Below are 55,925 nucleotides of genomic sequence, written 5' to 3' on the forward strand. Positions count from 1 at the left end.
GTCGCCGCCTCGATCGCGCTGCCGGTCCTGGGCACCGTCGGACGCAGCGAGTCCTTCGGGGTGCCGTCCCGGCACCTGGGGCTCGTTCCGGCCGCCGAGCGGGACGAGGCGACGCACACCCTGGACCAGCTGGCGCAGCAGATCGCCGAGGTCGTCGATCTCGAACGTGTCCTGCAGATCGCCGCCACCGCACCCGACCTGGATGCGGCTCCGTGGGACCCGAGCGTCGAGGTCACCCGAGCCACCGGTCGCCGCCCGGTGGTCGCGATGGCCGGCGGACGCGCCTTCACGTTCCGGTACGCCGAGACCGAGGAGCTGCTCGGCGCTGCGGGTTGCGACGTGGTGTCCTTCGACCCGCTCACCGACCGGGCGCTCCCACCCGACACGGCGGGCATCTACCTCGGCGGCGGCTTTCCGGAGGTCCATGCGGCCGCGCTCGGTGACAACGTCCCCCTCCTGGCCGACCTGAAGGCGGCCATCGCGGCGGGCACTCCCACCGTCGCCGAGTGCGCGGGCCTCCTGTACCTGTGCGAGAGCGTCGACGGCCAGGCGATGGTGGGCGCGCTGAGCGCCACCGCACAGATGACGCCGCGGCTGACCCTCGGCTACTCCGCCGCCACGGCACCCGGCGACTCGCTCCTCACGCGCGCCGGCGAGCTGGTGACCGGACACGAGTTCCACCGGACGCACGTCGACCCGCCGGCCGGACCCAGCCCGGCGTGGAGCGTCGACGACCGCGCCATCGGCTTCGTGTCACCGACGCTGCACGCGTCGTACCTTCACGTCCACTGGGCCGGACATCCCCACCTCGCCCAGCGGTTCGCGGACGCGGTGCACGCAGCGGTGCCGCATTCCCCGGCCGATGTGCGTGCGGTCGTGAGCCGCACCGTCGCGCCGCCGGCGGCCGTCCCGGACCCACTGCGTCACCACGGCGACGTGGAGGCGGCCGCTGGACTGCTCGACTTCGCGGTCAACGTCTTCCCCGGGCCACCACCGCCGTGGCTGAGCGCCGCCCTGCAGGACAGCCTGGAGCGGATCGGCACCTACCCGGACGCCGCATCGGCCTCTGCGGCGGCGGCGGCGCGGCACGGTCGTCCTCCCGACCAGGCACTGGCCACAGCCGGTGCCGCCGAGGCCTTCTCGCTCGTCGCGCGACTCCGCCCGTGGAGGCACGCGGTCGTGGTGCACCCGCAGTTCACGGAGCCGCACGCGGCGCTGTGGCAGGCCGGGCACCGCGTCACCGAGGTCCTCTGCACCCCGGACACCGGCTTCGAGCTCGACCCCACCGGTGTGCCCGACGACGCCGACCTCGTGATGATCGGCAACCCGACCAACCCGACCGGAGTCCTCCACCCCGCCCAGACGATCCTGGCTCTCCTGCGGCCCGGACGGATGGTCGTCGTGGACGAGGCGTTCATGGACACGGTCCCCGGCGAGGCCGCAAGCCTGGCGTCCGAGGCGCTCCCGGGGCTGCTCGTGCTGCGCAGCCTCACCAAGCACTGGGGCATCCCCGGAATCCGGGCCGGCTACCTGCTGGGCGACCCCGAGACGGTCGCCCGGCTGCGACAGGCGCAGGTGCCGTGGTCCGTCTCCACGAGCGCGGCCGCCGCGATCGTCGCCTGCACGGCGCCCGCGGCGAAGGGCGACGCCGAGGAACGCGCGCAGACACTCCTCGGCTGGCGCCGGGACCTCGAATCCGCCCTGCGGCGGCTGGGCGTCGACCACGTGCCGTCGTCCGCGTCCTACGTCCTGGTGCGCGCCGGTGAAGGCGTGCACGGCCGACTGCGCGAGGCCGGGATCGCCGTGCGCAGGGCCGACACGTTCCCGGGCCTGGGGCCTGCCTGGGTGCGTATCGCGGCGCGTCCGAGACCGCAGACCGAGCGGCTGCTGACGGCCCTGTCGCATGCCCTAGGCTGAGCCCGCGGGCACGAGGAAGCCGGTGAGACTCCGGCACAGTCGCGCTACTGTGACACCGCCTCCGAGCGATCGGCAGCGGTGAAGTCAGACCCGAAGGTCCGCACTCATCCGCACTCATGGGGACGCTCTCATCCCCACAGGAGGAACACATGTCGCAGACCGCTGCACTCCCCGGGGCCGTCGAGATCCCGGCCATCCCGCTGCGTGAGCTGGCCCCCTGGGCGCTCTTCTTCGGGTTGCTCGCCGTTCTCGTCCTCTTCTTCATCAGCGCCGACCAGGGCGCCGTCTCGCTGCCCGCCGGCACCGCGATCCACGAGTGGGTCCACGACGGCCGCCACCTCATGGGCTACCCCTGCCACTGATCGCCGGTCGCTGACCGCCTCGTTCCTCCACCCGGTCCTCCGGGCGATCCGTCGTACCGGAAACCGTCACTGAACGGATCCACCCATGACTGCACGCAACTTCCTGGTCCGGGGCCTCCTCTCGGGACTCATCGCCGGCCTCGCCGCCTTCGGGGTCGCCTACTTCGCGGGTGCGCCCCAGGTCCAGACCGCCATCGAGCTCGAGCAGGCCGCTTCGGTCGCGGCGCCGGCAGACACCGCCGAGGGGACCCACTCCCACGACAGCGAGGGGGCCGGCCACTCCCACGACGAAGGGGCCACGGTCGTCTCCCGGCACAACCAACGCACCTGGGGCCTGCTGACCGGCACGCTCGGCGTCGGCGTCGCCCTGGGAGGCATCGTCGCCCTCGTCTCGGCCGGGGTCGTGGGACGCCTGGGCCGGCTCACCCCAGGCCAGTCCACCGCGGTCGTCGCCCTCACCGGCTTCGTCTCGGTCGCGTTGGTCCCGTTCCTGAAGTATCCCGCGTCTCCTCCCACGGTCGGGAGCGCCGAGACCATCGGCAGCCGCACCGGGCTCTACTTCGTCTACCTGCTGGTCTCGGTCGCCGTCGCGGTCGTCTCGGTGGTCGTGGCCCAGCGGCTCTGGCGGGCTCGGGGCGGGTACGTCGCCGTGCTGGGCGGCTGCTCCCTCTTCCTGGTCGTCACCGTCGTCTCGGGGCAGCTGCTCCCGACGGTCAACGAGCTCGGCGACTTCCCGGCCGACGTCCTCTGGTACTTCCGCCGGGCTGCGCTGCTCACCCAGGCCACCATGTGGGGCGTGATCGGCATAGCGCTCGTCGGGCTGACGCGGCCGCTCTACGAGCGCGACCTCGCCGACGCCCAGCGCCGCGAGCTGGCCTCCAGCCTGTGACCACGCTCCTGGCACCGGACCCGGTCGAGCCTCCGAGCCGCAAGACCGAGGCCCTCGCTCGCGAACGGCTCGCCGGGCTGGCCACGCCACCGGGTGCACTGGGGCGCCTCGGCGACCTCGCGGTCTGGCTCGCGAGCGCAGGGGGCGTGGTTCCGCCGTCCCCCCTGGACAACGTCCGGCTCGTCATCTTCGCCGGCGACCACGGCGTCGCCGCCCACGGCGTCTCGGCGTACCCGCCCGCGATCACCGCCGCGATGGTGCGCACCTTCGTGGCCGGTCGTGCTGGGGTCTCGGCCCTGGCTGCTGCCCACGACGTGCACGTCCGAGTGCTCGACCTGGGCGTCGACGATGACCTCGCCGGTGTGCCGGCCGAGGTCACCGCCCACAAGGTGACTCGCGGGAGCGGCGCCATCCACCTGGAGGACGCGCTCACCGTCGAGCAGACGGCACAGGCGTTCGAGACGGGCCGGACGGTGGCGCGCGAGGAGGTCGCGGCCGGTGCGAAGCTGTTGCTCAGCGGGGACATGGGCATCGGCAACACCACCCCCGCAGCTGCCATGATCGCTGCCGCGCTCGACCTCCCGGCAGCCGACGTCACCGGCCGGGGCACCGGCCTCGACGACGCCGCGCTGGCGCGCAAGGAGCGGCTGATCCACCAGGCCCTGGCCCGGACCGCAGACCGCACCCACGACCCGATGACCACCCTGGCTGCTCTCGGCAGCGCCGATCTCGCGGGCACCACCGGATACCTCGTCGAGGCAGCGACGTCGGGAGTCCCGGTGCTGCTCGACGGCCTGATGTCGGTGGCCTGCGCCTTGACTGCGGAGCGGATCGCCCCGGGCGCCGTTGCCTGGTTCGCTGCGGGCCACCGGTCCACCGAGCCGGCGCAGTCACTGGCGCTGTCCATGCTGGGGCTCGAGCCCGTGCTCGACCTCCGCATGCGGCTGGGCGAGGGCAGCGGGGCGGTGGCCGCCGTACCCGTGCTGCGCAGTGCCGTGGCGGTGCTCCGCGACGTCGCCCTGCTCTCGGAGCTCATGCCGGATGGGTGACGGCTGGCGGCTCGCCGTCGGGATGCTGACCGTGGTGCGCGTCGCTCCCCCGCGCGGCGTCGACCGTGACGTCGCCCGGACGGCGATGCTGCTGGCCCCGCTGGCCGTCCTCCCCCTCGGGCTCGCGGTGCTGGTTGTCGGCGCGCTCGGGCACGCGGCCGGGCTGCCCGCCCTCGTCATCGGGTTCCTGTGCGTCGGGACGCTCGTGCTGGGCAACCGGGCCTTCCACGTGGACGGGCTGTCGGACACCGCCGACGGGCTGACCGCCTCCTACGACCGCGACCGGTCCCTGGACGTGATGCGCACCGGCACGTCGGGTCCGGCCGGGGGCGCCGCAGTGCTCCTCGTGCTGGGCCTGCAGGCTGCTGGGTTCGCCTCGATCGTCGCCTCGACGAAGGGCGCGGTCCTTGCCGGCGCGCTCGTCTGTGCCTCCCGCTGCGCTCTTCTGCTGACCTGCGCCGCCGGTGTCCCGGGTGCCCGGTCCGACGGCTTGGGCAGCGAGTACGCCGGTTCGGTCCCCCGCCTCGCGGCCGTGCTGGGGTGGGCGTCGGTCACGGCCCTCACCGCCGGCCTGGTCGTGTGGGCGGGTGGCGACTGGTGGCGTCCCCTGATCGCGGTCGGGGCCGCCGTCGCCGTGGTCGTGGTGCTCGTCCGGCGGGCTGTCCACCGCCTCGGAGGCGTGACCGGCGACGTCTACGGCGCGGCCATCGAGCTCTGCCTGGCCGCCCTGCTGGTCGCGCTCGCATGAGCCGGGCGCTGTCGCGGGCGGCCGGCCTGGCCCTCGGCGTGGCCGCCGACGGCATCGTCGCCGACCCCCGACGCCTCCACCCCGTCGCCGGGTTCGGAGCCGTCGCGGCCGCCCTGGAGTCCCGGCTCTACCGTCCGTCGCGGGCGCGCGGTGCTCTCCACAACGGCGTGCTCGTCGGGGCCACGGTCATCACCGGACTGGTCGTCGAGCGCCTGACCCTGCGCCGACCCGCGCTGCACGTCCTCGTCACTGCCGCCTCGACCTGGGTGGTGCTCGGCGGATCCTCGCTCGAGCGCGAGGCGCGGGCGGTCTCGACGCTGCTGGAGCTGGGTCTGCTGCCCGAGGCGCGCCGTCAGCTCACCCACCTCGTCGGCCGTGACACACGCAGCCTCGACGCCGACGAGATCGCGCGTGCCGTCGTCGAGTCGGTCGCCGAGAACACCTCCGACGCCGTCGTCGCCCCGCTGCTGCTCGGTGGCCTGGCTGGTGTGCCGGGGCTCCTCGGCTACCGCGCAGCCAACACCCTGGACGCGATGATCGGGCACCGCGACGAGCGCTACGCCGAGTTCGGCTGGGCCTCCGCCAGGCTCGACGACCTGCTCAACCTCCCCGGTGCCAGGCTGGCCGCTCTCTTCGCCGCGACGCTGGGACCAGACCCGCGCGGTGCGCTCCACGCCTGGCGACGCGATGCCGCCGACCACCCCAGCCCCAACGCCGGCCCGGTCGAGGCCTCGTTCGCCGGGGCACTGGGCCTGCGACTCGGTGGGTCGAACACCTACGGCGACCGGGTCGAGCACCGCCCGGTGCTCGGCTCCGGCCGCTCACCCACGCCGGACGACGTGGCCCGGGCGCTCCACCTGGCCCGGCGCGTCGACCGGGCCTCGGCACTCGTGGCGGTGCTCCTCGCGCTGGCCCGCGGACGGCGTCGCCCGCGCCGGCAGTGCTAGCCGGGGCCGGGCTCAGAGCACCAGCACGCGTCCGGCGACCACCAGGTGCACCTCGTCGCACTCTGCCGCGAGTCGCTGGTTGGCGAGCCCCAGCAGGTCGCGGAACAGCCGCCCCGACCGGTGCGACGGCACGACCCCGAGGCCGACCTCGTTGGTCACCAGCACCACGTGGCCGGGCGCCCGCCGGAGCCCGTCCGTCGCTGCGGCGAGATGGGTCTCTACCAGCGCGAGCACCTGCGAGCCCGGGCGCTCCCAGGCGTCCTCGTGGTCGAGCACGGCGGTGAGCCAGGTGCCGAGGCAGTCGACGAGCACGGGCCCCGGGGTCGTCAGCGCGGCCGCGAGGTCACGGCTCTCCAGGGTGGTCCAGCCCGCGGGCCGTCGAGACCTGTGCGTGGCGATGCGCTCGGCCCAGTCGGGGTCGGTGTCCTCGTCGGTGGTCGGCCCGGGCGCGACGTACGTGACGGCGGGGTGGGCCACCAGCAGCCCTTCCGCGTGGCGCGACTTGCCGGACCGCACCCCGCCCGTGACCAGCACCTTCATGACTGCCCCCGCACCCAGTCCACGGCGGCTGCGACGTCGGCGACGGTCTCGACCCCGGCCGGCGGCGCCGGTCGGCGTACGACGACGAGAGGCACGCCCAGGAGCTCGGCGGCGTCCAGCTTGGCCTGGGTCTGGGCGCCGCCCGAGTCCTTGGTCACGAGCACGTCGACGCGGTGGTCGCGCATCACCGCCTGCTCCCCCTCGAGCGTGTAGGGCCCACGGCCGAGCACCACGCGCCAGGCCGCGGGCAACCCGATCTCCGGCAGGTCCACCACCCGCGCCAGCACGGCCGACTCGGCGAGTGTCGCCACGAAGGGGCCCAGCGACTGACGACCGATGGTCAGGAACGGGCGCTCGCCCAGGCCCGCGGTCGCACCCGCCGCCTCGGCGTGGTCGTCGACCCAGTGCCAGGCCGAGGCCCGGGGGTGCGACGACCAGCCGGGTCGCTGCAACCGGAGCAGCGGCAGCGCCCCGCGGCACGCCTCGGCCGCGTTGGTCGAGATGGTGGCGGCGAAGGGATGGGTGGCGTCCACCACCGCCGTCACGTGGTTCTCCAGCGCCCACTCCCGCAGGCCGACGGCACCCCCGAAGCCACCAGACCGGACCCGGCCGACGGGCAGCCGCGGCCTGCTCACCCGGCCGGCCAGCGACGACACCACGGCCACGCCGTCGGCGACGAGGGCGGTCGCGAGGTCCCGGGCCTCCCCCGTGCCGCCGAGCAGGAGGACGGTCACGACAGCACCCCGGGTGGGAGCACGCGCAGGTCCGGTGCGCCGTCACGGGCCAGGGCCAGCAGGGCGTCCACGTCGAGGTGCTGCTCGACGAGGTCGCCGAGCAGGTCGAGCCGGCGCTCCCGCGCGGCGGCGAAGCTGACGCCGCTCGGCTCCCACGCACGGCCGGCAGCGGCAGCGACCTCGGCCAGGAACGCCGACCTGAACAGGTCACCCTCCAGGCTGCCGTGCCACATGGTCCCGAAGACGGCCCCGGACCGGGCACCACCGAGGAACTCCTCGCCTGAACAGCGCACTGTCCGCCCGTGGTGGATCTCGTACCCCGTCGTCCGGGCGCCCAGGGCGTCACCGACCGGCCGCCGGAGCACCTTCTCGGCGGCGAACTCCGTGCGTACGTCGAGGAGCCCGAGCCCCTCGACGACCGCGCCGGCTGCGCCCTCCACCCCTGGTGGATCCGCGATCTCCCGCCCGAGCATCTGGAAGCCGCCACAGATGCCGAGCACCGGCCGACCCTTCCTGGCGTGGGCGAGGACGGCCCGGTCGAGTTCCCGCGCGCGCAGCCAGGCGAGGTCGGCTATGGTCGAGCGGGTGCCGGGCAGCACCACGAGGTCGGCGTCACCCAGCGACCGCGGGTCGGTGACGAACACGACGTCGAGCCCAGGCTCGAGCCCCAGGGCGTCGACGTCGGTGAAGTTGCTGACCCGAGGCAACCGCAAGACCGCCACCCGGAGCGCTGCTCCGTCACCTGTCCGCCGCCCTTCCAGGTCGAGGGCATCCTCGGAGTCCAGCCACAGGTCGGGTCGCCACGGCAGGGTGCCGAACACCCGGCGCCCGGTCAGCCTCTCCAGCGAGCGAAGTCCCGGCGCGAGCAGGGACTCGTCGCCGCGGAACTTGTTCACCACGAAGCCGGCGACCAGCCGTTGGTCGGCCGGCTCCAGCAGGGCGAGGGTGCCGAACATCGCCGCGAACACGCCCCCGCGGTCGATGTCCCCGACCACGACGACCGGGATGTCCGCGTGCCGGGCGAGCCCCATGTTCACGTAGTCGCTCTGCCGGAGGTTGATCTCCGCGGGGCTGCCGGCACCCTCCGCCACGACGAGGTCGTAGCGCGAGGAGAGGTCGTCGAAGGCGGCGTACGCCGCAGCGGCCAGGTGGCGCCGCCCGTCGACGAAGTCGCGGGAGGTGACCTCGCCGGCGGGGCGGCCCATCACGACGACGTGGCTGCGCTGGTCACTGCCCGGCTTGAGCAGCACCGGGTTCATCGCGGCCTCGGGCTCGGCGCGTGCCGCGAGCGCCTGCACCCATTGCGCGCGGCCGATCTCGGCGCCGTCGCGGGTGACCATCGAGTTGTTGCTCATGTTCTGCGACTTGAAGGGGGCCACCGAGATCCCGCGTCCGGCGAACGCCCGGCACAGGCCCGTCGTGACGATGCTCTTGCCCGCGTCAGACGTGGTGCCGGCGACCAGCAGGGCGCTCATCGGAGCAGCCCTCGTCGGGCTTCGCGTACGAGGTAGACGTCCATCACCCAGCCCGCCGACTCCCGAGCCCGCTCGCGTGCCTGCCGGATCCGGTCGAGCACGTCGCCGACCCGCCCGGAGACGAGCTCCTCGTGCGGCGTGCCGAGGTTGGCGCCCCACCAGATGTGCCAGTCCTCGAGGCCGGCGACGTCGATCTCGCGGTTGAGCATCACCACGATGTTGCGCTGCCCGGCCTCCACCGCCTCCCGCAGTCGCCGGCCCGTGGTCACGTGGAGTGGCTCGCCGACGTCGTGGAGCACCATCGCGTGCCGGGCGGCCAGCAGCTGGATGCTGGAGACACCCGGGACGACATCCATCTCGAAGGGCACGTTGCCACGGGCGCGCACCTGCTCGACGACCCGGATCGTGGAGTCGTAGAACGCCGGGTCACCCCAGACGAGGAAGCCCGCATCGCCGTCGTGGTCGAGCAGCGCCTGCTCGAAGGCCTCGGCCCGTGCGGCATGCCAGGACGCGACCACGGCGGCGTAGGCGTCGGGGGACGCCGTACGGTCGGGGCCCCGCTCGCGCTGGGGGTCCTGGACCCGGACGATGACGGGTGGGGCGTCGAGGTGTCGGGCGAGCAGCCGCTCGCGAGCGTCGGCCATGGGGTCGGGCATCCCCCCACGAGGCGACTTGTCGGCCACGACGAAGAACGCCGCCTCCCGCATCGCCCGCACGGCCTCCAGCGTCACCTGGTCGGGATCACCCGGGCCGACCCCGATCAGCCGGACCCGCCGGACCCCGTCAGCCACCGTGACGGTCCTCGAGGTCCCCCTCGAGGTCGAGGTAGACCTCCTGCATCGCGGCGACCACGTCGGGATCGGGCGCGGCCCACAGGCCCCGGTCGACCGCCTCGTGCAGCTTCTCCACGATGCCGCGCAGCGCCCATGGGTTGGACTGCCGCATGAACGCCTGGTTGGTCTCGTCGAGGACGTACTCCTTGGCCAGGCTGGCGTACATCCAGTCGTGCACCACTCCTGCGGTCGCGTCGAAGCCGAAGAGGTAGTCGACGGTCGCCGCCAGCTCGAAGGCTCCCTTGTAGCCGTGCCGCTGCATCGCGCTGATCCACCGCGGGTTGACCACGCGGGCCCGGAAGACGCGGTTGGTCTCCTCCTGGAGGGTCCGGGTCCGCACTGCGTCGGGAGTGGTCGAGTCGCCGACGTAGGCCCGGGGGTCGGCGCCCGTCAGCGCCCGCACGGTGGCGATCATGCCGCCGTGGTACTGGTAGTAGTCGTCGGAGTCTGCGATGTCGTGCTCCCGGGTGTCGACGTTCTTCGCCGCGACCTTGATCCGCCGGTAGTTTGCGCGCATGTCGTCCGCCGCCGGAGCCCCGTCGAGCCCGCGCCCGTAGGCGAAGCCGCCCCACGCCGTGTAGACCTCGGCCAGGTCGTTGTCGTCACGCCAGCTACCGGACTCGACCAGCTGCAGGATGCCGGCGCCGTACGACCCGGGCTTCGAGCCGAAGATGCGCGTGGTCGCGCGGCGTTCGTCACCGTGCTCGGCGAGATCGGCCTGCGCGTGTGCGCGCACGAAGTTCTGGTCGAGCGGCTCGTCGAGCCCGGCCACCAGGTTCACGGCGTCGTCGAGCATCGCCACCACGTGGGGGAACGCGTCGCGGAAGAAGCCGGAGATCCGCACGGTGACGTCGATGCGCGGCCGACACAGCTCCTCGAGGGGTACGACGTGCAGGTCGCTGACTCGACGCGAGGCCTCGTCCCACTCCGGCCGGACACCCAGCAGGGCGAGGACCTCTGCCACGTCGTCGCCGCTCGTGCGCATCGCGCTCGTGCCCCACACGCTCAGTCCCACCGACTCCGGGTAACCGCCGGTGTCGTCGAGGTAGCGCTGCACCAGGCTCTCCGCCATGGCCGACCCGGTCTGCCACGCCAGCCGGGACGGCACAGCACGAGGGTCGACGGTGTAGAAGTTGCGACCAGTCGGCAGCACGTTGACGAGCCCGCGCAGGGGCGAACCCGACGGACCCGCCGGCACGAAGCCGCCGTCGAGCGCGTGCAGGACCGCGTCGAGCTCGTCGGTCGTCCGGCTCAGCCGCGGCACCACCTGGGTGGCCGCGAACTCGAGCACCTGTCGCACCTGGGGGTCAGGGTGCAGGTCCTTCGCGGCGCCGGGGGACCACGCGGCGTCCTCCATCGCCTCGACCAGGGCGCGGGCCTGCCGCTCGGCCTCGTCGACCGCGCCGGCTGCTTCCGCGTTCTCCTTGAGCCCGAGAGCCGCGCGCAGGCCCGGCACCGCCGCGGACTGGCCACCCCACACCTGGGAGGCACGCAGGATCGCGAGCACCAGGTTGACGCGTGCCTCCCCTGCGGGCGCCTGGCCGAGGACGTGCAGCCCGTCGCGGATCTGGGCGTCCTTGATCTCGCACAGCCAACCGTCGACGTGCAGGATGAAGTCGTCGAACTCCTCGTCGTCCGGCCGCTCCTCGAGCCCCAGGTCGCGGTGCATCTCCGCGGCGTGCATGAGCTGCCAGATCTCGCCACGGATCGCGGGCAGCTTCGCCGGGTCCATGGCCGCGATGTTGGCGTGCTCGTCGAGGAGCTGCTCGAGCTTGGCGATGTCGCCGTACGACTCGGCGCGGGCCATCGGCGGGATCAGGTGGTCGACGATGGTGGCGTGCGCCCGGCGCTTGGCCTGGGCGCCCTCGCCGGGGTCGTTGACCAGGAACGGGTAGATCAGCGGCATGTTGGAGATGGCGGCGTCCGTGGCGCAGTCGGCGGAGAGCGCGGCGTTCTTCCCCGGTAGCCACTCCATCGACCCGTGCTTGCCGAGGTGCACGACGGCGTGTGCACCGAAGCCCCTCTCCAGCCATCGGTACGCCGCGAGGTAGTGGTGCGACGGCGCCAGGTCGGGGTCGTGGTAGATCGCCACGGGGTTCTCGCCGAAGCCGCGCGGCGGCTGGATGAGCAGCACCACGTTGCCGGCGGTGATGGTGGCCAGCACGATCTCGCCGTCGCCGTTCACGAACAGGGTCCCGGGCGACTCGCCCCACGTCTCGGTGATGTCCCCCATCAGCCTCGACGGCACGTCGCTGGTCCAGGCGTCGTAGTCGGCCTTCGTGATCCGAACGTGGGCTTCGGTGAGCTGGGCACCGGTCAGCCACTCCTCGTCCTGTCCTCCCGCCGCGATCAGCGCGTGGATCAGGGTGTCGCCGGCCGCGGTGTCGTCGTCCTCGTCGAGCCCGGGGATCGCACCCGGTTGCCCGAGGTCGTAGCCCTCGTCGCGCATCCTGCGCAGCAGCCGGATCGTCGACACCGGCGTGTCCAGGCCGACCGCGTTGCCGACGCGCGAGTGCTTCGTCGGGTACGCCGAGAGCATCAGCGCCACCCTCCGCTCGCTGGTGGGGATCCTGTGGAGCCGGGCGTGGTTGACCGCGATGCCGGCCACGCGCGCACATCGCTCCGGGTCGGCGACGTACCGCGGCAGGCCGTCCTTGTCGATCTCCTTGAAGGAGAACGGCGCCGTGATGATCCGGCCGTCGAACTCGGGGATCGCGATCTGGCTGGCGGAGTCGAGCGGGGTCACGCCATCGTCGGAGCCCTCCCACTCGGCCCGACTGCTCGTCAGGCAGAGCCCTTGCAGGATGGGGATGTCGAGTGCCGCCATCCGCTGCACGTCCCAGGCCTCGTCCTCCCCACCGGCGCTGGCCGTGGCCGGCTGGCTCCCACCGGCGGCGAGCACCGTGACGACCAGGGCGTCGAGCGTGCCCAGGGCGTCGTACAGGGACTCGGGGGCCGCCCGCAGCGACGAGGAGAAGATCGGCACGCCCACCGCTTCACTCGTGGCGTCGACGGCATCGGCCAGGGCGTGGGCGAAGGCGGTGTTCCCACTGGCCTGGTGGGCTCGGTAGAACAGGATGCCCACGCGGGGCAGACCCGCATCAGCCGGCGCCGAGGGACGCTCCACGATGCCCCAGGCGGGGATCGCGGACGGCGCCTCGAACCCCTCCCCGGTCAACAGCACGGTGTCGGAGAGGAATGCGTGCAGCTGGGCGAGGTTGGCCGGGCCGCCCTCGGCGAGGTAGCGGTGCGCCTCGGCGCAGATGCCGATCGGCACCGACGACATCTCCATCAGCTCGGCGCTGGGCTGCTGCTCGCCGCCCAGGACCACCATCGGCATCCCGGTGTCCCGGATTCGCGCGAACCCGGAGCACAGGTCCTGCGGCGACCCGAGCACTCGGCCGACGACCAGGTCGCAACCCTGAATGACCTCGGCCATCGACTGGTGGCCGGGACGCGCCGGGTTGGCCCACACGTAGTCGGCACCCGATGCTCGAGCTGAGAGGAGGTCGGTGTCGGAGGTGGACAGCACGGCGATCTTCATGTTTCTCCCTGGGGGTTCTCGCCCCTCGTCGGCGGAGGTCCCGTGGCCAGTGTCTGGCTGAGCCGTCCAGGTCGGGACCTGGGCAGGCATCACAGTGGCGGAACCGCCCCGGAGTCGACCGGGTTCCTGTTCCACGAGACTTTCGGGCATCACCCTAGACGAGCGGGTTGTCGCCTCCCTGTGTGCGCCGGGTCCTGGGCAGCCGCACGGACTCCACGGGGTGCCCACCGACGAGGTGCTCCGCGACGATCTGCCTGGCGGCGTCGGGATCGACGTCGCCGTACCAGACGTCGTCGGGCTGGACGCTCACCACCGGCGCGCGGTTGCAGGGGAACTGGCAGCCGGTATGAGTGATCAGCACGTCGTCGTCCGTCTGCCCCAGCCGCATCAGCTCGAGGACCACTGCCTCGGCGATCAGGTCGGACCCCTTGGCCGTGCAGCGGGGACCGCGACAGATCAGCGCCTGGTGCCGATGCCCGGGCACGTCCTCCCAGGCAGCGGACTCGAGGCCCGCCTCGGCGCCCGTCACCGGTCTGAGCAGGCCGAGCACCTCACCCACCTGAGCCGGCTCGTGGGCCAGGCGAGCGGCCACGTCGACGACGGGACGGCGCCCCGGTCGCTCGCGCAGCCAGTGTCCGGCGATGCGGCGCAGCCACGAGGCCGCCGGGGCGAGGCTGCCGAGACTGACACCCACGAGCACGACCCGCTCATGACCGAGATCGGCCAGCCTCGTGAGCTCCGAGGAGACCGACGGGTCGCCCATCTGCAGGAACGCGACACCCGCCCCGCGCTCGTGCGCGACCTCATGCAGCAGGTCGCGCGCCTGGACCTCGCGCACCGACATGCCGACGAGTACGACGGGTGCGGTCACATCGTCCTGCATCCCGCCTCCGTCCCTCGCAGCGAACCCCACCGATCCTTCCCAGCAGATCGAGACCGTGGGCACCTCGTGCCGTGCCGGAGACCCTAGGTGTCACCCGCGCGCAGCGGACCGGCCGCCCGCATCCTGGCGCATCCGGTTGGATGGCCGGGTGAGCGCACCCGACGAGGCCTGGCTGACCGGTCACCGACGATCCCTGCTGGACGTGGCGACCGCCTCGCGGCACCCGGCAGGCGGTTTCGGCTGGCTCGACCGGTCCCGTCGGCTGGTCGTGGACCACCCGGTCCCGCTGTGGATCACCTGCCGGATGACCTACGTCTTCGCGCTCGCCGCACTGCACGAGGGCGCCGACACCGCGGACCTGGTCGGGCACGGGCTCGACGCGCTCGACGGGCCGCTGCACGACGACGTACACGGTGGGTGGTTCGCGGCGATCGGGACCGACGGGCCGGTGGACGACTCCAAGCGCGCCTACGATCACGCGTTCGTGGTGCTGGCCGCGTCGGCTGCGCTGGCGGCCGGTCACGAGCGCGCGCGCACCCTCCTGGCGGAGGCACTGGGCGTGCTGGAGCGCCGGTTCCTCGACGAGGCGACCGGACTGTACGCCGACGTGTTCGACCGCGCCTTCGTGTCGCGCGAGCCCTACCTGGGCGCGAACGCCAACATGCACCTCGTCGAGGCGCTACTGGCCGCCGCGGACGCGACCGCGACGACGTGGCCGGTCGAGCGAGCACTCCAGCTCGCGGAGCGCATCGTGCACCGCATCGCTCCGGGGCTCGGCCACCGGCTGCCCGAGCACCTCGACGAGTCCGGGCGACCGGTGCTCGACTACCACCGCGACGAGCCCGCCCACCCCTTCCGCCCCTACGGCGTCACGGTGGGGCACCAGCTCGAGTGGTCGCGGCTGCTCGTGCAGCTCTCGCGCGGGCTGGGCCCGGCCGCTCCGGCCTGGCTGCTCGACGACGCTCGGGGCCTCTTCGACCGGGCCGTGGCCGACGGCTGGTCGGTCGACGGCGCCGAGGGGTTCGTCTACACGGTCGACTTCGACGGCGAGCCGGTCGTGCACGAGCGCATGCACTGGGTAGTCGCCGAGGCCATCAGCGCGGCCCGGGTGCTCGACGCGACCTTCCCCGGCGAGGGGTACGGCGACCGGGAGACCGAGTGGTGGGTCCACGCCCGCCGGTACTTCGTCGACCCGGCCGGGGCCTGGCACCACGAGCTCGACCGCACCCTGCGACCGGCCCACTCCGTCTGGGACGGCAAGCCCGACGTCTACCACGCCTACCAGGCCGCGCTGCTGCCGAGGACGGGAGTCGCGACCTCGTTCGTCAGCCGGCCACGAGATCGGGCGACTGGCCCGACCGGCTGAGCGCATCGGCGACGAAGCCGCTCGCCTTGAGCTCCTCGATGACGCCGCTGAGGAACCGCACGGTCTCGGGGCGTCGCGTCAGGGTGGTGCCGACCGCCTGCTGGATCTGCATGAAGCGCTCGTCGACCAGCCGCAGATCGGGATGGGCCTCGACGTACGCCGCCAGCGGCTGACGGATGCCGGCCGCGACCTCGAGCCCGTCGGCCCGGAAGACGTCGACGCCCTCGTCACCACGCACGAGGGTGGCGTGCTGCAAGGTCCGGGTGAGGAAGAGGTCGTAGGCCGAGCCCCGCTTGACCCCGACGCGCACTCCTGCCCGGTCGACGTCGGCCGGAGTCGTCAGGTCCGAGCCCTGCGGGACGGCGTACACGCCCTCGATGACGACGTACGGCGCGGTGAAGGCGACCTCCGCGGCGCGCACGGGCTCGACGGCGAGGAAGCAGATGTCCGCGGTGCCCGACGTCATCGCCTCGAACGACTTGCGGGCCGCGTCGAAGCAGAGGAACGCGACCGGTACGCCGAGGCGGCCGGCCACCTCGCGGGCGATGTCGACCGTCACCCCCGCCGGGTCGTCGGGCGTGCCATGGGCGAGCACCGGGTTGCCCAGGTTGATGGCGGCGCGCAGGGTGCCGGTGGGTGCGAGGTCTTGGGCGATGTCGGCGGTCACCGGCCCATCCTGGCCGAGGCCCGCTTTGCGGGGTAGTCCGGTGCGTTTCAGGGCTCCACGGCCGCCGCGAGCCGCATTTTGCACCGGACTACCCCCTCAAGGGGCGGCGCCAGCACGGTCAAGGCCCTGACCTCTGGCGCGGTCCGGGCGGTACCGTCCGGACATGGACGACGTGAGCTCCGGGCCCGTCTCCGGCAGGTCACATCGCCTGCGCACCGGCCTTGATGGCCTCCCGGATGCGGGAGTAGGTGCCGCACCGGCACACGTTGCGGATCTCGTCGAGGTCGGCGTCGGTGATCTCGCGCCCCTCCGCGCGGGCCGCCCTGACCTTGGCGACCGCTGCCATGATCTGACCGGGCTGGCAGTAGCCGCACTGCGCCACGTCGTGCTCCAGCCACGCCTCCTGCATGGGGTGCAGGTCGGCGTCGACCGTGTCGGCGAGCCCCTCGATGGTCGTGACCTCGTCGGTCTCCGCGATGTCGGCGACGCGCACCGAGCAGGGGTTGAACGCCTTGCCGTTGACGTGCGAGGTGCACGCCTTGCAGACGTTGATGCCGCAGCCGTACTTGGCCCCGGTGAGGCCGAGGACGTCGCGGATCACCCAGAGCAGCCGGACGTCGTCGTCGACGTCGACGGTGACCGGGGAGCCGTTGAGGATGAAGGTGTGCTCAGGCATGGGTGCTCTCCGCTCAGTAGGTGTGGTCGAGGCCGTCCGTCGGCGCGGCCGGGACCGGCGGCACGAACGGCTTGACGTCATACCTGATGGGGTCGTCGTGGTTGATCGGGAACTTCGTGGGCATCGTGCCGGTCGCTCGCGCGTAGGCGCAGGCCACCGCCGCCATCGACGCCGCGACGCCCGCCTCGCCCGCGCCCCCCGGCTGCTCGGCTTCCGAGGGCACGACCACCACCTCGAACTCGGGCGGCACATTCCACTGCCGGGTGTAGAAGTAGTTGTCCCAGCTCGCCTCCAGGAAGTGGCCGTCGCGCAGGTGGAGGCTGCTCGTGAGTGCCAGCGCGAGGCCGTCGGAGAACCCGCCCATCATCTGGGCCTCCAGGCCCCGGGGGTTGATCACGAGGCCCGCGTCGACGGCGAAGACAGCCCTGGTGACCCGGGGCCCGGTGACGCCGTCCCGCACCGTGCGGTTCACGGTCTCGGGGCGGCAGTCGATCTCGACCAGGCAGGCGGTCGCGCCCTTGTACTCCTTGTGGATCGCGATGCCCTGAGCCGTCCCCTTCGGCATCGAGCGTCCCCAGTGCCCGACCTCGGCCACCTTCTCGAGCACGGCGCGCACCCGCTTCGACCGGAGGAACTCCAGGCGGAAGGCCAGCGGATCCTTGCCCATCGCCCGGGCGAGCTGGTCGACCACGAGCTCGTTGGCGCAGCGCACGTCGGGCGAGTAGATGTTGCGCATGCTGCCGGTGTTGAAGCGCCGGTCGGTCTCGTTGAGCAGCTGGGTGACGACACCGAAGTTGTACGGCAGCTCCTGGGTCAGCGCGAAGATCGACTCCGAGAACCCGAGGTTGCCCAGCCCGGTGGGCAGCTCGGCGGCCATCGCCGTCAGCCGCTCCCCCAGCCCGTGACTGAAGTCGGTGCTGATGCTGGTGTGCCGCTGCTCGAACGACAGGACCTGTCCGGCCAGGTGCGTGGCACGGATCCGCGAGGTGCACATGGGGTGCACGCGACCCTGGCGTGGCTCGTCCGCCCGGTGCCACATCAGCCGCACCGGCTTGCCCATGGCACGCGAGATCCTGGCAGCCTCGATGGCGTGGTCGCCGAACAGCTTGTGCCCGAACGACCCACCGCCGGTCACGACGTTGACCCGGACGGCCGTCTGGGGCAGGCCGAGCGCGTCGGCGATGTTGCGCTGCGCCACGATCGGCGACTTCAACCCTGCCCAGACCTCGGCACGATCCTCGCGCACGTCGGCGATGGCGCAGAACGGCTCGAGGGCCGCGCTGCTGCGGAACATGAAGGTGAACCTCGCCTCGACCGTCCTGGCCAACAGCGGGACCCGGGGCACCGCCAGCGGCAGCTCGGCCTTCCTGAGCTTGGCCAGGATCGTCTGGTCCGACTCACCCTCGACGGGTCCTGGGTTCCAGTCGACCCGCATCGCCCGGATCGCCTCGATGCACTGGCCGAAGGTCTCCGCCCGCACGGCGATTCCGGTCGGCACCTTCGCGACGTCGGTGACACCCGGCATGGCGAGCACCTCGGCCTCGTTGAGCAGCGACCGGGGCGAGCCGTTCAGCGTCGGGGGCCGGCACACCATGGTGGGCAGGGCGTCGGGCACGTCGAGATCCATCGTGAACTTCTTGGCGCCGGTCACGATGTCACGGGCGTCGACCCGGTTGACCGGCTGGCCGATGACCGAGAAGCGGGAGCGCGGCTTGAGGTCGACCTGCACCTGCCGGGTGGTGGGGCTCGCCGCCTTCGCCGCCAGCTCGCCGTACGTCACGGAGCCGCCGTCGGGGGCCACGATGACGCCGCTCTTCGAGACGAGCAGTGCGACCGCCGAGCCCAGCTCGATCGCGGCCGCCTCGAGCAGGGCGCCCCTCGCGATCGCCGCAGCCACCCGCACGGGGGTGTACGTCGACACTGTGGTGTTGGAGCCGCCCGTGAGCTGGTTGAACAGCAGCTCGGGGCGGGCCGGCGCCAGCGTGACCGACACCTTGTCGACCGGCAGGTCCAGCTCCTCGGCGATGATCATCGCCGTCGAGGTCGTGATGCCCTGGCCGTTCTCCGAGCGCGGGAGCTCGAAGGAGGCCGTGCCGTCGGCGTTGACCGTGATCTTGATGAGGTTCGCCGTGGGGCGGGCAGCATCCGTCTGCAGGTCCTCGAGGTCATAGATCTCGGGAATCTGTGGGGCGCTGGGCACGGCCGCGATGGCCGGCGTGCCCAGCGCGAGGTCTGCGGCGGCAACCAGCGTGGTGCCGGCGACGACGTAACCCATGAAGCTCCGGCGGCTCAGCCCTGCGCGGGGGCCCTCGTCGGGGAGTGCGGAGTTCGGCATCGAGGTGGTCATGCGGTTCCCTTCGGCATCCGAGAAGTGCTCACTGGTCTCCAAACGAGTCTTCGGAGCGGGAGTGACGACGCCATGGCGTAGCGTCTCGCTGTATGGACGACCTGCTCGAAGCGGTGCCGATCCTGCGGATCTTCGACGTACAGAAGGCCAAGGATTTCTACGTCGGCTACCTCGGCTTCACGCTCGACTGGGAGCACCGGTTCGAGCCGAGTCTGCCGCTCTACGCGCAGGTCTCCCGCGGGGCCGTTCGCCTGCATCTGAGCGAGCACCACGGCGACGGCACGCCCGGCACGAGCATCCTGGTCGCCGTCGGCGACGCCCGCGGGCTCCACGCCGAGCTGCGCGCGCGTGACTACGACATGCTCCGGCCGGGCCTCGAGCACGAGGAGTGGGGTCTCGTCGTCACGGTGACCGACCCGTTCGGCAACTCCCTCCGCTTCCACGAGGCCACGGACGGCCGCGAGACGGAGCGGCTCGACCCCATCCGGCACGAGTTCGTCGTCGCCGGCACTCCCGAGAAGGCCTTCGAGCGCTTCACCGGCAGGTACGGCGAGTGGTGGGACGCGCAGCACACCCGGGACCCGGAGACCTACGAGGGCATGTCGGTCACCCCACGCGTCGGCGGCAGCGTCGCGCACCGGCACCGCGACAGCTCGCCGCACCCGATCGGAGAGGTGACCGCCTGGGAGCCGGGTGAGCACTTCGCGCAGACCTTCACCCTCGCGATCGACCCCGCGCACCCGACGACGCTCGACGTGCGCTTCGCCCCCGACCCGGCCGGCACCCGGGTGACCTTCGAGCACGGGGGCTGGACCGCCGCGACCGCCCACGCCCGCGCGAGGTTCGGCGACTGGCCGCACCTCCTGGCCCGCTACACCGCTCTGGACTGAGGAGACCCTGTGGACGCACACCTGTGGAACGAGAGGTACGCCGCGGCCGAGCTGGTCTGGTCGGCCGGACCCAACCAGTTCGTGGCGGCCGAGTGCGCGGACCTGTCGCCCGGCCGCGCGGTCGACCTGGCCGCCGGCGAGGGCCGCAACGCGATCTGGCTGGCCCAGCGGGGCTGGCGGGTGACGGCGGTCGACTTCTCGCAGGTCGGGCTCGACAAGGGTCGCCGGGTCGCCGAGGCCACCGACCTCGACGGCGGCGTCGAGTGGGTCTGCGCCGACGTCACGACCTGGTCGCCGGCCGAGCCCGTCGACCTGGTCGTGGTCGCCTACCTGCAGGTGCCGGAGCCCGACCGCCGCGCCGCGGTCACCTGGGCCGTCCGCTCTCTGAGTCCCGGCGGGACACTGCTGTGGGTCTCGCACGACTCCACCAACCTCACCGAGGGCACCGGCGGGCCGCAGGACGCCTCGGTGCTGTTGACGGCCGAGGACGTGCTGGCCGACGTCGCGGCCTCGGGCGTGGAGGTCGACGTCGTACGCGCGGAGCGGGTCGCCCGGGTCGTCGAGAGCGGCGACCACCGGGGCGAGGAGGAGCGTGTCGCGTGGGACGCGCTGGTGCGCGTCGTGCGGCGTGCTCTGGAGTCACCGGATATCCGGTGACTCCCGGGGTTCGAGGCCTCAGGGATGGGCACGAACCCCGCGACTCGCCCACGAAGGTCGCGCCAGCCCCGCCCTCAGCGATCGGCGCGACCCTGCCGGAGCCGCAGGGAGACGAGGTGAGCCCGCGCGGATCAGCCCGAGACTGGACTGACCCGTCGCGGACGGCGTACGGGCGTCTCGGATCCGAGATGGCATGTGAGAGCCGCCACTTCCCAGCGCGAGCCGCGGAGGCGTGGAATGGGCGGTGAGCAAAGGAGAACGCCATGACGCAGCCCCAGCGAGCCCTCACCGTCGAGCGCCGCTCGATCGACGTGATCCCCGCGAGCGAGCGGCACGGCTCGCCGATGAACCAGTTCACGCTCTGGATGAGCGCGAACCTCCAGATCACCGCGGTCGTCGACGGGGCGCTCGCCGTCGTGTTCGGCAACCAGGCGCTGTGGGCCATCGTCGGACTGCTGATCGGCAACCTCGCCGGCGGTGTCGTGATGGCGCTGCACTCGGCCCAGGGCCCGCGGCTCGGGCTGCCGCAGATGATCTCCAGCCGCGCGCAGTTCGGCGTGTACGGCGCCGCCCTCCCCCTCGTCCTCGTGATCGTGATGTACCTCGGCTTCACCGCCACCGGCACGGTGCTCTCGGGCCAGGCGATCAACGCGCTGCTCGGAGTGGACGCCCCGGAGATCGGCATCGCGATCTTCGTGGTGCTCGTGGGCATCATCGCGACGTTCGGCTACGAGCTGATCCACCTCGTGGGGAGGGTGGCCACCGTCATCGGCATCGTCGGGCTCGGCTACCTCGCCATCCGGCTCTTCACCCAGCACGACGTCGGAGCCGCCTTCGCCGACAACGCCTTCGGCGCCGCACCGTTCCTCCTCGCCGTCGCGCTCGGCGCAGGCTGGCAGCTCACCTACGGCCCGTACGTCGCGGACTACTCGCGCTACCTGCCCGAGGACACGCCCGAGCGCAGCGTCTTCGGCGCGACGTACGCCGGCACGGTCATCGGCTCGCAGCTCTCGATGACCCTCGGCGTGCTGGTCGCCGCGGTGGCCGGCGACGCGTTCCTGCCCAACCAGGTCGAGTGGCTCGGCGACCTCGCCGGCCCGGCGCTGCTGGCCGGTCTGGTCTACATCGTCATCGTCGTCGGGAAGCTCACCGTCACCACGCTCAACGCCTACGGCAGCTTCATGTGCGCGGCGACGATCGTCACCGGCTTCACCGGACGCCAGGCGCTGGGCAAGTCGGCCCGCGCGGTGTTCGTGAGCGTGATGCTGCTCGTCGCGGCGGTGATCGCCCTGGCCGCCAGCGCCGACTTCCTCGATAACTTCAAGAACTTCGTGCTTCTCCTGCTGATGGTCTTCACGCCGTGGTCGGCGATCAACCTGACCGACTACTACCTGGTGTCGAAGGAACGCGTCGACATCCCCGCGCTCTACGACCCCCATGGTCGCTACGGCCGCTGGAACGCCGTCGCCATCACGACGTACGTCGGCGGCGTGCTGGTGCAGATCCCGTTCCTGGCTCAATCGCTCTACACCGGCCCGATCACCAAGCAGCTGGGCGGCGCCGACATCTCCTGGATCGTGGGCCTGCTGCTCCCGGCGCTCGTCTACTACGTCTGGGCGAGCCGCAACCCACGAGCACCCGAGGCGATGGTGCGTCCCGAGGCGGTGCAGATCGCCGGCGGGTGACCGCCGACGGAAGGTCAGCGCCCGTCGTCGCGATCTCCCAGCTCGAGCGTCTGGCCCCGTGACACCGGACGGATGATCGACGCGAGGCCGTCGGCCTCGGCCGCCCGCAGGAATGCCCTGAGGGGCGACCGGAAGACCCGGTAGTCGTCGTAGTGCACGGGCACGGCCTCGCGCGGCTGCGTCCGGCGCAGGAAGTCGACGCCCTGGGCTGCGTCCATCGTGACCGTGTGGAAGAGGACCCGGGTGCCGCCCAGGTGCACCACGGCCACGTCGAGGTCGGGATGCCGCCCGGCGATCTCGTCGACGTGCGACCCGGTGAGTGTGTCGCCGCTGACGTAGACCCGGCGGCGTACGTCGTCGGCCACGCGGTGGGTGAGCAGCGAGCCCATCACCGGCGGGAGGAGGACGCCCATCAGCCCTCGGGCGTGGACGGCGGGCAGCGCCTCGATGGTGAGTGTCTCGTTGCCGCGCCGCAGCGTCTCGCTGGCCCACGTGTCGAGGCCGCGCGCATCGAACCCCCAGCGGGCCAGGCGGCGGGCCGCGTGGAGGGTGGTCATCACGGGTTGCCCTCTCGAGAGGCCGGCGCGAGCAGCCCGGTCGAAGTGGTCGCCGTGCAGGTGCGAGAGCACCACCGCGTCGAGCGCTGGAAGGTCGGCGGGCTGCAGCGCGGGCTCCGTGAGGCGACGTGACCAGAGACCCTTGCCCAGGTAGGCGCGTTGGCCGCGATGCAGGAAGTTGGGGTCGGTCAGCAGGGTGAACGCCCCGAGGCGCATCAGCGTGGTCGCGGTGCCGCCGAACGTCAGGGTGTCCATTCCGGGGGGTACCCGCGCCGCCGGGGACCACACCGGCGGGCAGCCCCGGGCTACGGCTGCTTGTCGACCGGGTCGTCGCCGTACAGGCCGGAGTCCTTCGCGGCCTGCGCCCTGCGCAGGTGCTTGACCAGGCTGAACGAGAGCACCACCACGGCGGCGATGAGCAGCAGGAAGATGACGAACGCGGTCCACCCGGCCTTGACGTCCTTGGCCTCGGGCGTCTTGTCGGTGAGGGACAGCGTGATCATCAGCAGGTCGAGCATGGGACCAGTCTCTCAGGCGGGGTCGGTGATGCCGGCGAACAGGTCGTCCTCCGGCACCTCGGAGGCGACGTGGCTCACCACGAGCTCGAAGTCCTCGGTCGGCCAGACGTCCTCCTGGATCTCGCGCGGGATCGCGAACCACATGCCGTCGGGGTCGATCTGGGTGGCGTGCGCCAGCAGCGCCTGGTCGCGTACGCCGAACCACTCGGCACACGGGACGCGGGTGGTGATCCGGTCGTCCCACTCGGGCTCTCGCTCCCAGGTGGCGAGCCGCTCCTCGTAGGGCGACTCGAGGTCGTGCTCCAGCATCGCGTCGTGCAGCGCCTTGGTCTTCGCCCAGCTCCAGCCGTGGTGGTAGTAGAGCTTGAGCGGCTGCCACGGCTCGCCCGCGTCGGGATAGCGCTCCGGGTCGCCCGCGGCGTCGAACGCCTCGACCGAGATCTCGTGGCACTTGATGTGGTCGGGGTGCGGGTAGCCACCGCGCTCGTCGTAGGTGGTGAGGACGTGCGGCCGGAAGGAGCGGATCAGTCGCACGAGCGGCTCCGCCGCCTCCTCCAGGGGCACCGTCGCGAAGCAGCCCTCGGGCAGCGGCGGCGGCGGGTCGCCCTCGGGCCAGCCGGAGTCGACGAAGCCCAGCCAGTCCTGGCGGATGCCGAGGATGTCGCGCGCCCGCTCCATCTCCTGGCGGCGCACCTCGGAGATGTTGGCCAGGATGTCGGGGCGGTCCATCTTCGGGTTGAGGATCGACCCACGCTCACCACCCGTGCAGGTCGCGACGTGCACGTCGACCCCCTGGGCGACGTACATCGCGGTCGAGGCAGCGCCCTTGCTCGACTCGTCGTCGGGATGGGCGTGCACGTGCATCAGGCGGAGGCCCTCGGGGCGGTCAGGCATGGCGCGAGTCTAGGTGGGACGATTCTGGGGTGACGTCCCAGGCCGACCTTGCCGACCGGTACGGCGCGCCCACCCCGTGGCGGCGCCGGCTGCTGTGGGTCCTGGTCGGCTGCCTCGCCGTGGCGTGCCTCGGGTGGCTGGCCTGGACGGCGTGGTTCCACGCCACCCCCGACGTGCGCAGCGAGCTGGTCGGCTTCTCCGTCGAGTCCGCGCACGAGACGACCGCCGACGTCGACGTGTCGGTGGACGACGACGTGACCGCCTCCTGCACGGTCCGCGCCTACGCGGCCGACCACACCACCGTCGGCGAGCTGACGTTCACGCCGGCTTCGGGCCGCAACACGGTCTCGGTGCGCACCGAGCGGGAGGCGACGAGCATCGAGAACGTCGGGTGCACGGCGCCCGGCCAGCCCCGCCCGCGGTGAAGCCCCGAGGAGACGCAGGGCCGATTTGACCGTCTCGTTGCTAGACTGGTCGGGTAGTCCCACCCGCAGGGCCGCTCATCGCACGCGTGCGCTCCCGGAGCCCACGTCGAGCCCGGCGGGTTTTGCTTTGTCCCACAGGAGTGAACCCAATGACCCAGTCGACCGACCAGACGACCGTCTGGCTGACCCAGGACGCGCACGACAAGCTCGTGGCCGAGCTGGAGGACCTCAAGGGTCCCAAGCGCCAGGAGATCATCGACCGCATCAGTGCGGCGCGCGACGAGGGCGACCTCAAGGAGAACGGCGGCTACCACGCGGCCAAGGACGAGCAGGGCAAGCAGGAGGCCCGCATCCGTCAGCTCGAGGACATGCTCCGGCGCGCGGAGGTCGGTGAGACCCCGCCCGACGACGGTGTCGTGGAGCCCGGCATGGTGGTGACCTACCGCTTCGTCGGCGACGACGAGACCGAGACCTTCCTGCTCGGCGCGCGCGAGATCGAGGACGAGTCGATCCCGACGTTCTCCCCGCAGTCCCCGCTCGGAGCGGCGATCCTCGGCTCCACCAAGGGCGACACCGTCAAGTACTCCGCACCCAACGGCAAGAAGATGCAGGTCGAGATCGTCGACGCGAAGCCGTACACCGGCTGAGGCACTTCCACGACGGGCCGTCACTCCTCAGGGAGTGGCGGCCTGTTGTCGTCTCGGTCGTCTCGGTCGTCTCGGCCGTCTCGTGCGGGGCGTTCCGGCGTACCTACTCGTAGACGCGGTAGCCGTGCTCGCGCAGCCGGGCCTTCACCTGCTCGGCGTGCGGCTCGCCGCGCGTCTCGAGCTGGAGGCTGACCTCGACCTCGTCGAGGTCGAGGCTGGCCGAGATGCGCTCGTGCGCCACCTCGAGCACGTTCGCGCCCGCCTCGCTGACCTGGGTGAGCAGGCTGGCCAGGCCACCGGGAGCGTCGGGGATGCAGACCCGCAGGTAGAGGTAGCGGCCGGCGCTGGCCAGGCCGTGCCGAATCACCTTGCCGAGCAGCAGCGGGTCGATGTTGCCGCCGGAGAGCACGGCGACCGCCGGGGTCGCCCATCGGGTCGGGTCGTCCAGCATCGCGGCCACGGCCGCGGCCCCGGCCGGCTCGACGACCATCTTGGCCCGCTCCACCAGGGCGAGCAACGCGCGCGAGAGCGACTCCTCGGAGACCGTGACGATCTCGTCGACGTGGTCGCGCACCGCCGCGAACGTGATCTCGCCGGGGCAGCCCACCGCGATGCCGTCGGCCATCGTCTTCATCGACGTCAGCGGAACGGGTGCTCCGTCGCGCAGGGAGTCGGGGAAGGCGGCGGCCCCCTCGGCCTGGACGCCGATAATCGTCACGTCGGGGCGCTTCGCCTTGATCGCGATCGCGATGCCGGCGAGCAGCCCACCGCCGCCGGTCGGCACGAGCACGGTGCGCACGTCGGGCGCCTGCTCGAGGATCTCGAGGCCGGCGGTGCCCTGCCCGGCCACGATGTCGACGTGATCGAAGGGGTGGATCAGGGTGGCTCCGGTCTCGGCGGCGAACGCCCGGGCCGCGACGAGCGCGTCCTCGAGGTAGCGGCCGTGGAACACTACGTCGGCGCCGTACGCGCGGGTCGCCTTCTCCTTGGGGATCGGCGCTCCCTCGGGCATAAACACGGTGCTCTTGATGCCCAGCGTGGTCGCCGCGAGCGCGACGCCCTGCGCGTGGTTGCCGGCCGAGGCCGCGACGACGCCGTGCGCGCGCTCTTCGGGGGTGAGCCGGGAGATGCGCACGTAGGCGCCGCGGATCTTGAAGGAGCCGGTGCGCTGGAGGTTCTCGCACTTGAGGTCGACGCGGCCGCCGACGAGCGCGGAGAGCCAGCGCGACTCCTCCATCGGCGTCACGACGGCGATCTGGGCGAGGGTCGTACGCGCTGACTCGATGTCGGCGAGCGTGCACTCGCTCGTCGGGTCAGTGCGCTGCGGGGTCACCCTCGACCTCCTCCTCGGCCTCGCCGGCCTCATCGTCTGTGTCGTCTGCGTCCCCTGCGTCGTCGCCCGGATCATCCTCGTCGGGGTCGTCAGCCAGCGGTGGCACGTCGGGCTCGGCCTTCGAGCCGGACGCCAGGTGCTGCACGACGGCGTTGCCGGCGGCCGCGAGCGGCACCGCGATGAGCGCACCGGCGATCCCCGCGACGATCACCCCGCACGCGATCGCGACGATCACGCCGAGCGGGTGGAGGGACACGAAGCGGCCCATCAGGAACGGCTGCAGGACGTGACCCTCGATCTGCTGGACCAGGACCACCCCGCCGAGCATCAGCAGGGCCGTCAAGGGTCCCTGGTCGACCAGCGCCACGAGCACGGCGACGGTGCCGGCCACCGTGGCACCGACCATCGGGATGAAGGAGCCGAGGAAGACGAGCACGCCGATGGCGAGCACGAAGGGCACGCCGAGGACCGCCGCGACGATCATGATGCCGGCGGCGTCGACGAGAGCGACGAGGACTGTGGCTCTCACGAACTGCGTCAGGGAGATCCAGGCGACCCGGCCCGAGCCGTCGACGTGCTCGCGGGCCGCGCGCGGCGCGATGCGGACGATCCAGCTCCAGATGCGGTCGCCGTCGGCCAGGAAGAAGTAGGTCGAGAACAAGATGATGAAGAAGCCCGCCGCGACATGGCCGAGCGCGGTTCCGAACTCGGTGACCTGGCCGACGAACTCACCGTCGCGCGTCCGCTCGGAGATCTGGCGCTGAGCCTCGTCGATGTAGTCGTTGATCTGGCTGTCCGAGGCGTTGAGCGGACCGTCGCGCAGCCACGCCTTGATCTCGTCGAGGCCCTTGACGACCTGCTCGGCGAGATCGGAGGCGCCGTTGGCGACCTGTTGCCCCGCGAAGGTCAGGAGCAGTGCCACGAAGGCGATGCCGCTGATGACCACCAAGAGGCTGGCGAGCCCGCGGGGCAGGCCGATCGAGACGAGCCCCCGCACGATCGGCGAGACCAGCGCGGTGATGAGCAGGGCGATGACCAGCGGCAGCGTGACGAGGCCGAAGGTGCCCAGGGTCCGGGCGATCAGGTAGCCCGCTCCCGCGATCACGAGGAATCGCCAGCCCCAGGCCGCGGCGAGGTCGAGACCCCACGGCACCTGGGCCCGGCTGTAGTTTGAGGGGCCCGTCGCGATCGGCGCCGGCCGGGAGCGTCGCTCGGCGCGCAGGAGGGCCAGCTGCGAGGTGAGCTGCTGGGTCAGCCGGTCGGCGAGTCGGTCGTCGTCGGATCGTGCCGGACGCGGCGCGCGTCCCGGGAGGCGGAACCTGGGTTCCTCGTTGGTCACGTCGTCAGGCTACAAGTCGGGGCCCTCGACGAGGCGGCGGACCAGCCGGTACGCCGCCTCCGGATGCGTGCCCACGAGCAGCCCTGCGGCCGCGAGCACGTAGTCGTGGTCCACGACGGTGCGCGGCGCCCTCGGCAGCTGCCAGGCACCGTCGATCTCGGCGCCCGTGGATCCGGCGAAGACCCGCTGGGCCACCCCGGGGCGGCCGTTGCGCAGTACACCGCCCGATCCGACCAGCAGGTCGACCTCGCGCAGGTCCTTGCCGGTGCGTTCGACCACCCGTCCCTCCGGGCTGACCACGACCTTGCTGCGGCCGGCGTGCCGCCGCAGGGCCAGGCCGATCGCGGCTCGGGCCAGCGCCTCGTCCTCGTCGGCCTCCGCGTCGTCGGCGGGAAGGAACCCCGGGTCGCCCTGCCTGCGCGCGGCCGCCTCGACGAGCTCGACGAGTCCGGCCTCGGCGGCGGTGGTCACGGCGGACCAGCGCATGCCGAGATCGCCCTCGACGGTGCGCGTCACGGGCGTGTCGGCCACCACCTCCCGACCCAGGCCGGCGTCCTCGGGGTCGAGCTCGACGACGCTGTGCACGTCGGTCGTGGCGCCACCCACGTCGACGACCACGACGTCGCCGGCGCCGGGCCGCTCCTCGTCGAGGCCGCGCGCCAGCAGCTCCACGCCGGTGAGCACCACGTCGGGTGTGGCGCCGGTGACCATCGACACGAAGTCGGCGCGGGCGGAGAGGTGCTTGCCGCCGATGACGTGGGCCAGGAAGACCTCGCGGATCGCCGCCCGGGCGGAGTCGGGGGCGAGCACACCGATGCGGGGCACGACGTTGTCGGCCAGCACGTGGGGCACTCCCCCGAAGGCCAGGATCGCCGCGACCTCTTCCTGCGCGTCGGCGTTGCCCGCGACCACCACAGGTCCGGTCCAGCCGGACTCCACCAGCTCGTGCGCGCATCCCAGGAGCACCTCGGCGTTGCCCCCGTCGGTGCCACCCGTCAGCAGCACCACGTCGGGCCGGGCCGTCTGCAGCACTCCGGACCACGACCCGGCCCCGGCCGGACGGACGGAGCCGGAGAGCACGGCGACCACCTTGCCGCCGCTCGAGAGAGCGACCCGACGGCCGGCCTCGGCGGTGACCAGCTCCTCGTTGCCGACGACGGCGATGCGCAGCCCGCCGCCGGCCGACGAGCACGCCAGCACGCCGGCAGTGGCCGCGCGGTCATCCTGCTCGAGCAGTCGCGCCAGGCACGCGTCGTACCCGTCCAGGACGTCGGTGTCGATCGTGGTGGGGTGCGAGGCGGCGGCGACGATGCGCCCCTCGACGAGGTCTACGAGCCCGGCCTTCGTGAACGTCGACCCGAAGTCGACGCAGACGACGGCCTGCGTCACAAGACGATCCAGAGGGTCGCCACGACCAGGCAGACCATGATCGCGCAGGCGAGCAGGTGCACCGCCGGGTTCGCCGGCAGCGGGTCGCCACGTCGGATGGCGTGGTCGACGGCTCGGAAGCGGAAGTAGCCGCCGACGGCCGCGACCGCACCCGCGATCAGCAGCGCCACCGCGAGCAGCATGGAGCCGGCCCCGTCGATGAGATGCACGACGGCGACGGCGGCGGCGACCAGCCCGATGGTGGTGCGTTCGTAGGCCAGGAGCGTGCGCTCGTTGGCAAGGGTGAAGCGGTAGTCCGGCTCAATCACAGCAGACCTCTCAGGCCAGGGAACGGTCGAGATCGGCGAGCAGGTCGTCGACCGACTCGATGCCGACACTGAGCCGGATCAGGTCGGCAGGCACCTCGAGGTCGGTGCCCGCGACCGAGGCGTGCGTCATCCGGCCCGGATGCTCGATGAGCGACTCGACGCCGCCCAGGGACTCACCGAGCGTGAAGACCTCGGCCGCCGCGCAGACGTCGAGCGCGTGCTGCTCACCGCCGGTCACCCGGAAGCTGACGATGCCACCGAAGCGCTTCATCTGCTTCGCGGCGACGGCGTGGCCCGGGTGCTCCTCGAGACCGGGGTAGATCACCTGCACGACCTTCTCGTGGCCGGTCAGGAACTCCACGACCTTCTCGGCGTTGTCGCAGTGCCGGTCCATCCGGACGCCCAGGGTCTTGAGCCCACGGTGGGTGAGGAACGCGTCGAAGGGGCCGGCGACCGCACCCATGGAGTTCTGGTGGAAGGCGACCTTCTCGGCGACGTCGAGGTCGCGGACCACGAGGGCGCCACCGACGACGTCGGAGTGGCCGCCGCAGTACTTGGTGGTGGAGTGCACCACGATGTCGGCGCCCAGCGTCAGCGGCTGCTGGAGGTACGGCGAGGCGAAGGTGTTGTCGACGACCAGCAGGGCACCGGCGTCGTGGGCCACCGAGGCGAGCGCCTCGATGTCGCCGATGTTGAGCATCGGGTTGGTGGGCGTCTCGACCCACAGCAGCTTGGTCTGGCCCGGCCGGATCGCCGCGCGCATGGCGTCCACGTCGGAGACGGGCGCCGGGCTGTGCTCGAGGCCCCAGACCTGCTCGACCTTGTCGAAGAGGCGGTAGGTGCCGCCGTACGCGTCGTCGGGGATGACGACGTGGTCGCCGGGCCGGCACAGGGCGCGGACCAGGGTGTCCTCGGCGGCCAGCCCGGAGGCGAAGGCGAAGCCGCGCTCACCCTCCTCCAGCGCCGCGATGACGCCCTCCAGGGCGGTGCGGGTGGGGTTGGCCGAGCGGCTGTACTCGTAGCCCCCGCGCATCCCGCCCACGCCGTCCTGCTTGTACGTGCTGGTCGCGTAGATCGGCGGGATCACCGCGCCCGTCGTGGGATCGGGCTCGTAGCCGGCGTGGATCGCACGCGTGTCGAAGCCGGACTTGCTGCGGTGCTGCTGTTCGCTCACCTGCCGAGCCTAAGGGCAGGGCTCTGCGGCGCCCACTCGGTGCCGTTACTGAGGGGGAACATCCGGGCCCGCCGTACGGTTGAGGACAGAGCACGAGAACCATCCTCGACGACGGGAGAACGCATGTTCGGCCGCACCAAGACCACGCTTCCCAGCCCCGACGAGGCCCTGCGCGGGCGCGAGACGCGCGCGTTCGACGTCCCCGAGCGACACGTCGTGCTCGACGCCCCGGTCATCACCGACGTGGTGCCTGACGGCATGGAGGTCGCCGTCTTCGGCCTCGGCTGCTTCTGGGGCGCCGAGGAGATCTACTGGCAGGTGCCTGGCGTGTGGTCCACCTCGGTGGGCTACGCCGGCGGCATCACGCCGAACCCGTCGTACGACGAGGTCTGCTCCGGCCGCACCGGCCACACCGAGGCCGTGCGCATCGTGTTCGACCCGACCGTGGTGTCCTTCGCCGACCTGGTCAAGAGGTTCTTCGAGATCCACGACCCCACCCAGGGGATGCGCCAGGGCAACGACGTCGGCACGCAGTACCGCTCGGCGATCTACTACACCACCCCCGAGCAGGAGCAGACCGCCCGCGAGCTCACCAAGGTGTACGGCGACGAGCTGGCCCGCCGCCAGCTCGGTGCCATCACCACGGAGATCCGGCCCGCGGCGGAGACGCCGTACTACTACGCCGAGGACCAGCACCAGCAGTACCTCGCCAAGAACCCGATGGGCTACCGCTGCCACGCCAACACCGGCGTGCGCTTCCCGGCGACCGCCTGACTCACGGCCCGGCCGGGTGACGCCTCACGGCTCGACCGTGCGGATCACCCGAGCCGGGTTGCCGACCGCGACGACGTCGGCCGGCAGGTCCCTGGTGACGACGGCGCCGGCGCCGACGACGCTGTTGGCGCCGATGCTGACGCCGGGGAGCACGATCGCGCCGCCACCCAGCCAGACGTTGTCACCGATGGTGATCGGCGCCGCGGACTCCCACTTGTCGCGCCGGGCCTGCGCGGCGACGGGGTGGGTCGGCGTCAGCAGCTGGACGTTCGGCCCGATCTGCACGTCGTCGCCGATGGTGATGGCAGCGACGTCGAGGGCCACCAGACCGTAGTTGACAAAGCAGCGCGCCCCGATCGTGAGGTGCGAGCCGAAGTCGACGTGCAGGGGCGACCGGATCAGCGTGTCGGCACCGACGGAGCCCAGCAGCTCCTCCAGCACCTGCCGGCGCAGCGGGCCCTGCCGCGAGCTCGTCGCGTTGTAGGCGGCCATCAGGTCGCGGGCGCGGTGGCTGGCCTCGGCGAGCTCGGGGTCGTCGGGGACGTAGAGGTCGCCCGCGAGCATGCGCTCGCGCATCGTGCGTTCGTCCTGGGGTGACCGGCCCGTCATGGCCCACACCCTAGGAGCCGCTGTTGTGCGGCGACGACCGGTCGTCGAGACTCCTGCCATGTCTCACACGTGGCTGACCGTGGTCGAGGACGCCCTCGGCCGTGTCGATGAGAACCTCACCGCGACCCTCGACGGGCTCGACGCCGACGCCCTGACCCACCGGCCGGGACCGGACGCCAACCCGATCGGCTGGCTGGCCTGGCACCTCACCCGGGTGCTGGACGACCACCTGGCCGCCCTGGCCGGGAGCCCCCAGGTGTGGGAGGAGTGGCGCGACCGGTTCGGCCTGCCGTACTCGCGCCGGGCGACCGGCTACGGCCAGACCAGCGCGCAGGTCGGCGCGTTCCGGGCCGGCGCCGACGACCTCATCGGCTATTGGACGGCGACGTGGGAGCGCGGCCGGGAGATCCTGCACGACCTCGCGGACGACGACCCCGAGCGGGTCGTGGACGACGCCTGGGACCCGCCGGTCACCCTGTCGGCCCGCTTGGTCAGCCTGATCGACGAGGGCGCACAGCACGTCGGTCAGATGGGCTACGTCCGAGGGCTCATCGGAGCCTGACGGCACGGGCGCACGACCCCGGGACCGGCCCGAATGCGCCCGGCGCCTGCCGCGGATAGGACATGATGGCGCCCGTGAGACCCAGCCGCCACGCATGGACCGCCCTCGGCGGCTGCCTGGCTCTAATCTTCTTCTCCTACACCTACAACGACAACGTCGTGATCAGCCTGCACGGCATGAACGTGTGGAGCGCGCTCGCCGACGGCCGGATCCTGGACTTCTACGCGTACAACGACGGCGTCTCGCCGCCCGACACGGGCTTCCACGCGGTGCCGATCGTCTACGGCTTCGCCACCTTCTCCGTCATCGCGATCTGGAACCTTCCGCTGTGGCTGCTGCAGGAGGTCGCCGGCGTCAACGTCTTCACGTCCGTCCTGGCTCTCGGGTGGATGAAGGCCATCAACGTGCCCTTCGCACTGGGCTGCGCCTGGCTCGTGCAACGCATCTCGCTCCGCCTGGCACCGGCCTCGCGATGGGCGCCCTGGGCGGGGTTCGTCGTGCTCTCGTCGGGCTTCTTGGTGAGTGCGGTGTTCGTGATGGGCCAGTTCGACGCCATCCACGCGTTCTTCACCATGCTGGGGCTGTACTTCCTCGTGCAGGGACGCCGTCGCGCCTTCGTGGTGGCCTTCGCGGTCGCGCTCGCCATCAAGTGGTTCCCGCTCTTCGTCTTCCTGCCCGTCCTGCTCCTCGTCGAGAAGCGCCCGTCGCGCATCCTGCTGTCCCTGGCGGGTGCCCTCAGCCTGGTGGTCGCCTTCAAGCTCCCGTTCCTCTTCGCCGACAACCCGAGCGCCGAGGTCGGCTCCTCGCTCATGGCGGCCATGGTGCAGGACAACCGCCTGCCGTTGGGCCTCGAAGGTGTCCCGGTCTTCCCGGTGCTCTTCGCTCTCGTCTGCATCGCCTGCTACGTACGCCGACCGGCCAGCCTCCCCGAGATGCACCGGACCGCCGTCTACGCGGCCTTCGCCGGCGTGGCCGCGTTCTTCGTGAGCGCGCCCGCCTACCCGTACTGGTTCGCCCTGATCTGTCCCCTCTTCGCCGTGATGTGGGCGATCGACCCGGCGCGGGCGAGGGTCAACCTGCTCATCGAGACGGGGCTCACCGCCGCCATGCTCGTGCTGCACCAGATCCACTTCTACTGGACCTACGACCTCGGCATCGTGAGCCCGATGATCCTTCCGAGGGTCTTCGGGTCGGTGGAGTCGCTGGTCCAGCCGCTCGACGCGCTCGGCGTCTACACCCGCCTGGGCGTCGTCGAGTACCGCGCACTGCTCGCCGCGGTCTTCACCGCCGGCATGGTCGCCCTGCTGGTCCTCAACCGACCACGGTCCGACGCCGACCTCGTGGTCGCCTCGGAGGAGGACAACACCGTCGACCGGACCCTGGTCTACGGCCGCGCCGCCGTCACGGTGGGCCTCATGCTGGTCCCGGCGGCGGCGTACTTCTACGCGCTCCTCGCGCACGGCCGCACCGGCTGACGCCGTTCTCACCAGCCATCCCGGATGATGGAGCCATGACCGACCTCCCGCGCAAGGCCTTCTCCCGGGGAGCGAGGCTGGCCGCCCTCCCCCTGGGGTACGCCGGCCGGTCGGCGCTGGGCATGGGCAAGCGGCTCGGCGGCAGGCCCGCGGAGGTGGTGCTGACCGAGATCCAGCAGCGCACCGCGGAGCAGCTCTTCCGCACGCTGGGCGAGCTCAAGGGCGGGGCGATGAAGTTCGGCCAGGCCCTGTCGGTCCTGGAGGCGGCGTTCCCCGAGGAGCTCGTCGCGCCGTACCGGGAGCAGCTGGTCAAGCTGCAGGACTCCGCTCCCCCGATGCCGACCCAGACGGTGCGCGACCAGATCGAGTCGTCGCTCGGCCCGGGCTGGCGCAAGCAGCTGGTCTGGCTCGACGGCGGCCAGGCCGCGGCGGCGTCGATCGGGCAGGTGCACCGAGGGCGCTGGCACGACGGGCGCGAGGTGGCCGTCAAGGTGCAGTACCCCGGCGCCGGCCAGGCGCTGATGAGCGACCTGCGCCAGCTCGCCCGGGTGGCGCGGGGCGTGGCCCCGGTGTTCCCGGGCATCGACATCAAGCCGCTGGTCGCCGAGCTCCAGGCCCGGGCGGCCGACGAGCTCGACTACCCGCTCGAGGGGGAGGCGCAGGCCGCGTTCGCCGAGGCCTTCCGCGACGACCCGGACATCGTCGTGCCGGACGTCGTGTACGCCGGCCCGGTGGTCCTCGTCAGCGAGTGGCTGGAGTCGCCGGGCTCGCTGGCCGCGGTCATCGCCGACGGCACCCGCGCAGAGCGCGACCACTACGGCGAACTGCTCGCCCGCTTCCTCTTCTCCGGCCCGGCGCGCACCGGCATGCTGCACGCCGACCCGCACCCCGGGAACTTCCGGCCCATCCCGAACGACGACGGCTCCCCCGGCGCCCTGGGCGTCCTCGACTTCGGCGCCGTGGCCCGGCTGCCCGACCGTCAGCTCCCGTCCGCGATGGGGACCCTGCTGCGCGTCGCCGCCGAGTCGGACCCGGCCGAGCTCGTCGCGGGACTACGCAGGGAGGGCTTCATCAAGGAGGGCATCCGGGTCGAGCCCGAGCTGGTGCGCGACTACCTCGCGCCGTTCGTCGAGCCCACCCGGACCGAGACGTTCCGCTTCACCCGCGACTGGATGCGCACGCAGTTCGAGCGGATCAACGACCCGAGCCAGCCGTCGTTCGCCATCGCGACCAAGCTGAACCTGCCCACGTCGTACCTGCTGATCCACCGCACCTGGCTGGGCGGCATTGGCCTGCTCAGTCAGCTGGAGGCGGAGGCGCCGTTCCGGGCGATCCTCGAGGAGCACCTGCCCGGCTTCGCGGGCTGAGGGGTCAGCCGACCCAGTAGCCGCGACCGCCGAACCAGTCGCGGTAGTTGGCTGCGCCCGACGACGGCGCCCTCGACCCGAGGTAGGAGCCCACGACGGCGGCCCCCAGGTCGTCGAGCTCGGGCGCCACGACCCGACCGTCGACCCGCTTGGCCATCGAGTCGACGAAGCGGGCCAGTCCCGGATCCTCGCCGAGCCGGAAGAACGTGACCTGCGCGCCCAGCCGGCCGGCGTTGTCGAGCTCCCGGACGGCGTAGGCGATGGTCAGCGGGTGCGGCGGGTAGTCGAAGTAGACCTCGCCGTGCGGCTCGAGGTGCGACGTCGGCTCCCCGTCGGTGACGATCAGGAGCACCGGCTGGGCGTTGGGGTGCTTGCGGAAGTGCCGGTTGGCCAGCAGCAGCGCGTGGTGGAGGTTGGTGCCCTTGTCCCAGCGGGCGTCGAGCGCGGTGAGCTCCTCGATCTCCATCGTGCGCGCCGCGCGGCCGAAGGAGATCAGCTGGAGGTCGTCGCCACGGAACCGGCTGCGAATCAGCTGGTGCAGCGCGAGCGCGGTGCGCTTCATCGGCACCCACCGGCCGTCCATCGCCATCGAGAACGACGTGTCGACCAGGAGGGCCACCGCCGCCTGGGTGCGGGCCTCGGTCTCCTGCACCTCGACGTCGTCGATGTGGATGCGGACGCCGGGGCCGCTCGGGCGCCCGCGCTCACCCGACGTACGCCGCACGGCGTTGCCGATGGTCCGGGGCACGTCCCACGGCTCGGTGTCGCCGAACTCCCAGGCACGTGAGGCACCCGAGCGCTCGCCGGCGGCGCCCGCCTCGCGCACGTCGCGCTGGCCCTGCCGCGAGGAGAGCCGGGTGGCGACGTCGCGCAGCAGCGCGCGGCCGAGCTCGCGCATCGCTTTTGGACTGAGCCGCAGCTCGCCGTCGGACCCGCGCTTGAGATAGCCCGACTCGCGCAGCGCCTTCTCCAGCTCCGCGAGGGTGCGGGCGTCGACCGCGGCGTCGTCGCCGAGCTGGCGGGCGAGCAGGTCGAGGTCGACGTCGTCCATCCGGGCGCCGCCGTAGGACTGGGAGAGCTGCTCGGCCAGCGCATCGAGGTCGGCGACGTCCTGCAGCACGCCGGTGCCGTCGCCGAGGCCCAGCCCCTGGTCGCCGCCGAACTCCTCGGAGCCGCCCCAGTCCTCGCCAGGTCGGAGGGCGCGCAGGTTGTCGTCCATCCGCGACAGCTGCTCCATCAGCTCCGGCGAGCCGAAGGCCTGCTGCGAGAGCTGCATCAGCTCTGCCCGCTGCTCGGCGGTCATCGAGTTGAGCATCCGTTGGGCGGCGGCGCTCCGGGCCGCCAGCGCGTCCATCAGCTCGTCGATGGTCTGCGGGTCCTCGGGGAAGAAGTCGCCGTGCCTGTCCATGAACTCGCGGAAGTCCTCGTCGGTATCGTCGCCGAGCCGATGCTTCTCCAGCAGCTCGTTGAGGTCGCTCAGCATCTCGTTGATGGCGGCGCGGTCCTCCTCGGTCGCACCCTCGAGCGCCTGCTTCATGCCCGCGAACCGCTGATCGAGGACCTCGCGCCCGAGCAGGTCCTTGATCTGCTCGTAGGCCTCGCGGGCCTCCTGGCTCTGCCAGTCGTACGACGACAGCTCGCTCACCGCGGCCGCGGTCGACGGCGGCAGCCCCTCGAGCTGCATCTCGCGGAAGGCCCGGTCGCCGTCGTCCATCGTCACGTCGCGGGCCAGCTGCTTGCGCTCCTCGAGCACCGCCTTGTCCAGCAGCTCGCGGACCTCCTGCAGGGTGCCGTCGAGGTTGTGCCTGGCCAGCAGCTCGCGCCGCTTCTCGGCCACCCGCCGGGCCAGGTCGTCGAGACCGGTCTGGCCCTGGCCACCGCGCCGCAGGAACTCCTGCATCGCCCGCTCGGGCGAGTAGCCGGCCATCACGTCCTGCCCGATCGCGTCGAGCGCCTCGGCCAGGTCGACGGGCGGCGCCAGCGGGTCGCCGCCGTCGTACCGGCGGTAGCGGCTCATGGTCGCCTCCGCTGGCCGGGCTGGCGGGGCTGGCGGGGCCGGTCGGCGTACGTCGCGGCGGTGCTTGAGCCACATTCTCCGCCCGGCAGAACGTGGCTCATGCACCGCTGGCGGGGCCGGCGGGGCCGGCCGGGCCGGCCGGGCTGGCCGGCGTACGTCGCGGCGGTGCGTGAGCCACATTCTCCGCCCTGCAGAACGTGGCTCACGCACCGCTGGCGGGGCCGGCCCGGGCGCAGCGGTGGGTCAGCCACAGTCTCGGCCTCACCGAAGGTGGCTGATGCACCGCTGGCGGGGTGCACCTCAGCCATAGACCGTCTCCGAGCCGTCGCTGTCCTTGCCCACCTTGCGGGCCAGGAACAGTCCCTCCATCGCGAGCTCGATGGCGGCGGCCCGGGTGCCGTCGTCGGTGGCCCCGAGGCGCTCGCACACGTCGTCGTACAGCTCGGCCTCGCCCAGCACGGGCAGGCCGGTGAGGAAGTCGCGGGCGGTCACGTGCTCTCCGGTGGTGACCATCGAGCCGGCCTCGATCGCGTCGACCAGCAGCGCGAAGTCGAGGCCGCGGAAGTGCTGGCGCACCGTCTCGGCGGTCGCCGTGCGCAGGAGGTGGGTGAGCGTCTCGCGCTCACGCCCCTCCTCACCGGTCTCGAACTCGACCTTGCCGCCGAGCACCTCGACGGCCGTCTCCAGGTCCACGACCCGAGCCACCGCGTGCTCCTCGCCGTGCATCGTCGCGCGGCGCAGCGCGGCCGCGGCGACCGTCTCCGCGCCGGCGATGGCGAACCGGGCGCTGACCCCCGAGCGCTGGTCGACGGCGTTCGACTCGCGCAGGCCGCGGGTGAAGCGAGCGAGGATCTCCACCAGGTGGTCGGGCACCTCCGCCACCAGCGAGGCCTCCTGCCGGATCACCGCGATCTCGGCGTCGAGCTCGGCCGGGTAGTGGGTGCGGATCTCGGCACCGAACCGGTCCTTGAGCGGGGTGATGATCCGGCCGCGGTTGGTGTAGTCCTCCGGGTTGGCGCTGGCGAGCACGAGGGTGTCGATGGGCAGCCGCAGCACGTAGCCACGGATCTGGATGTCGCGCTCCTCCATCACGTTCAGCATCGCCACCTGGATCCGCTCGGCCAGGTCGGGCAGCTCGTTGATCGCGACGATGCCACGGTGGCTGCGCGGGATCAGACCGAAGTGGATCGTCTCGGGGTCGCCGAGCATCCGGCCCTCGGCGACCTTCATCGGGTCGACGTCGCCGATCAGGTCGGCCACCGAGGTGTCCGGCGTGGCCAGCTTCTCGGCGTACCTCTCGTCACGGTGCCGCCACGAGACCGGCAGCTGGTCGCCCAGCTCGATCGCCCGTCGCTGCGACTCGTGGGTGATCGGGTCGTAGGGGTGCTCGCCGAGCTCGGAGCCGGCGATCACCGGCGTCCACTCGTCGAGGAGCCCGGCGATGGTGCGCAGCAGCCGGGTCTTGCCCTGCCCGCGCTCACCGAGGAGTACGACGTCGTGGCCGGCGAGCAGTGCCCGCTCGACCTGTGGGATGACGGTGTCCGCGAAGCCGTGCAGGCCGGGCCACGGGTCGTCGCCGGCGGCCAGCTTGGCCAGGAGGTTGTCGCGGATCTCGTCGCGCAGGGACTTCTGCTCGTGCCCGGACGCGCGCAGCTCGCCCAGGTTGTTGATGATGGGGGCGTTGGTCACCTCTCCAAACTACTCAGCCGGACAATCGCGGTCACCCGGCCGTGGTCGTCGTGCCGACGTCCGACGCAGGATTCGTGGTAGGACGGATGCTGGCCAGAGTGGCTGAATGTTGAACAACAGGAGATCGTCCATGGCACTCGGGTTCCTGGACCGCGACCACACCATCGCCCCGCCCGGCTTCAACCGCTGGCTCATCCCGCCGGCCGCGCTCGCCGTGCACCTGTGCATCGGGCAGGCCTACGCCACCAGCGTCTACAAGGCCTCGCTGGTCGAGCACTTCGACTCCAGCCTCACCGCGATCGGCGTCATCTTCTCGATCGCCATCGTGATGCTCGGCCTGTCGGCGGCGGTCTTCGGCACCTGGGTGGACTCCGGTGGTCCGCGCCGGGCGATGTTCACCGCCGCGTGCTGCTGGGCGACCGGATTCCTGGTCGGCGCGCTCGGCATCAGCACCGACCAGCTGTGGCTGGTCTACCTCGGCTACGGCGTCATCGGCGGCATCGGCCTCGGCATCGGCTACATCTCGCCGGTCTCGACGCTCATCAAGTGGTTCCCCGACCGCCCCGGCCTCGCGACCGGGATGGCGATCATGGGATTCGGCGGCGGGGCGATGATCGCCAGCCCGCTGTCGTCGAAGCTGCTCAGCGTCTACGACGACGCGTACGACGCCGCCACCGGGATCGCCTCGGGCTCCGCCGTCTCACAGCTCTTCGTCACCCTGGCCGTCGGCTACTTCGTCGTGATGATGTTCGGCGCCTTCCTCGTCCGCGTGCCCTCCGACGGGTGGAAGCCGCACGGCTGGGACGGCTCGAAGGTGAAGCAGAGGTCCATGATCACGCGCGAGAACGTCTCGGCGAACAACGCCATCCGCACGCCGCAGTTCTGGCTCCTCTGGGTCGTGCTGTTCTGCAACGTCACGGCCGGCATCGGCATCCTCGAGCAGGCCGCGCCGATGATCCAGGACTTCTTCCGCGACGGCGCCGACTCGTCGGTCGCTGCCGCCTCGGCCGCGGGCTTCGTCGGCCTGCTGTCGCTGTGCAACATGGGCGGGCGGTTCCTCTGGAGCTCGACCTCCGACGTCATCGGCCGCAAGCCGATCTACATGGTCTACCTCGGGCTGGGCATCGTCCTCTACGTCACGCTGGCTCTGGGTGGCAGCTCGTCGGTGGTGCTGTTCGCCTTCCTGGCCGGCGTGATCATCAGCTTCTACGGCGGAGGCTTCTCCACCGTGCCGGCCTACCTCCGCGACCTCTTCGGCACCTACCAGGTGGGCGCGATCCACGGTCGGCTGCTCACCGCCTGGGCGGCGGCCGGGGTGGCCGGGCCGCTCATCATCAACGGCTTCCTCGACGCCCGGGGCGAGCCGGGGGCGCTGGTCGCCGACGACTACCGTCCGGCGCTGCTGACGATGGTCGCGATCCTGGTGGTGGGCTTCGTGGCCAACCTCCTGATCCGGCCGGTGGCCGACAGGTTCCACGAGCCCGAGGGGTCGGAGACCGCACTGACCGCCGACCAGGTGGAGGCCGACGCCGCGTACGACGTCCCTGCGCGTCGTACGCCGCTGCTGGCGGTCGCCTGGCTGGTGGTCGGCATCCCGCTTGCCTACGGCGTCTACGAGACGGTGGTGAAGGCGGCTGACCTGTTCAGCTGAGGTCGAGGTACATCACGTGCAGCCCGACGTACCCGTGCGCCGGTGACCTGAACGCCCCGGGCACGGTGCCGACGATCTCGAAGCCGAGCTGCTGCCAGAGGTGCACGGCGGCGAGGTTGGTCTCGACGACGGCGTTGAACTGGATGCCGCGGAAGCCCTGGTCGCGGTGCCACTGGACGACGTACTCACCGAGGCGGCGTCCGACGCCGCGACCGCGCGCGGCCGGGGAGACCATGAAGGACGCGGTGCCGACGTGGTCGCCGTTCGCGGGGCGGTTGGGGCCCATCTTGGCGCTGCCGAGCACGACGCCGTCCTCCTCGAGGACGACGGTGAGACCGGGTGGCCGCTCCATCCAGAGGTCGCGCGCCTGGTCGGAGGTCAGGTCGGTCGGAAAGGCGTAGGTCTCGCCCTCGTCGACGATGGCGGCGAAGAAGGGGTGGATCTGCGACCAGTCGGCCTCGGTGGCCGGGCGGATCGTCACAGGTCGGTCTTCTGGTCGATCGCCTCCCGGATCAGGTCGGCGTGGCCGGCGTGCCGGGCGTACTCCTCGATCAGGTGGACCAGGATCCAGCGGAGGCTGGCGGACTGCCCCTTGTGCCGCTGCCGCGTGGCGAGCTGGTCGAGGTCGCCGGCGGCCAGCGCGTCGTCGAGGGTCCGGTTGGATCGGGCAACCTCCTGCTCGTGCCACGCGAGCAGCTGGTCCGGGCTGTCATGGGCGGCGGAGTGCCAGTCCCAGTCCTCGTCGGCGTCCCAGTCGACGTCCGCCCAGAGACCCTGTGCCTCGTCGCCGAGGAAGACGATGGTGAACCACCACTGCTCGACGAACGTCAGGTGCTTGAGCATCCCGCCGAGAGTCAACGGCGAGGTGGGCAGCGCGGTGGCGAGCTGCTGCTGGGTCAGCCCCGCCGCCTGGCGCCGTACCGTCACCCGGAAGTAGTCGAGGAAGCTCCGCAGCATCGTGACCTCGTCGGCGGAGTACGGCGGGCTGGTGCGCTCGAGGCTCATGCGCGTCACCGTAGGGGCTGGCGTGGTCGGCGCACCAACGGGTTTGCCGGCCGAGCCTCACGGGGCATCCCGTCGCTTCGCGGGGGTTGCAACCCCCGTGAAGCGTTGCGATCCCCGGGTACCCGGGGATCACGACGACTCAGCCAGCTCCTTCAACCTCAGGAGCTGCCTGCGCATCATCGGCACGTCGCCCCACAGCAGCGCGGTCTGGTGCAGCGCCGCCAGCCGGTTCGTCGGCCGGACGAGGTGGAGATCGCCCCGCAGGGCGGTGGCGCCGTCGGGCAGCGGGGTGACGGAGTACGTGATGGTGAGCCGGCCGAAGAGGCGCACGGCCCGGGGCTTCGACATCTCGAGCACGAGACGCTCGCCGGGTGAGACGGACAGGACGGTGAAGATGGTCAGCACGCGCATGCCGGGGGTGTACTCCGGCAGTCTCGGCGTGAGCGCACGCGGGCTCCGCCGGCCGCGGTTGTCGAGCAGGTCATAGCTGTACGGCGCCACCTGGAGCTGCCGCAGCCACAGCCACACGGTCGGCACCGGGGCCTCGACCCGGACGCCGCGCGCCGCGACCGGGCCGTCGTACCCCGGAGGCGCCGGGGCTGGATGCGTCCCGGCGAGGTCGCCCCACTCCCATGGCAGGCCGGGCGGTGAGCTCACCCGGCCAGCGTAGGAGTCGGCTCAGAGCGCAGGGCCCTCGCCACGCAGCTTGTCGACCTCCGCCATCACCTCGCGCAACTGACCGAGCCATTCGTCGGCGTGCTGGCCGACCAGGCGCACCGACCAGGCGAGCGCGTCGGAGCGGGAGCGGGCCACACCGGCGTCGACGAGGGTGTCGAGCACCCGCCGTTCGGGTTGGCGCAGCCGGGTCATCACCGGCGCGGCGACGTGGGTGAACAGCGCCTCGGTGCCTGCGAGCCGCACGCCCCACGACACCTTGCGGGCGTAGCGGCCCTCGGCCTCGCGGGCGATCTCGATGCGCTCGTCGCGGGTCTCGGCGCGGAACCGGCTGATCCGGCCCTCCGCCTCGGCGCCCTCGACGTCGGCGTCCTTCAGCGTGCCGAGGACGGTGATCTCCTCACGGTCGACGGTCACGTCGACGTCGGAGAACCACGCCTCGGGCAGGCGGCCGGCGAACCACGCGGCCGCGTCGTCGGCGTCGGGAAGGTCGGCGGTCTGCCAGCCGCCACGGCGTCCGCGACTGCCGGGGCCGCGGCGGGGTTCCTCAGTGTCTTCTCGGGGACTCATGTCTGCTCCTTGGGGTTCGTTACTTGATTACAAGATTACGTCGCAAGCCAAACCGGTGGTTCGCTACAGTCCGCCCGGTGACCCAGCGACTGTCCAGCCCCTGTCCGTGCGGCAGCGACCGGACGTACGACGCCTGCTGCGGCCGACTCCACCGCGGCACCGCCCAGGCCGAGACGGCCGAGGAGCTGATGCGGTCGCGCTACACGGCGTACGCCGTCGGTGACGAGGACCACCTCTTCCGCACCTGGCACCCGCGCACCCGCCCGGACCCGCTCGCGCTCGACCCCGCGACCACATGGATCGGGCTGCGGGTCCTCGACATGGAGGCGGGTGGCGCCCAGGACGACGCCGGCGTCGTGGAGTTCGAGGCGTCGTGGAGCCGCGGAGGCGGGTCCGGCGTGCTGCGCGAGCGCAGCCGCTTCGAGCGGCGGGCCGGCCGCTGGGTCTACGTCGACGGAGAGGTCGCCGAGCAGTGACGTGAGCACGGCCGCTCATCGACGCGCTGGCCACCGACGGACTGCCGGCGACAGGCGGCTAGCGCGCCAGCGGGAGGCGAGCCCTGGACCGCCGATCCGGTCACCACAGGCCGAGCACCTGCCCCCCGAGCCGGACGACGAAGCCCGACACCACGATGATGAAGAACACCCGCACGAACCTCGCGCCGCGCGAGACGGCCACCCGGGCGCCGAGGTAGCCGCCCACCAAGTTGGCCGCCCCCATCGCCAGGCCGATCCCCCACAGCACCGCGCCCTGGGGCACGAACACGCACAACGCCGCGAAGTTGGTCGCCCAGTTGGCCAGCCGCGCCTTGGCCGAGGCCTCGAGGAAGTTGTAGCCGAGCAGCCCGACCAGCGTGAACACGAAGAAGGAGCCGGTGCCCGGGCCCAGCGCGCCGTCGTAGAAGCCGACGGTCAGGCCCGTGCCCATCGCTGCGAGGGTGTGGCGACGGCCGGTGAAGCGCAGCACGGTCGCCTCTCCCAGCCTCGGCTTGAAGAGCACGTAGGTGCCGACGACGATCAGCGCCACGAGCACGATCGGCTCGAAGAGCGATCTCGGGATGTGCGTCGCCGCGACCGCCCCCAGGGCCGAGCCGACGAACGACAGCGCCATCAGCGGCAGGAAGGTACGCGGGTCGGGCCGCACGCGACGGTAGTACGTCGCCGACGACACCGTCGTACCGCAGATCCCGGCCAGCTTGTTGGTGGCGAGCACGTGCACGGGTGCGGCGTTGGGCAGGCCGAGCAGCAGGGCCGGCAGCTGGATCAGCCCGCCCCCGCCCACCACGGCGTCGACGAAGCCCGCGGCCAGGCCGGCGAGGACGAGGAACGCGACGACGTCGAGGCCGATGTCGCCCACAGTGTCCCTCTCGTCGCCCGTACGCCGTTTGCCGCCAACCCCAGATGCTGCCAGAGTCGCCGCCGTGTCCCGCATCGTGTCCCTGCTCCCGGCGACCACCGAGATCCTCTTCGCGATCGGCGCGGGCGGCGACGTGGTGGGGGTGACCTTCGAGTGCGACTTCCCGGAGGAGGCGCGCAGCCGGACCGTCGTGTCGACCAGCGCCATGCCCGAGGGGCTCACGCCGCGTGAGATCGACGACTTCGTGGCCGCCGCCATGACGCGAGGGGACGACCTCTACCACCTCGACGAGGGAGCGCTGGCCGGGCTGGACGCCAGCCTCGTCGTCACCCAGGACCTGTGCGCCGTCTGTGCCGTCGACGTCTCCGTCGTCGACGACGCGCTGGCCCACCTGGGCTGCACCGCCGAGGTGCTGACCATCGACCCGCACACCTTCGCCGAGGTGCTCGACTCGATCCACACCCTCGGGACCGCCACCGGCCACGTCGCCGAGGCGGCCGTGCTGGTGCGCGACATCGAGGCCCGCCGGGACGCCGTCGTACGCCGGGTGGCCGGCCGCCCGCGGCCCCGGGTACTGCTGCTCGAGTGGACCGACCCGCCGTTCGCTCCCGGCCACTGGATCCCGGAGATGGTGGAGATGGCCGGCGGCAGTCCCGTCCTCGGCAGCGCGGGCGAGAAGTCGGTGCGGGTGACGTGGGAGGCCGTCCACGCCAGCCAGCCGGAGGTGGTCGTGGTGGCACCCTGCGGCTACGACCTCGCGGGCGCCCAGGCGCTGGCCGACGAGCTGGTCGGCAGCGGGGTCCTGCCCGACGGCGTACCCGTGCACGCCGTGGACGCCAACGCGTCCTGGGCCCGCCCGGGCACCCGCCTCGTCGACGGCGTGGAGGCGCTGGCGGAGATCCTGCATCCGCCCGTGTGAACTTCGCGGGGCGACGAGCCCGGCGCTACCGTGTGGTGGTGAAGTACGCGAGCTCTCTCCTGGACCTGATCGGCAACACTCCGCTGCTCCGACTCTCCACGTCGCTGGGCCCCGAGATCGAGGTCGACCCGGCCACGCCGCAGGGCGAGGAGTCCGGACCGCTGGTCCTGGCCAAGGTCGAGTACCTCAACCCCGGCGGCTCGGTGAAGGACCGCATCGCCGAGCGGATGATCGAGGCCGCCGAGGCGTCCGGCGAGCTGCAACCCGGCGGCACGATCGTCGAGCCCACCTCCGGCAACACCGGCGTCGGGCTGGCGATGGTCGCCCAGCGCAAGGGCTACAAGTGCGTCTTCGTGTGCCCCGACAAGGTCAGCGAGGACAAGCGCAACGTCCTCAAGGCGTACGGCGCCGAGGTCGTCGTGTGCCCCACCGCCGTGCCTCCGGAGGACCCCGACTCCTACTACAACGTCAGTGACCGGCTCGCCTCGCAGCCCGGCGCCTGGAAGCCCGACCAGTACTCCAACCCGCACAACCCGCGCTCGCACTACGAGACCACCGGGCCGGAGGTGTGGGAGCAGACCGACGGGCGGATCACGCACTTCGTGTGCGGGGTCGGCACCGGCGGCACCATCAGCGGCATCGGCCGCTACCTCAAGGAGCAGAACCCCGACATCCAGGTGGTGGGCGCCGACCCGGCGGGCTCGGTCTACTCCGGCGGCAGCGGCCGCCCCTACCTCGTGGAGGGCGTCGGCGAGGACTTCTGGCCGGCCACCTACGACCCCGACATCGCCGACCGGATCATCGAGGTCTCCGACGCCGACTCCTTCGCGTTCACCCGGCGGCTCGCCCGCGAGGAGGCGCTGCTGGTCGGCGGCTCGTCGGGGATGGCGGCGTACGCCGCCAAGCAGCTGGCCGCCGAGCTCGCCGGCACCCCCGAGGGCGCGAAGGCCGTGATCGTCGTGCTCCTGCCCGACTCGGGCCGCGGCTACCTCACCAAGGTCTTCAACGACGACTGGCTCGGCCAGTACGGCTTCCCCACCGGCCAGGACTCCGACGCGAAGACCGTCGGCGAGGTGCTGCGCGGCAAGTCGGGCCGGCTGCCCGACCTCGTGCACACCCACCCCGGCGAGACGATCGCGGAGGCCGTCGCGATCCTGCAGGAGTACAGCGTCTCCCAGATGCCCGTCGTGCGCGCCGAGCCCCCGATCGTCGCCGCCGAGGTCGCCGGCTCGGTCTCCGAGCGGACCCTGCTCGACGCCCTCTTCACCGGCGCCGCCCGCCTCACCGACCCGGTCGAGGACCACATGTCACCGGCACTGCCCACGATCGGCTCGACCGAGCCCGCGCACGACGCCGTCGCCCTGCTGGAGGAGGCGGACGCCCTGCTCGTGCAGGAGGACGGCAAGCCGGTCGGCGTGGTCACCCGTCAGGACCTGCTGGCCTTCCTGGCGCGCCCCTGAGCCTGCCGCTGAGCCCGCCCCTGGCCGGCTTTCGGGACCGGCGGCGCGCGCAACCACCGCGCCCATAGGGTGGTGGCGTGGGGAAAGCAGCAGCCGCCCGGAAGCTGGCCTCTGCCGCGGCGTACGGCGGCGGGGGCCTTTCCGTGCTGGGCGCAGGTCTGTACGGCGTGCTGGCGGCCGAGGCCAAGCTGGCTCGCAAGGCGATCGGCCGGACCAACCTGGAGCCCCCCGACTCCACGGGGTGGTACGGCCGCGGCCGCCCCGGGCCGGCCATCAAGATCGCGCTGCTGGGCGACTCGAGCGCTGCCGGCTACGGCGTCGACCGGGTGGAGGACACCCCCGGCGCCCACCTGGCCTCCGGGGTGGCGGCCGCGGCCGACCGCCGGGTCTACCTGCGGCACGTCGCAGTCGTCGGAGCCAAGTCGACGCAGCTGGAGGAGCAGGTCGACCGCGTGCTGCCGATGGCGGCCGACGTCGCAGTCATCCTCGTCGGCGTCAACGACGTGACCCACAAGCTGCTCCCCTCCCAGTCGGTGCGCTACCTCGGCGAGGCGGTACGCCGTCTCGTCGAGGGCGGCACTGCCGTGCTCGTCGGGACCTGTCCGGACCTGGGCACCATCCGGCCCATCGCCCAGCCGCTCAGGCGGGTGGCGCGGGAGTGGTCCCGGCGACTGGCCGCCGCCCAGGCCATCACCGTCGTCGACGCCGGGGGCCGCACGGTCTCGCTCGGCTCGATCCTCGGCCCGGAGTTCGACGCCGCGCCGGCCCTCTTCTTCGGCCCCGACCGCTTCCACCCCTCCGCCGACGGCTACCGCTCGCTGGCCGGCGTGCTGATCCCCTCGACGATGGCGGCCCTGGGCCTGGTGCCCGACGAGCAGACGCCCGACGCCCACCGCGGTGAGCGGGTGATGCCGGTGGCCGCGGCCGCCGTGCGCGCGGCCCGCACTCCGGGCACCGAGCTCGACGGCACCGAGGTCGGCGGCGCGCAGCGCGGCCTGCGGGGCCGGTGGGTGCAGATGCGGCACCGCCGCCGCCAGCCGGCGCTGGAGACGACGTGCCCCGACTCCGCAGAGGTCTCCGAGACCCCGGCAGGGTAGGCCTAACCCCACCCCCGGTTGGCAGCCTGGACCCATCGAGAGTGGCTGCGCGGATCCATAGCGTCGTGGACATCAGATCCGTCCACGAAAGGCCACCACATGTCCACCGCACTCTCGGTCCGCGACCTGACCCGATCATTCGGTGAGGGCGAGCACGCCGTCCAGGCGCTGCGCGGCGTCTCGCTCGACCTCCCCGCCGGCAGCTTCACCGCCATCATGGGGCCGTCCGGCTCCGGGAAGTCGACCCTCCTGTCGTGCATGGCCGGTCTCGACTCCCCCACCTCGGGGAGCGTCACGGTCGAGGACGACGACGTCACCGGCTGGTCGGAGGCCCGCCGCACCGTGCTCAGGCGCAACCGGCTGGGCATCGTCTTCCAGCACTTCCAGCTGATCCCCTACCTCACCGCGGAGCAGAACGTCGGCCTGCCGGTCCGGCTCGCCGGCCGCCGGCCGGACCGCAGGCGCGTCGCGTCGTTGCTCGACGCCGTCGGTCTCACCGGTCGCGGCGGGCACCTCCCGGGCGAGCTGTCCGGTGGCCAGCAGCAGCGCGTGGCCATCGCCCGTGCCCTGGTCAACGAGCCCGCCGTCGTGCTCGCCGACGAGCCCACCGGTGCCCTGGACAGCCAGTCGGCCCGTAGCGTGCTCGCGCTGCTGCGCGGCTTGGTCGACCAGGCCGGCCAGACCGTGCTCATGGTCACCCACGACCCCGTCGCCGCGGCGTACGCCGACCGCGTGGTGTTCCTCGTCGACGGGACCGAGGCCGGCCGGATGACCAGCCCCACCGCCGACGCCGTGGCCACCCAGCTCGCGCATCTCGACGAGATCGCCCGGGGCGTGTCGGCATGAGCGGGATGACGATGCTGGCGCGACGGTCCCTGAGCCACCGCAAGCCCGCTTTCCTCGCGACCTTCGTCGTGGTGTTCCTCAGCGCCCTGATGGTGGGCTCCTTCGCCCACCTGGCCGAGATCGCCCAGGGTGACGGCCTGGTGGCAGCAGACCGGGACACGCTGACGATCATGGGCCTCGTCATCGGCGGCTGGGGCGCCGTGCTCGCCGTCTTCGCCGTCTCCTCCACGCTCTCGGTGGCCGTGCGTGGCCGGGACACCGAGATCGCCCTGCTCCGCTCGATCGGCGCGACCCCGCGCCAGATGCGCAGGCTGCTGCGCCGCGAGGTGCTCGTCGTGGCGGCGCTGGCCGCGGGCGCGGGGGTCGCACTCTCGTGGCCCGTCGGCGCTCTCCTGCTGGACCAGGTGCGCGCGGCGGGCATGGTCGCCGACTCGGTGACGTTCGAGCCCGGCCTGATCGCCATGGCGGCGACGTTCCTGGCCGTGGTGGGTGTCAGCCTGCTCGCGGCCGGCACGGCCTCCAGGAGGGTGACCAGCGGCACCGCCCGCTCGGCGCTCGCGACCGCCGACTCGGCGCCCCAGCGCTCGCGCTGGCGCACGCTCGGCGGCTCCGTGCTGGTGCTGTACGGCGTCTCGGCCGGCTTCGTCACCTTCTTCGTCACCGGGAACATGGACGACCCGTTCGCGGCGATGTCGACCGCGGGCTCCGCCGGGCTGATCGTCTCCGTCGGGCTGGCTGCGTTCGCGGCACCGATCCTGCGCGGGCTGACCCGGGTGCTGACGCCCGTGCTGGGCCGGGCCGGGGTCAGCGGTGACCTGGCCGCCCTCGCCACCCGGCACCGCAGCCACCTCCTCGGCCCGGTCTTCGGCGGCGCCGCGGTGTTCACCGCCACCGGCACCAGCGTGCTGATGCTGGTGGGGATCGACGCCCGCTCGTTCGTGCTGCCCGAGGGCATGCTCCAGGCCGAGGCCGACTCGATCTTCTTCCTCAACAACGTGGTCGTCGGCATGATCGCGGTGTTCTGCGCCGTCGTCCTCGTCAACGGGCTGCTGGCGGTCATCGCCGACCGGCGGGCCGAGTTCGGCCGGGTGCGGCTGGTGGGCGGCACGCCCGGGCAGGTGCGCCAGGCGGTCCTGATCGAGACCCTGCTCGTCTCCGCGCTGGGTGTCGCCACGGGCCTGGTCGCGTCACTGGCGACGGTGCTGCCCTTCTCCCTGGTCCGCGACGAGGGCGTCGTCCCGAACGGGCAGCTGTGGCTGCCGGCGCTGATGGCCGTGATCGCCATCGGCCTGACCGTCGGTGTCGGGAGGTTCGCAGTCACCCGAGCCGTGCGGCCCCGCGCGCTCGAGGTCGTGGCGTGATCATGCGCTCGGTGGAAGACTCGCCGACCGTGACCGACCGGAGCGCGTGGAACCTCGACGAGCTGCTCCCTGTCGACTCGGTGGCGCCGGTCCCGCTCGACGAGCGGGGCCTGCGCAGCCGGCTCGCGCTGACTGGGCTGGCCCTGGTGCACATCGCGCTCGCGGTCCCGGCGCTCGTGCTCGCGATCCTGACGATCCTGTCGGTCGCGCTCGGGCCGCTCGGCTTCGGGATCGCGCTGTCCCACCTGGTCGTGCCGGCCACCGCCGCGATCAACCGGGTGCACCGGCGGCTCTCGGCCAGGGTGCTCGGCATCGAGCCCATCGAGGCGTCGTACGCACCGGGGAGCGGGCCGCTGGGCGGCCCGTTCACCTGGGTGCGCGACAAGGCCAGGTGGCGCGACTTCGGCCACCTGGCCTTCGCCGCCACCGGCGGCTTCGTGATGTCGGTCGTGGTGGCCGGGCCGCCGACCCAGCCGGTGGTCAACCTGCTCGGCGTGATCCTCGACGGCGGGCCTGCGTGGTGGGCGCTCTTCCTGCTCTCGTCGCCGGTGGCCTTCGCCATCTGGTGGTCCGTGACGCCCGCTCTGGTGCGCGCCTACGCACTCGCCACGCGCGGCATCCTCGCGCCGCGCGCCGACGAGCTCGAGCGCCGGGTCGAGGAGGTCACCGCCTCCCGGACCGCGACCCTGGACCACTCCGCGGCCGAGATCCGCCGGATCGAGCGCGACCTCCACGACGGGGCGCAGGCCCGGCTGACCGCGATCGGCATGACCGTGGGGTACGCCGAGAGCCTTCTCGTCAAGGACCCCGCGGCCGCCTCCGAGCTGCTCGCCGAGGCCCGCGAGACGACGCTGGCCGCCCTGGAGGACCTGCGGGCGCTCGTGCGCGGCATCCATCCGCCGGTGCTGGCCGACCTCGGGCTGAGCGCCGCAGTGGAGAACCTGGCGATGCAGCTGCCGATCACGATGTCGCTGGAGCTGCACCTGGCCGGCCACCCGCCGGCTCCGGTGGAGTCCGGGATCTACTTCGCGGTCGCGGAGTGCCTGGCCAACACCATCAAGCACGCCGACGCCCGGCGCGGCTGGGTGCGCTTCGACCACGACGGTCGCCGGCTGCGGGTCGTCTGCGGCGACGACGGCCGCGGCGGCGCCGACACCGCTCTGGGCACCGGGCTCGCCGGGGTCGCCCGGCGCCTGGCGGCCTTCGATGGCACCATGACCGTCGACAGCCCGGACGGCGGGCCGAGCGTGATCACCATGGAGGTGCCGTGCGAGTTGTCATCGCGGAGGACCAGGCCCTCCTCCGGGACGGCCTGATCCGGATCCTCGAGGGCAACGGCTTCGACGTCGTCCACGCCGTCGGTGACGCGCCCGCCCTCGACACCGCGCTCGACGATCCCGAGATCGACGTGGCGGTGCTCGACGTCCGCCTGCCGCCCGGCCACGCCACCGAGGGCTTGGTGGCAGCAGCGCGGGTGCGCGCGGCCCGGCCGGCCTTCCCGGTCCTGGTGCTCAGCGCCCACATCGAGCCGGGCTACGCCCGCGACCTGCTCGCCAGTGGCGAGGGCGCGATCGGCTACCTGCTCAAGGACCGGGTCGTCGACGTCGCCAGCTTCGTCGCGGCGGTGCGCCATGTGGGGTCCGGCGGCACGGTCCTCGATCCCGAGGTGGTCGCGGCCCTGCTGGCCCGGGCCGACCGTCGTACGCCGGTCGGCAGGCTCACCCCACGCGAGCGCGAGGTGCTCGGGCTGATGGCCGAGGGGCGCTCCAACGCGGCGATCGCGGCGGCGATGGTGGTGACCGAGAAGGCCGTCGGCAAGCACACCAACAGCATCTTCACCAAGCTGGACCTCCCACCGGCGCCCGACGACAACCGACGCGTGCTCGCGGTGCTGGCCTGGCTCCAGGAGTCGGCCTGACCTGGACTGGTCCGAAATGGCCACCGGCCCGCCCCCCGCTCAGAGGGAGGCGGACCGGTGTCGATCAGGTGGGTCAGTCCTGGCTGAAGATCGCCAGGATGCGGAGCAGGTTGGTGTAGATCCAGACCAGGCTGACCGTCAGCCCGAAGGCCGCCCGCCACGACTCGCGCTCAGGGAGCCCGGCGGCGACGCCGTTCTCGACGAAGTCGAAGTCGAGGATCAGCATGAACACACCGAGCACCAGGCCGGCGATCGACATCAGGAGTCCGAGGGCTCCAAAGCCGAACAGGCCGGTCTCGACGCCGAACAGGCTCAGCACGAACGAGAGTAGGCCCAGGCCCACCAGGCCGAACATGCCTGCGACCACGAAGGCCCGGAACTTGGCGCCGACCTGGATGTTGAAGAACTTGTACGCCGCGAGCGTGCCCGCGAAGGCCGCGAACGTCCCGAGCACGGCGCCGGTGACGATCCCTCCACCGAACTGGGCGTCGAAGAACTTGCTCAGCGCACCGAGGGCGACACCCTCGAGCGCGGCGAAGGCCAGCACGAGCGCCGGGCTGATGACGCGCTTGAACGAGTTGACCAGCGACAGCCCGAAGGCGCCGAGCGAGCCGACCGTCATCAGCGCGATGGCGCGCTGCAGGTTGTCCTCGCTGACGGTGCCCGCGGTGACGTCTCCGATGTACCACCAGGTGATGGCCGCCGTGACCATGACGAGGAGCACCGAGATGCCGGTCGCCTGCACCACAGAGTCGATGGTCATCCGGCCCCCGGTGCGCTCCTGGGTCGGCGTACCCGTGCCCCAGGTCGACGGGTCGGAGGATCCCTGGACGATCCCGCCGGGGTAGGTCTGGTTGCCGTAGGCGTTGGTGCTGGCGCGGTTGAACTCTTCGGTTCGCGCGAACACCGGGTTGTTGCTCTTCATGGTCTCCTCCTTGGAGGCCGTCCTGCCGTAAGCCGTCGTGGTGACGACTGCTGAGGCCCACTCTATGCGGGCTCGCTGATTTCAACGTCCGGCGAAGGGGCGGTGTTCCCGCGGACAAGCGTTCGTATGCGTCTGTTTGCGATCTGTTCGTCGAGTGCCCCGGGTGGGGGTCGAACCCACACTGAACGGCTTTTAAGGCCGCCAGGTCGAGGTCGAGAGGTCCACGGCGGTCCGGCGCCGGTCCACGAGCCTGTCACGCGTTTCTGCTGGTCAACCCAGGTGCTTGCAAGCTCGCGCCCACTTCACGTGCGGAATTGCGGCGAACCGAAGTCCCGATGATGCCGGAGCGCTGAAGGAGCGCGGCTGTCGGTGGCGCCGCATATGGTCAGCACGTGACCTCAATCATCTGTCCTCACTGCCAGGGCTACAGCACCTTCTCTGTGGTGTACGTGGATGGCAACCGCCGCGTGGTCGATCAAGGGCGCGAGGTGCGCGATGGTGCGAGTCGCTGCAACAACCCTGATTGCATGAGGGTGATTGGAGGCTTGATCGGTCAGAACCAAAGAGACGTCATTGAGTGGTGGCCGAAGCAGGTGGGCGGCAAGGACTTCCCAGACGTGCCTGAGCACATTGCATCCACGGCCGACGAGGCGCACAAGTGCCTGAGCATCGGTGCCCACCGTGGCGCGATCGCCCTCGCTCGTGCGGTGGTCGAGGCGACAGCGAAAGCCAACGACATCACCAAGGGCATGCTCGACAAGAAGATCGACGAGTTGGCCAAGAAGGGCGTCATCTCCGAGGCCATGAAGGAAGCCGCACATGAGATCCGGTTCGCTGGGAACGAGGTCGCTCACGCTGACTTGGCAGAGGACCCGATCACGGCGGAGGACGCTGACGAAGTGCTTCAACTCATGGACGCGATCCTGACCCGCGTGTACCAAGAACCGGCTCAGGTCGAGCGCGTTCGGACTCGCCGTCAGGAGCGACGCGGCGAGTAGCCCATCGGCCCTGGCACAGCCGACCTGCGGAGTGAGGAAGTTGCCCAACGGCAGGCGTACGGTTCGCCGCTCCTCGCGCTCTGCAAGTGAGCGCCGAACCGAAGGGAAGGGCTGCCATGCCCGAGAACAGCACCCGCGTCCGTCACGCTGTAAGTCGCTCAACCGGAGCCACCACTTGGACCCGCAAGGACGGCGACGAGTGGAAGACGACCTGCCTCAACCACGAAGCCGAGACGGCCGCGACCAGCCGAGGTCCCGCCTGGAAAAACGGCTCGACCCCGGCAAGCTTCTGCGCCAAGTGCAAGGCCCTGGCTGCCAAGGGCGAGAAAATCACTGGTCCCCGGCTCGACCTGCCGGTGACGAAGGTGGCCGCAAAGAAGGCCTCAGCCAAGCCCGCGCCGAAGCCGACGGCGAAGTCCGCCACGGCCAAGGCTGCGAAGGTGGCCTCATGACCGAGCGCGATCCCGAGCCCTACCCCGACCCGTGGTCCGCCCCCGACGGCAAGTTCATCGAGTCAGGGCTCCGCCCGGTAGCCGACGACGAGGACGACGAGCCCGCCAACGATTGACCAACCCCGACCGACCCGGCTGGCTACGGCTCGCCGGGTCGAGTCACAGAACCGCACCTTTGCGGCCTCCGCGTAGCCACGGGTGGGGGTTCGGGCGGTCGCGGGGCGTTAGCCCAGGCATTCGCCCACCTACGGACGCTCGCATGTGTTCGCGCCGGGGTCGCCGTCGGGCTCGTTCGTGGCTGCCATCCGCGTTCGGAGCCCCGCGACTTCGTCGGTGCGTGTGGTATACGGCGCAGGCCGTCCAACGAGGCGTATTGCGTATGAATGGGCGCGCTATACGAATCACACCAATGTCGTCCATTGCTTGCATTCTTATACGTCCCGTGCTTCCATGTACGCATGGCTCCGGAAATTCCGGGGTCGTATAGCGAGAGGGGCTCCCCGTGACTACCACGGAGACCGAAGAGAAGAACGCCGCACCTGGAGACGGGACCGGCGCTGGAATGATCGAGTGGCTCGGGTGGACCATCCAGAAGAACGAGATGGTTGACGCGACCGCAAGCGCGCTTCGTACAGCCTGCCAGAAGGTCCTCGCTGTCGAGGACGCTTGGGCGTCTATGGACATGAAGACCCTGGACATCGAGTCGACAGTCAGCCGCTTCCGCATCAAGCACCGCGGAGACATGAAGGACCAGACGCTCAACACCTACGAACAACGCTTCCGCCAGACCGTTGACATGTATGGGAAGTGGCTCGCGGGCGACCAGACTTGGAAGCCCACGCAGCGCAAGCGCACGGTTCGCCAGCCGCCCTCGAACGGGCCGACGTCCACCACGTCGGCTCCGGCCACACCGACAGCGACCGAACCGACCCCGTCCAAGGTGGATCTGCCGCCCCAGCCGGGCATGATCACGTACCCGTTCCCTATCCGGCCCGGGATGCAGGGACAGATCACCCTGCCCGAGGATCTGTCCGTCAAGGAGTCCAAGCGGATCGCCGCGTTCATCAGTGCACTCGCGTTCGAGGACGAGGCGCAGCCACTGGCGATCGAGGCACGTCGCTACGACGACGAGTGACAAGAAACCCGCCTCCGAAGTGATTGACGCACCTCGGAAGACGGGCTTCTAACGCAATTCAAGCACGATCACGCCCGCCTGGTCACTCGCCAAGTAGGGCGTGATCGCTGCGCGTCACCCCACGCGCCGGTCGAGCCTGGTCACGTTCGGCGTCGCCCACAGTGCAGCAGTGGCGTTCCGCTTGTCGCGGTCGGGCTGAGAGTGCGCGTATCGGTCGAGCGTCATCTTGGTGCTCGCGTGGCCCAACCGCTCCGCAATCTCCACGATGGTC

General features: G+C 71.8%; 55 protein-coding genes and 1 tRNA gene (2 of these 56 running past the window's edge). 28 read left to right on the top strand and 28 right to left on the bottom strand.

The genetic code is table 11. The features are described from left to right. The 6 genes from ACP7BP_RS01345 to ACP7BP_RS01370 form a co-directional block, all read left to right on the top strand. Window positions 1-1,917 carry the 3' portion of a cobyrinate a,c-diamide synthase gene (locus ACP7BP_RS01345; RefSeq protein WP_426241754.1) on the top strand. The gene continues 486 nt to the left of window position 1, outside the view, so the window shows 1,917 of its 2,403 coding nt (coding positions 487-2,403); its start codon lies off the left edge, out of view; it ends in the stop codon at window positions 1,915-1,917. 149 nt (window positions 1,918-2,066) lie between these two features. Continuing rightward, window positions 2,067-2,279: a CbtB domain-containing protein gene (locus tag ACP7BP_RS01350; protein ID WP_426241756.1), complete on the top strand. Its 213-nt coding sequence runs from the start codon at window positions 2,067-2,069 to the stop codon at window positions 2,277-2,279. 85 nt (window positions 2,280-2,364) lie between these two features. Further along, window positions 2,365-3,168 (top strand): CbtA family protein, encoded by an 804-nt coding sequence (locus ACP7BP_RS01355; protein ID WP_426241757.1) that lies wholly within the window; start codon window positions 2,365-2,367, stop codon window positions 3,166-3,168. Beyond that, window positions 3,165-4,217 (top strand): nicotinate-nucleotide--dimethylbenzimidazole phosphoribosyltransferase, encoded by a 1,053-nt coding sequence (gene cobT / locus ACP7BP_RS01360; protein ID WP_426241759.1) that lies wholly within the window; start codon window positions 3,165-3,167, stop codon window positions 4,215-4,217. The genes ACP7BP_RS01355 and cobT overlap by 4 nt, the downstream gene beginning before the upstream one ends. Continuing rightward, window positions 4,210-4,965, top strand: a complete 756-nt coding sequence (locus tag ACP7BP_RS01365) for an adenosylcobinamide-GDP ribazoletransferase (protein WP_426241761.1) — start codon at window positions 4,210-4,212, stop codon at window positions 4,963-4,965. The genes cobT and ACP7BP_RS01365 overlap by 8 nt, the downstream gene beginning before the upstream one ends. After that, window positions 4,962-5,912 (top strand): cobalamin biosynthesis protein, encoded by a 951-nt coding sequence (locus ACP7BP_RS01370; RefSeq protein WP_426241762.1) that lies wholly within the window; start codon window positions 4,962-4,964, stop codon window positions 5,910-5,912. The genes ACP7BP_RS01365 and ACP7BP_RS01370 overlap by 4 nt, the downstream gene beginning before the upstream one ends. A gap of 12 nt (window positions 5,913-5,924) precedes the next feature. On the opposite strand, the gene ACP7BP_RS01375 is transcribed toward ACP7BP_RS01370, so the two are convergent. From ACP7BP_RS01375 to ACP7BP_RS01400, 6 genes are all read right to left on the bottom strand, one after another. Further along, window positions 5,925-6,452, bottom strand: a complete 528-nt coding sequence (locus ACP7BP_RS01375; RefSeq protein ID WP_426241764.1) for a bifunctional adenosylcobinamide kinase/adenosylcobinamide-phosphate guanylyltransferase — start codon at window positions 6,450-6,452, stop codon at window positions 5,925-5,927. Beyond that, on the bottom strand, window positions 6,449-7,186 hold the full coding sequence (locus ACP7BP_RS01380) for a cobalt-precorrin-6A reductase (RefSeq protein ID WP_426241766.1): 738 nt from the start codon (window positions 7,184-7,186) through the stop codon (window positions 6,449-6,451). Before ACP7BP_RS01380 ends, ACP7BP_RS01375 begins: the two co-directional genes overlap by 4 nt. After that, window positions 7,183-8,661, bottom strand: a complete 1,479-nt coding sequence (locus ACP7BP_RS01385; RefSeq protein ID WP_426241768.1) for a cobyric acid synthase — start codon at window positions 8,659-8,661, stop codon at window positions 7,183-7,185. Before ACP7BP_RS01385 ends, ACP7BP_RS01380 begins: the two co-directional genes overlap by 4 nt. After that, window positions 8,658-9,452 (bottom strand): precorrin-6A synthase (deacetylating), encoded by a 795-nt coding sequence (cobF, locus tag ACP7BP_RS01390; RefSeq protein ID WP_426241770.1) that lies wholly within the window; start codon window positions 9,450-9,452, stop codon window positions 8,658-8,660. Before cobF ends, ACP7BP_RS01385 begins: the two co-directional genes overlap by 4 nt. Next, complete coding sequence (gene cobN / locus ACP7BP_RS01395; RefSeq protein ID WP_426241772.1) at window positions 9,445-13,038, bottom strand: cobaltochelatase subunit CobN; 3,594 nt, start codon at window positions 13,036-13,038, stop codon at window positions 9,445-9,447. Before cobN ends, cobF begins: the two co-directional genes overlap by 8 nt. Window positions 13,039-13,192: 154 nt before the next feature. Beyond that, the gene (locus ACP7BP_RS01400; RefSeq protein WP_426241774.1) at window positions 13,193-13,921 is read right to left on the bottom strand and encodes a (2Fe-2S) ferredoxin domain-containing protein; all 729 of its coding nucleotides are present in this window, start codon (window positions 13,919-13,921) and stop codon (window positions 13,193-13,195) included. Between the two features lie 148 nt (window positions 13,922-14,069). Here ACP7BP_RS01400 and ACP7BP_RS01405 point away from each other — a divergent pair, with 148 nt between their 5' ends. After that, window positions 14,070-15,287 (top strand): AGE family epimerase/isomerase, encoded by a 1,218-nt coding sequence (locus ACP7BP_RS01405; RefSeq protein ID WP_426241776.1) that lies wholly within the window; start codon window positions 14,070-14,072, stop codon window positions 15,285-15,287. On the opposite strand, the gene ACP7BP_RS01410 is transcribed toward ACP7BP_RS01405, so the two are convergent. The 3 genes from ACP7BP_RS01410 to ACP7BP_RS01420 all read right to left on the bottom strand — a co-directional run bounded on the left by ACP7BP_RS01410 (window position 15,247) and on the right by ACP7BP_RS01420 (window position 18,977). Continuing rightward, a complete protein-coding gene (locus ACP7BP_RS01410; protein ID WP_426241777.1) occupies window positions 15,247-15,954 on the bottom strand; it encodes a transporter substrate-binding domain-containing protein in 708 nt (235 codons plus the stop codon). The two genes, ACP7BP_RS01405 and ACP7BP_RS01410, sit on opposite strands and share 41 nt — an antisense overlap. A gap of 199 nt (window positions 15,955-16,153) precedes the next feature. Further along, window positions 16,154-16,630, bottom strand: a complete 477-nt coding sequence (locus tag ACP7BP_RS01415) for a (2Fe-2S)-binding protein (RefSeq protein ID WP_426241779.1) — start codon at window positions 16,628-16,630, stop codon at window positions 16,154-16,156. Between the two features lie 13 nt (window positions 16,631-16,643). Then, the gene (locus tag ACP7BP_RS01420) at window positions 16,644-18,977 is read right to left on the bottom strand and encodes a molybdopterin cofactor-binding domain-containing protein (RefSeq protein ID WP_426241781.1); all 2,334 of its coding nucleotides are present in this window, start codon (window positions 18,975-18,977) and stop codon (window positions 16,644-16,646) included. A 92-nt stretch (window positions 18,978-19,069) separates the two neighbouring features. Here ACP7BP_RS01420 and ACP7BP_RS01425 point away from each other — a divergent pair, with 92 nt between their 5' ends. From ACP7BP_RS01425 to ACP7BP_RS01435, 3 genes are all read left to right on the top strand, one after another. Beyond that, window positions 19,070-19,867 (top strand): glyoxalase superfamily protein, encoded by a 798-nt coding sequence (locus tag ACP7BP_RS01425; RefSeq protein WP_426241783.1) that lies wholly within the window; start codon window positions 19,070-19,072, stop codon window positions 19,865-19,867. A gap of 9 nt (window positions 19,868-19,876) precedes the next feature. After that, a complete protein-coding gene (locus tag ACP7BP_RS01430) occupies window positions 19,877-20,524 on the top strand; it encodes an SAM-dependent methyltransferase (RefSeq protein ID WP_426241785.1) in 648 nt (215 codons plus the stop codon). A 263-nt stretch (window positions 20,525-20,787) separates the two neighbouring features. Further along, a complete protein-coding gene (locus tag ACP7BP_RS01435; protein WP_426241786.1) occupies window positions 20,788-22,209 on the top strand; it encodes a purine-cytosine permease family protein in 1,422 nt (473 codons plus the stop codon). A 14-nt stretch (window positions 22,210-22,223) separates the two neighbouring features. On the opposite strand, the gene ACP7BP_RS01440 is transcribed toward ACP7BP_RS01435, so the two are convergent. Genes ACP7BP_RS01440 through mca form a run of 3 tightly spaced genes read right to left on the bottom strand, consistent with a single transcriptional unit; the run spans window position 22,224 to window position 24,178 of the window. Next, a complete protein-coding gene (locus tag ACP7BP_RS01440) occupies window positions 22,224-23,021 on the bottom strand; it encodes an MBL fold metallo-hydrolase (RefSeq protein WP_426241788.1) in 798 nt (265 codons plus the stop codon). A 50-nt stretch (window positions 23,022-23,071) separates the two neighbouring features. After that, complete coding sequence (locus ACP7BP_RS01445) at window positions 23,072-23,284, bottom strand: hypothetical protein (RefSeq protein WP_426241790.1); 213 nt, start codon at window positions 23,282-23,284, stop codon at window positions 23,072-23,074. Window positions 23,285-23,296: 12 nt separating this feature from the next. Continuing rightward, entirely contained in the window at window positions 23,297-24,178 is an 882-nt protein-coding gene (gene mca / locus ACP7BP_RS01450) for a mycothiol conjugate amidase Mca (protein ID WP_426241792.1), read from the bottom strand. A 29-nt stretch (window positions 24,179-24,207) separates the two neighbouring features. Here mca and ACP7BP_RS01455 point away from each other — a divergent pair, with 29 nt between their 5' ends. Beyond that, complete coding sequence (locus ACP7BP_RS01455) at window positions 24,208-24,603, top strand: DUF4307 domain-containing protein (RefSeq protein ID WP_426241794.1); 396 nt, start codon at window positions 24,208-24,210, stop codon at window positions 24,601-24,603. Window positions 24,604-24,752: 149 nt separating this feature from the next. Further along, window positions 24,753-25,250 carry a transcription elongation factor GreA gene (gene greA, locus ACP7BP_RS01460; RefSeq protein WP_426241796.1) on the top strand — a complete coding sequence of 166 codons (498 nt, stop codon included), beginning with the start codon at window positions 24,753-24,755 and terminating at the stop codon, window positions 25,248-25,250. A gap of 103 nt (window positions 25,251-25,353) precedes the next feature. On the opposite strand, the gene ilvA is transcribed toward greA, so the two are convergent. The 5 genes from ilvA to ACP7BP_RS01485 are packed head-to-tail and all read right to left on the bottom strand — an operon-like array spanning window position 25,354 to window position 30,793. Further along, window positions 25,354-26,583, bottom strand: coding sequence for a threonine ammonia-lyase (gene ilvA / locus ACP7BP_RS01465; RefSeq protein ID WP_426241798.1), 1,230 nt, complete (start codon window positions 26,581-26,583; stop codon window positions 25,354-25,356). After that, window positions 26,564-27,922, bottom strand: coding sequence for an AI-2E family transporter (locus tag ACP7BP_RS01470; protein ID WP_426241800.1), 1,359 nt, complete (start codon window positions 27,920-27,922; stop codon window positions 26,564-26,566). The genes ilvA and ACP7BP_RS01470 overlap by 20 nt, the downstream gene beginning before the upstream one ends. Before the next feature lie 9 nt (window positions 27,923-27,931). Continuing rightward, the gene (locus tag ACP7BP_RS01475) at window positions 27,932-29,311 is read right to left on the bottom strand and encodes a glutamate mutase L (RefSeq protein ID WP_426241802.1); all 1,380 of its coding nucleotides are present in this window, start codon (window positions 29,309-29,311) and stop codon (window positions 27,932-27,934) included. Further along, window positions 29,308-29,619, bottom strand: coding sequence for a YidH family protein (locus tag ACP7BP_RS01480; RefSeq protein WP_426241804.1), 312 nt, complete (start codon window positions 29,617-29,619; stop codon window positions 29,308-29,310). Before ACP7BP_RS01480 ends, ACP7BP_RS01475 begins: the two co-directional genes overlap by 4 nt. A gap of 10 nt (window positions 29,620-29,629) precedes the next feature. Further along, a complete protein-coding gene (locus ACP7BP_RS01485) occupies window positions 29,630-30,793 on the bottom strand; it encodes a cystathionine gamma-synthase (protein WP_426241805.1) in 1,164 nt (387 codons plus the stop codon). A 123-nt stretch (window positions 30,794-30,916) separates the two neighbouring features. Here ACP7BP_RS01485 and msrA point away from each other — a divergent pair, with 123 nt between their 5' ends. Next, the gene (gene msrA / locus ACP7BP_RS01490) at window positions 30,917-31,567 is read left to right on the top strand and encodes a peptide-methionine (S)-S-oxide reductase MsrA (RefSeq protein WP_426241807.1); all 651 of its coding nucleotides are present in this window, start codon (window positions 30,917-30,919) and stop codon (window positions 31,565-31,567) included. A 24-nt stretch (window positions 31,568-31,591) separates the two neighbouring features. Here msrA and ACP7BP_RS01495 read toward each other — a convergent pair whose 3' ends face one another. Next, window positions 31,592-32,176 (bottom strand): sugar O-acetyltransferase, encoded by a 585-nt coding sequence (locus ACP7BP_RS01495; RefSeq protein WP_426241808.1) that lies wholly within the window; start codon window positions 32,174-32,176, stop codon window positions 31,592-31,594. Window positions 32,177-32,234: 58 nt separating this feature from the next. Here ACP7BP_RS01495 and ACP7BP_RS01500 point away from each other — a divergent pair, with 58 nt between their 5' ends. The 3 genes from ACP7BP_RS01500 (at window position 32,235) to ACP7BP_RS01510 (ending at window position 35,580) form a co-directional block, all read left to right on the top strand. Further along, window positions 32,235-32,738: a mycothiol transferase gene (locus ACP7BP_RS01500; RefSeq protein ID WP_426241810.1), complete on the top strand. Its 504-nt coding sequence runs from the start codon at window positions 32,235-32,237 to the stop codon at window positions 32,736-32,738. 74 nt (window positions 32,739-32,812) lie between these two features. Continuing rightward, window positions 32,813-34,213 (top strand): hypothetical protein, encoded by a 1,401-nt coding sequence (locus ACP7BP_RS01505; RefSeq protein ID WP_426241812.1) that lies wholly within the window; start codon window positions 32,813-32,815, stop codon window positions 34,211-34,213. Between the two features lie 35 nt (window positions 34,214-34,248). Continuing rightward, window positions 34,249-35,580: an ABC1 kinase family protein gene (locus tag ACP7BP_RS01510; RefSeq protein ID WP_426241813.1), complete on the top strand. Its 1,332-nt coding sequence runs from the start codon at window positions 34,249-34,251 to the stop codon at window positions 35,578-35,580. 4 nt (window positions 35,581-35,584) lie between these two features. Here ACP7BP_RS01510 and ACP7BP_RS01515 read toward each other — a convergent pair whose 3' ends face one another. Both ACP7BP_RS01515 and ACP7BP_RS01520 read right to left on the bottom strand, forming a co-directional pair. Further along, window positions 35,585-37,597 carry a vWA domain-containing protein gene (locus ACP7BP_RS01515; RefSeq protein WP_426241815.1) on the bottom strand — a complete coding sequence of 671 codons (2,013 nt, stop codon included), beginning with the start codon at window positions 37,595-37,597 and terminating at the stop codon, window positions 35,585-35,587. A gap of 300 nt (window positions 37,598-37,897) precedes the next feature. Next, window positions 37,898-39,286, bottom strand: coding sequence for a magnesium chelatase (locus ACP7BP_RS01520; RefSeq protein ID WP_426241817.1), 1,389 nt, complete (start codon window positions 39,284-39,286; stop codon window positions 37,898-37,900). A gap of 130 nt (window positions 39,287-39,416) precedes the next feature. Between ACP7BP_RS01520 and ACP7BP_RS01525 the strand changes: the two genes are divergently transcribed. After that, window positions 39,417-40,937, top strand: a complete 1,521-nt coding sequence (locus ACP7BP_RS01525) for an OFA family MFS transporter (RefSeq protein ID WP_426241819.1) — start codon at window positions 39,417-39,419, stop codon at window positions 40,935-40,937. Here the strand turns inward: ACP7BP_RS01525 and ACP7BP_RS01530 are convergent. The 4 genes from ACP7BP_RS01530 to ACP7BP_RS01545 all read right to left on the bottom strand — a co-directional run bounded on the left by ACP7BP_RS01530 (window position 40,930) and on the right by ACP7BP_RS01545 (window position 43,187). Further along, the gene (locus tag ACP7BP_RS01530; protein WP_426241821.1) at window positions 40,930-41,418 is read right to left on the bottom strand and encodes a GNAT family N-acetyltransferase; all 489 of its coding nucleotides are present in this window, start codon (window positions 41,416-41,418) and stop codon (window positions 40,930-40,932) included. The genes ACP7BP_RS01525 and ACP7BP_RS01530 overlap by 8 nt on opposite strands. After that, window positions 41,415-41,942 (bottom strand): DinB family protein, encoded by a 528-nt coding sequence (locus tag ACP7BP_RS01535; protein ID WP_426241823.1) that lies wholly within the window; start codon window positions 41,940-41,942, stop codon window positions 41,415-41,417. The genes ACP7BP_RS01530 and ACP7BP_RS01535 overlap by 4 nt, the downstream gene beginning before the upstream one ends. A 129-nt stretch (window positions 41,943-42,071) precedes the next feature. Next, entirely contained in the window at window positions 42,072-42,599 is a 528-nt protein-coding gene (locus ACP7BP_RS01540; protein ID WP_426241825.1) for a hypothetical protein, read from the bottom strand. 21 nt (window positions 42,600-42,620) lie between these two features. After that, the gene (locus ACP7BP_RS01545; RefSeq protein WP_426241827.1) at window positions 42,621-43,187 is read right to left on the bottom strand and encodes a hypothetical protein; all 567 of its coding nucleotides are present in this window, start codon (window positions 43,185-43,187) and stop codon (window positions 42,621-42,623) included. Window positions 43,188-43,264: 77 nt separating this feature from the next. On the opposite strand from ACP7BP_RS01545, the gene ACP7BP_RS01550 reads away from it, so the two are divergent. After that, window positions 43,265-43,663: a YchJ family protein gene (locus ACP7BP_RS01550; protein ID WP_426241829.1), complete on the top strand. Its 399-nt coding sequence runs from the start codon at window positions 43,265-43,267 to the stop codon at window positions 43,661-43,663. A 100-nt stretch (window positions 43,664-43,763) separates the two neighbouring features. Here ACP7BP_RS01550 and ACP7BP_RS01555 read toward each other — a convergent pair whose 3' ends face one another. Then, window positions 43,764-44,543 carry a TSUP family transporter gene (locus ACP7BP_RS01555; RefSeq protein WP_426241831.1) on the bottom strand — a complete coding sequence of 260 codons (780 nt, stop codon included), beginning with the start codon at window positions 44,541-44,543 and terminating at the stop codon, window positions 43,764-43,766. Between the two features lie 64 nt (window positions 44,544-44,607). On the opposite strand from ACP7BP_RS01555, the gene ACP7BP_RS01560 reads away from it, so the two are divergent. The 7 genes from ACP7BP_RS01560 (at window position 44,608) to ACP7BP_RS01590 (ending at window position 52,144) form a co-directional block, all read left to right on the top strand. Then, on the top strand, window positions 44,608-45,462 hold the full coding sequence (locus ACP7BP_RS01560) for an ABC transporter substrate-binding protein (RefSeq protein ID WP_426241832.1): 855 nt from the start codon (window positions 44,608-44,610) through the stop codon (window positions 45,460-45,462). Window positions 45,463-45,500: 38 nt separating this feature from the next. Next, window positions 45,501-46,922 carry a cystathionine beta-synthase gene (locus ACP7BP_RS01565; RefSeq protein ID WP_426241834.1) on the top strand — a complete coding sequence of 474 codons (1,422 nt, stop codon included), beginning with the start codon at window positions 45,501-45,503 and terminating at the stop codon, window positions 46,920-46,922. Window positions 46,923-46,999: 77 nt separating this feature from the next. Beyond that, window positions 47,000-48,019 carry an SGNH/GDSL hydrolase family protein gene (locus ACP7BP_RS01570; RefSeq protein ID WP_426241836.1) on the top strand — a complete coding sequence of 340 codons (1,020 nt, stop codon included), beginning with the start codon at window positions 47,000-47,002 and terminating at the stop codon, window positions 48,017-48,019. A gap of 99 nt (window positions 48,020-48,118) precedes the next feature. Continuing rightward, on the top strand, window positions 48,119-48,865 hold the full coding sequence (locus tag ACP7BP_RS01575) for an ABC transporter ATP-binding protein (protein WP_426241837.1): 747 nt from the start codon (window positions 48,119-48,121) through the stop codon (window positions 48,863-48,865). After that, window positions 48,862-50,226, top strand: coding sequence for an FtsX-like permease family protein (locus tag ACP7BP_RS01580; RefSeq protein ID WP_426241839.1), 1,365 nt, complete (start codon window positions 48,862-48,864; stop codon window positions 50,224-50,226). The genes ACP7BP_RS01575 and ACP7BP_RS01580 overlap by 4 nt, the downstream gene beginning before the upstream one ends. Before the next feature lie 29 nt (window positions 50,227-50,255). Beyond that, a complete protein-coding gene (locus ACP7BP_RS01585) occupies window positions 50,256-51,542 on the top strand; it encodes a histidine kinase (RefSeq protein WP_426241841.1) in 1,287 nt (428 codons plus the stop codon). Further along, on the top strand, window positions 51,494-52,144 hold the full coding sequence (locus ACP7BP_RS01590; RefSeq protein ID WP_426241843.1) for a response regulator: 651 nt from the start codon (window positions 51,494-51,496) through the stop codon (window positions 52,142-52,144). The genes ACP7BP_RS01585 and ACP7BP_RS01590 overlap by 49 nt, the downstream gene beginning before the upstream one ends. Before the next feature lie 73 nt (window positions 52,145-52,217). Here ACP7BP_RS01590 and ACP7BP_RS01595 read toward each other — a convergent pair whose 3' ends face one another. Both ACP7BP_RS01595 and ACP7BP_RS01600 read right to left on the bottom strand, forming a co-directional pair. Continuing rightward, on the bottom strand, window positions 52,218-53,069 hold the full coding sequence (locus ACP7BP_RS01595) for a Bax inhibitor-1/YccA family protein (protein ID WP_426241845.1): 852 nt from the start codon (window positions 53,067-53,069) through the stop codon (window positions 52,218-52,220). Window positions 53,070-53,224: 155 nt separating this feature from the next. Then, window positions 53,225-53,297, bottom strand: a tRNA-Leu gene (locus ACP7BP_RS01600). Between the two features lie 164 nt (window positions 53,298-53,461). On the opposite strand from ACP7BP_RS01600, the gene ACP7BP_RS01605 reads away from it, so the two are divergent. The 3 genes from ACP7BP_RS01605 to ACP7BP_RS01615 all read left to right on the top strand — a co-directional run bounded on the left by ACP7BP_RS01605 (window position 53,462) and on the right by ACP7BP_RS01615 (window position 55,654). Further along, entirely contained in the window at window positions 53,462-54,067 is a 606-nt protein-coding gene (locus tag ACP7BP_RS01605; protein WP_426241847.1) for a DUF4145 domain-containing protein, read from the top strand. A gap of 116 nt (window positions 54,068-54,183) precedes the next feature. Next, window positions 54,184-54,519 (top strand): hypothetical protein, encoded by a 336-nt coding sequence (locus ACP7BP_RS01610; protein WP_426241848.1) that lies wholly within the window; start codon window positions 54,184-54,186, stop codon window positions 54,517-54,519. Between the two features lie 502 nt (window positions 54,520-55,021). After that, the gene (locus ACP7BP_RS01615) at window positions 55,022-55,654 is read left to right on the top strand and encodes a hypothetical protein (protein WP_426241850.1); all 633 of its coding nucleotides are present in this window, start codon (window positions 55,022-55,024) and stop codon (window positions 55,652-55,654) included. Between the two features lie 114 nt (window positions 55,655-55,768). Here ACP7BP_RS01615 and ACP7BP_RS01620 read toward each other — a convergent pair whose 3' ends face one another. Further along, window positions 55,769-55,925, bottom strand: partial view of a tyrosine-type recombinase/integrase gene (locus ACP7BP_RS01620; protein WP_426241851.1) — the end only. It continues 1,187 nt past the right edge of the window; only the last 157 of its 1,344 coding nucleotides appear in the window; its start codon lies off the right edge, out of view; it ends in the stop codon at window positions 55,769-55,771.

The organism is Nocardioides sp. LHG3406-4 (assembly GCF_049897745.1).
GTDB lineage: Bacteria > Actinomycetota > Actinomycetes > Propionibacteriales > Nocardioidaceae > Nocardioides.

Bases quoted from the DNA above. Each gene is read 5' to 3' on its own strand.
- ACP7BP_RS01350 (WP_426241756.1), top strand. From the start codon at position 2,067: ATGTCGCAGACCGCTGCACTCCCCGGGGCCGTCGAGATCCCGGCCATC.
- ACP7BP_RS01355 (WP_426241757.1), top strand. From the start codon at position 2,365: ATGACTGCACGCAACTTCCTGGTCCGGGGCCTCCTCTCGGGACTCATC.
- ACP7BP_RS01365 (WP_426241761.1), top strand. From the start codon at position 4,210: ATGGGTGACGGCTGGCGGCTCGCCGTCGGGATGCTGACCGTGGTGCGC.
- ACP7BP_RS01370 (WP_426241762.1), top strand. From the start codon at position 4,962: ATGAGCCGGGCGCTGTCGCGGGCGGCCGGCCTGGCCCTCGGCGTGGCC.
- ACP7BP_RS01375 (WP_426241764.1), bottom strand. From the start codon at position 6,452: ATGAAGGTGCTGGTCACGGGCGGGGTGCGGTCCGGCAAGTCGCGCCAC.
- ACP7BP_RS01385 (WP_426241768.1), bottom strand. From the start codon at position 8,661: ATGAGCGCCCTGCTGGTCGCCGGCACCACGTCTGACGCGGGCAAGAGC.
- cobN (WP_426241772.1), bottom strand. From the start codon at position 13,038: ATGAAGATCGCCGTGCTGTCCACCTCCGACACCGACCTCCTCTCAGCT.
- ACP7BP_RS01400 (WP_426241774.1), bottom strand. From the start codon at position 13,921: ATGCAGGACGATGTGACCGCACCCGTCGTACTCGTCGGCATGTCGGTG.
- ACP7BP_RS01415 (WP_426241779.1), bottom strand. From the start codon at position 16,630: ATGCCTGAGCACACCTTCATCCTCAACGGCTCCCCGGTCACCGTCGAC.
- ACP7BP_RS01420 (WP_426241781.1), bottom strand. From the start codon at position 18,977: ATGACCACCTCGATGCCGAACTCCGCACTCCCCGACGAGGGCCCCCGC.
- ACP7BP_RS01425 (WP_426241783.1), top strand. From the start codon at position 19,070: ATGGACGACCTGCTCGAAGCGGTGCCGATCCTGCGGATCTTCGACGTA.
- ACP7BP_RS01435 (WP_426241786.1), top strand. From the start codon at position 20,788: ATGACGCAGCCCCAGCGAGCCCTCACCGTCGAGCGCCGCTCGATCGAC.
- ACP7BP_RS01440 (WP_426241788.1), bottom strand. From the start codon at position 23,021: ATGGACACCCTGACGTTCGGCGGCACCGCGACCACGCTGATGCGCCTC.
- ACP7BP_RS01445 (WP_426241790.1), bottom strand. From the start codon at position 23,284: ATGCTCGACCTGCTGATGATCACGCTGTCCCTCACCGACAAGACGCCC.
- mca (WP_426241792.1), bottom strand. From the start codon at position 24,178: ATGCCTGACCGCCCCGAGGGCCTCCGCCTGATGCACGTGCACGCCCAT.
- greA (WP_426241796.1), top strand. From the start codon at position 24,753: ATGACCCAGTCGACCGACCAGACGACCGTCTGGCTGACCCAGGACGCG.
- msrA (WP_426241807.1), top strand. From the start codon at position 30,917: ATGTTCGGCCGCACCAAGACCACGCTTCCCAGCCCCGACGAGGCCCTG.
- ACP7BP_RS01495 (WP_426241808.1), bottom strand. From the start codon at position 32,176: ATGACGGGCCGGTCACCCCAGGACGAACGCACGATGCGCGAGCGCATG.
- ACP7BP_RS01500 (WP_426241810.1), top strand. From the start codon at position 32,235: ATGTCTCACACGTGGCTGACCGTGGTCGAGGACGCCCTCGGCCGTGTC.
- ACP7BP_RS01510 (WP_426241813.1), top strand. From the start codon at position 34,249: ATGACCGACCTCCCGCGCAAGGCCTTCTCCCGGGGAGCGAGGCTGGCC.
- ACP7BP_RS01515 (WP_426241815.1), bottom strand. From the start codon at position 37,597: ATGAGCCGCTACCGCCGGTACGACGGCGGCGACCCGCTGGCGCCGCCC.
- ACP7BP_RS01525 (WP_426241819.1), top strand. From the start codon at position 39,417: ATGGCACTCGGGTTCCTGGACCGCGACCACACCATCGCCCCGCCCGGC.
- ACP7BP_RS01535 (WP_426241823.1), bottom strand. From the start codon at position 41,942: ATGAGCCTCGAGCGCACCAGCCCGCCGTACTCCGCCGACGAGGTCACG.
- ACP7BP_RS01545 (WP_426241827.1), bottom strand. From the start codon at position 43,187: ATGAGTCCCCGAGAAGACACTGAGGAACCCCGCCGCGGCCCCGGCAGT.
- ACP7BP_RS01575 (WP_426241837.1), top strand. From the start codon at position 48,119: ATGTCCACCGCACTCTCGGTCCGCGACCTGACCCGATCATTCGGTGAG.
- ACP7BP_RS01580 (WP_426241839.1), top strand. From the start codon at position 48,862: ATGAGCGGGATGACGATGCTGGCGCGACGGTCCCTGAGCCACCGCAAG.
- ACP7BP_RS01595 (WP_426241845.1), bottom strand. From the start codon at position 53,069: ATGAAGAGCAACAACCCGGTGTTCGCGCGAACCGAAGAGTTCAACCGC.
- ACP7BP_RS01610 (WP_426241848.1), top strand. From the start codon at position 54,184: ATGCCCGAGAACAGCACCCGCGTCCGTCACGCTGTAAGTCGCTCAACC.